Origin of the sequence: Pseudomonas ovata, from assembly GCF_003131185.1 — a bacterium.
Lineage (GTDB): Bacteria > Pseudomonadota > Gammaproteobacteria > Pseudomonadales > Pseudomonadaceae > Aquipseudomonas > Aquipseudomonas ovata.
The window spans coordinates 54,459-103,246 of record NZ_QFFU01000024.1; the positions used below are offsets into that span (position 1 = coordinate 54,459).

Annotated in this window: 44 protein-coding genes (1 of these 44 only partly in view); 42 read left to right on the plus strand and 2 right to left on the minus strand. The window is 58.1% G+C overall.

All coding sequences use genetic code 11. The annotated features are described in order from the left end of the window. Both DGA31_RS23955 and DGA31_RS23965 read left to right on the plus strand, forming a co-directional pair. Positions 1-8 carry the final stretch of a TrfB-related DNA-binding protein gene (locus DGA31_RS23955; RefSeq protein WP_109514211.1) on the plus strand. It extends 460 nt beyond the left edge of the window, so 8 of the gene's 468 nt are visible here — the last part of the coding sequence; its start codon lies beyond the left edge, outside the window; it ends in the stop codon at positions 6-8. Positions 9-572: 564 nt separating this feature from the next. Beyond that, on the plus strand, positions 573-1,409 hold the full coding sequence (locus DGA31_RS23965) for a DUF932 domain-containing protein (RefSeq protein ID WP_109514212.1): 837 nt from the start codon (positions 573-575) through the stop codon (positions 1,407-1,409). 122 nt (positions 1,410-1,531) lie between these two features. Here DGA31_RS23965 and DGA31_RS23970 read toward each other — a convergent pair whose 3' ends face one another. Further along, entirely contained in the window at positions 1,532-1,813 is a 282-nt protein-coding gene (locus tag DGA31_RS23970; protein ID WP_241509641.1) for a mobilization protein, read from the minus strand. Between the two features lie 444 nt (positions 1,814-2,257). Here DGA31_RS23970 and mobA point away from each other — a divergent pair, with 444 nt between their 5' ends. Both mobA and traI read left to right on the plus strand, forming a co-directional pair. Beyond that, positions 2,258-2,686: a plasmid mobilization protein MobA gene (gene mobA / locus DGA31_RS23975; protein WP_241509642.1), complete on the plus strand. Its 429-nt coding sequence runs from the start codon at positions 2,258-2,260 to the stop codon at positions 2,684-2,686. 12 nt (positions 2,687-2,698) lie between these two features. Further along, positions 2,699-4,633, plus strand: a complete 1,935-nt coding sequence (traI, locus tag DGA31_RS23980) for a TraI/MobA(P) family conjugative relaxase (RefSeq protein WP_109514215.1) — start codon at positions 2,699-2,701, stop codon at positions 4,631-4,633. Positions 4,634-5,295: 662 nt separating this feature from the next. Here the strand turns inward: traI and DGA31_RS23990 are convergent. Then, positions 5,296-5,637: a helix-turn-helix domain-containing protein gene (locus DGA31_RS23990; protein ID WP_109514217.1), complete on the minus strand. Its 342-nt coding sequence runs from the start codon at positions 5,635-5,637 to the stop codon at positions 5,296-5,298. 235 nt (positions 5,638-5,872) lie between these two features. On the opposite strand from DGA31_RS23990, the gene DGA31_RS23995 reads away from it, so the two are divergent. From DGA31_RS23995 to DGA31_RS24185, 38 genes are all read left to right on the plus strand, one after another. After that, on the plus strand, positions 5,873-6,382 hold the full coding sequence (locus DGA31_RS23995; RefSeq protein WP_109514218.1) for a transcription termination/antitermination NusG family protein: 510 nt from the start codon (positions 5,873-5,875) through the stop codon (positions 6,380-6,382). A gap of 21 nt (positions 6,383-6,403) precedes the next feature. Beyond that, positions 6,404-6,838: a hypothetical protein gene (locus DGA31_RS24000; RefSeq protein WP_109514219.1), complete on the plus strand. Its 435-nt coding sequence runs from the start codon at positions 6,404-6,406 to the stop codon at positions 6,836-6,838. A gap of 618 nt (positions 6,839-7,456) precedes the next feature. Then, positions 7,457-7,864: a toxin co-regulated pilus biosynthesis Q family protein gene (locus DGA31_RS29890; protein WP_161959227.1), complete on the plus strand. Its 408-nt coding sequence runs from the start codon at positions 7,457-7,459 to the stop codon at positions 7,862-7,864. 26 nt (positions 7,865-7,890) lie between these two features. Then, a complete protein-coding gene (locus tag DGA31_RS24010; RefSeq protein WP_109514221.1) occupies positions 7,891-9,645 on the plus strand; it encodes a hypothetical protein in 1,755 nt (584 codons plus the stop codon). Then, on the plus strand, positions 9,645-10,937 hold the full coding sequence (pilO2, locus tag DGA31_RS24015; protein ID WP_109514222.1) for a type 4b pilus protein PilO2: 1,293 nt from the start codon (positions 9,645-9,647) through the stop codon (positions 10,935-10,937). The genes DGA31_RS24010 and pilO2 overlap by 1 nt, the downstream gene beginning before the upstream one ends. Continuing rightward, complete coding sequence (locus DGA31_RS24020) at positions 10,924-11,496, plus strand: hypothetical protein (protein ID WP_152035074.1); 573 nt, start codon at positions 10,924-10,926, stop codon at positions 11,494-11,496. The genes pilO2 and DGA31_RS24020 overlap by 14 nt, the downstream gene beginning before the upstream one ends. 13 nt (positions 11,497-11,509) lie before the next feature. Beyond that, the gene (locus tag DGA31_RS24025) at positions 11,510-13,195 is read left to right on the plus strand and encodes a GspE/PulE family protein (protein WP_152035075.1); all 1,686 of its coding nucleotides are present in this window, start codon (positions 11,510-11,512) and stop codon (positions 13,193-13,195) included. Next, positions 13,192-14,256, plus strand: coding sequence for a type II secretion system F family protein (locus DGA31_RS24030; protein WP_109514225.1), 1,065 nt, complete (start codon positions 13,192-13,194; stop codon positions 14,254-14,256). Before DGA31_RS24025 ends, DGA31_RS24030 begins: the two co-directional genes overlap by 4 nt. Positions 14,257-14,326: 70 nt before the next feature. After that, positions 14,327-14,908 carry a type 4 pilus major pilin gene (locus tag DGA31_RS24035; protein ID WP_109514226.1) on the plus strand — a complete coding sequence of 194 codons (582 nt, stop codon included), beginning with the start codon at positions 14,327-14,329 and terminating at the stop codon, positions 14,906-14,908. Positions 14,909-14,924: 16 nt separating this feature from the next. Beyond that, positions 14,925-15,812, plus strand: a complete 888-nt coding sequence (locus DGA31_RS24040; protein ID WP_109514227.1) for an ATPase, T2SS/T4P/T4SS family — start codon at positions 14,925-14,927, stop codon at positions 15,810-15,812. Positions 15,813-15,821: 9 nt separating this feature from the next. After that, positions 15,822-17,045, plus strand: coding sequence for a shufflon system plasmid conjugative transfer pilus tip adhesin PilV (pilV, locus tag DGA31_RS24045; RefSeq protein WP_109514228.1), 1,224 nt, complete (start codon positions 15,822-15,824; stop codon positions 17,043-17,045). Between the two features lie 23 nt (positions 17,046-17,068). After that, a complete protein-coding gene (locus tag DGA31_RS24050) occupies positions 17,069-17,392 on the plus strand; it encodes a hypothetical protein (protein ID WP_109514229.1) in 324 nt (107 codons plus the stop codon). 49 nt (positions 17,393-17,441) lie between these two features. Beyond that, positions 17,442-19,106, plus strand: coding sequence for a putative bifunctional diguanylate cyclase/phosphodiesterase (locus tag DGA31_RS24055; protein WP_109514230.1), 1,665 nt, complete (start codon positions 17,442-17,444; stop codon positions 19,104-19,106). Further along, positions 19,106-19,561, plus strand: coding sequence for a lytic transglycosylase domain-containing protein (locus DGA31_RS24060; protein WP_161959228.1), 456 nt, complete (start codon positions 19,106-19,108; stop codon positions 19,559-19,561). Before DGA31_RS24055 ends, DGA31_RS24060 begins: the two co-directional genes overlap by 1 nt. Before the next feature lie 15 nt (positions 19,562-19,576). Continuing rightward, entirely contained in the window at positions 19,577-20,068 is a 492-nt protein-coding gene (locus tag DGA31_RS24065) for a lytic transglycosylase domain-containing protein (RefSeq protein WP_161959229.1), read from the plus strand. Between the two features lie 35 nt (positions 20,069-20,103). After that, a complete protein-coding gene (locus DGA31_RS24070) occupies positions 20,104-20,538 on the plus strand; it encodes a DotD/TraH family lipoprotein (protein ID WP_109514232.1) in 435 nt (144 codons plus the stop codon). After that, positions 20,535-21,338 carry a type IV secretion system DotC family protein gene (locus DGA31_RS24075; protein WP_109514233.1) on the plus strand — a complete coding sequence of 268 codons (804 nt, stop codon included), beginning with the start codon at positions 20,535-20,537 and terminating at the stop codon, positions 21,336-21,338. Before DGA31_RS24070 ends, DGA31_RS24075 begins: the two co-directional genes overlap by 4 nt. Beyond that, the gene (gene traJ / locus DGA31_RS24080) at positions 21,335-22,498 is read left to right on the plus strand and encodes a plasmid transfer ATPase TraJ (RefSeq protein ID WP_109514234.1); all 1,164 of its coding nucleotides are present in this window, start codon (positions 21,335-21,337) and stop codon (positions 22,496-22,498) included. Before DGA31_RS24075 ends, traJ begins: the two co-directional genes overlap by 4 nt. A gap of 37 nt (positions 22,499-22,535) precedes the next feature. Then, a complete protein-coding gene (locus DGA31_RS24085; RefSeq protein WP_109514235.1) occupies positions 22,536-22,754 on the plus strand; it encodes a hypothetical protein in 219 nt (72 codons plus the stop codon). 93 nt (positions 22,755-22,847) lie between these two features. After that, a complete protein-coding gene (icmT, locus tag DGA31_RS24090; RefSeq protein WP_109514236.1) occupies positions 22,848-23,138 on the plus strand; it encodes an IcmT/TraK family protein in 291 nt (96 codons plus the stop codon). A gap of 3 nt (positions 23,139-23,141) precedes the next feature. Beyond that, positions 23,142-28,895 (plus strand): LPD7 domain-containing protein, encoded by a 5,754-nt coding sequence (locus DGA31_RS30375; RefSeq protein WP_241509643.1) that lies wholly within the window; start codon positions 23,142-23,144, stop codon positions 28,893-28,895. A 22-nt stretch (positions 28,896-28,917) separates the two neighbouring features. Then, positions 28,918-29,271, plus strand: coding sequence for a conjugal transfer protein (locus tag DGA31_RS24105; RefSeq protein WP_241509644.1), 354 nt, complete (start codon positions 28,918-28,920; stop codon positions 29,269-29,271). Between the two features lie 13 nt (positions 29,272-29,284). Further along, positions 29,285-29,983, plus strand: a complete 699-nt coding sequence (locus DGA31_RS24110) for a DotI/IcmL/TraM family protein (RefSeq protein ID WP_109514238.1) — start codon at positions 29,285-29,287, stop codon at positions 29,981-29,983. Between the two features lie 303 nt (positions 29,984-30,286). Continuing rightward, positions 30,287-31,054 (plus strand): DotH/IcmK family type IV secretion protein, encoded by a 768-nt coding sequence (locus tag DGA31_RS24115; protein WP_241509645.1) that lies wholly within the window; start codon positions 30,287-30,289, stop codon positions 31,052-31,054. A 2-nt stretch (positions 31,055-31,056) separates the two neighbouring features. After that, positions 31,057-32,400, plus strand: coding sequence for a conjugal transfer protein TraO (gene traO, locus DGA31_RS24120; RefSeq protein WP_109514240.1), 1,344 nt, complete (start codon positions 31,057-31,059; stop codon positions 32,398-32,400). After that, entirely contained in the window at positions 32,397-33,080 is a 684-nt protein-coding gene (traP, locus tag DGA31_RS24125) for a conjugal transfer protein TraP (protein WP_152035076.1), read from the plus strand. The genes traO and traP overlap by 4 nt, the downstream gene beginning before the upstream one ends. A gap of 8 nt (positions 33,081-33,088) precedes the next feature. After that, complete coding sequence (gene traQ / locus DGA31_RS24130) at positions 33,089-33,625, plus strand: conjugal transfer protein TraQ (protein WP_109514241.1); 537 nt, start codon at positions 33,089-33,091, stop codon at positions 33,623-33,625. 91 nt (positions 33,626-33,716) lie between these two features. Continuing rightward, the gene (locus DGA31_RS24135; protein ID WP_109514242.1) at positions 33,717-34,103 is read left to right on the plus strand and encodes a DUF6750 family protein; all 387 of its coding nucleotides are present in this window, start codon (positions 33,717-33,719) and stop codon (positions 34,101-34,103) included. A 51-nt stretch (positions 34,104-34,154) separates the two neighbouring features. Next, positions 34,155-35,114, plus strand: a complete 960-nt coding sequence (locus DGA31_RS24140) for a hypothetical protein (protein WP_241509647.1) — start codon at positions 34,155-34,157, stop codon at positions 35,112-35,114. A gap of 29 nt (positions 35,115-35,143) precedes the next feature. Beyond that, positions 35,144-38,197, plus strand: coding sequence for a conjugal transfer protein (locus tag DGA31_RS24145; RefSeq protein ID WP_109514243.1), 3,054 nt, complete (start codon positions 35,144-35,146; stop codon positions 38,195-38,197). A gap of 11 nt (positions 38,198-38,208) precedes the next feature. Further along, positions 38,209-39,414 (plus strand): conjugal transfer protein TraW, encoded by a 1,206-nt coding sequence (gene traW, locus DGA31_RS24150; RefSeq protein WP_109514244.1) that lies wholly within the window; start codon positions 38,209-38,211, stop codon positions 39,412-39,414. Further along, positions 39,411-39,980 carry a conjugal transfer protein TraX gene (gene traX, locus DGA31_RS24155; RefSeq protein ID WP_109514245.1) on the plus strand — a complete coding sequence of 190 codons (570 nt, stop codon included), beginning with the start codon at positions 39,411-39,413 and terminating at the stop codon, positions 39,978-39,980. The genes traW and traX overlap by 4 nt, the downstream gene beginning before the upstream one ends. A gap of 67 nt (positions 39,981-40,047) precedes the next feature. Beyond that, complete coding sequence (locus DGA31_RS24160) at positions 40,048-42,192, plus strand: DotA/TraY family protein (RefSeq protein ID WP_109514246.1); 2,145 nt, start codon at positions 40,048-40,050, stop codon at positions 42,190-42,192. Positions 42,193-42,302: 110 nt separating this feature from the next. Beyond that, complete coding sequence (gene excA, locus DGA31_RS24165) at positions 42,303-42,941, plus strand: plasmid IncI1-type surface exclusion protein ExcA (protein ID WP_109514247.1); 639 nt, start codon at positions 42,303-42,305, stop codon at positions 42,939-42,941. A gap of 114 nt (positions 42,942-43,055) precedes the next feature. Next, positions 43,056-44,249 (plus strand): secretion/conjugation apparatus DotM-related subunit, encoded by a 1,194-nt coding sequence (locus DGA31_RS24170; RefSeq protein WP_152035077.1) that lies wholly within the window; start codon positions 43,056-43,058, stop codon positions 44,247-44,249. A 76-nt stretch (positions 44,250-44,325) separates the two neighbouring features. Beyond that, positions 44,326-45,432, plus strand: coding sequence for a DsbC family protein (locus DGA31_RS24175; protein ID WP_109514249.1), 1,107 nt, complete (start codon positions 44,326-44,328; stop codon positions 45,430-45,432). A 49-nt stretch (positions 45,433-45,481) separates the two neighbouring features. Continuing rightward, positions 45,482-47,674, plus strand: coding sequence for an F-type conjugative transfer protein TrbC (trbC, locus tag DGA31_RS24180; RefSeq protein WP_241509648.1), 2,193 nt, complete (start codon positions 45,482-45,484; stop codon positions 47,672-47,674). 99 nt (positions 47,675-47,773) lie between these two features. Continuing rightward, positions 47,774-48,328 carry a single-stranded DNA-binding protein gene (locus DGA31_RS24185; RefSeq protein ID WP_109514251.1) on the plus strand — a complete coding sequence of 185 codons (555 nt, stop codon included), beginning with the start codon at positions 47,774-47,776 and terminating at the stop codon, positions 48,326-48,328. Positions 48,329-48,788: the final 460 nt, after the last annotated feature.

Sequence of the window (48,788 nt, forward strand, 5' to 3'; positions counted from 1 at the left end):
TCGGTTGAACTTCACCACCGGGCGTTCCCTTCGCTGCGCTACGGGGCAGGCTTTCGTGCTGCGCATCGAGCCAGGCCATGAAGCCGGCCCGTCTCGCCCCTTCGGGCTTCAATCCTTAACGCCTGCGGCCTTCGGCCTGCGCGCTCCGCTTGCCGTCGCTGCTGCGACTTCCTGTGTCACCTTCAGGCTTGGCGGCGAGCCTTTCGCCTGCGCTTGACGGTAGCTCGAGCGCGGCACCTGACAAGGGTCCGGCTGCGCCCGCGACACTCCCCCGTTCAGACTCGCTTCGCTCCCTTAGCTGCGGCCTCGCATCGCGCCCTTGTCAGGCACCTGTGCGCCCGATCGACCTCAGCGCCACGGCGAAAGGCACTCCGCCAAGCCAGCACTGAGGTGAAACGAGATGAAGCACACAGCAGAGCAACAGCATCAGAAGCGCGTCAGAGGCGGTGGTTGTAACGGCCATTTTTCTCCCTGGTATTTGCAGCGCCTGGAGATCCAGTTCAGCGCTACCACTTCACGCTAACCCAACCGTTCAGCCCCATTGAACGGGCACGATGACCAGGAAAATTTCCATGCGCCTTTCCAGCAACTTCCGTAACCCTTGCATGATCCGTAGTGACGTAGCACTGAGCAACGATCAGATCGCCCGTGTAGTGCCTTCGATCTTTGCCGAAGAAGCGCACGACAGCCGTTCAGAGCGCTACCTGTACATTCCGACGGTGCAGGTGATTGATGCGCTGCGCGCTGAGGGTTTCGAGCCGTTCATGGCCTGTCAGACCCGCGTGCGAAATGAAGAAAAACGCGAGCACACCAAGCACATGCTGCGCCTGCGTCATGTGAGTCAGATTCAGAACCAGGAAGCGAACGAAATCATTCTTCTCAATAGCCACGATGGCAGCAGCAGCTACCAGATGATGGGAGGAAAATTCCGATTCGTGTGTGCGAACGGCTTGGTCCTGGGCGACCTGGCCGCTGATCAGAAAGTGCGTCACAGCGGACGCGGCGATGTGATTTTCGATGTGATCGAAGGCGCCTATGAAGTGCTCAATCATTTTGAGCAAATCGACCACGCCACTGCCGACATGAAGCATCAACTGTTGCACGCTGACGAGCAAGAGGCTTTCGCGATGGCGGCACTGGCTTATCGCTACGATCCTGCAGAAGGTCCGGCGCCTGTCAGCGCATCACAGTTGCTGATGCCACGTCGCCGCGAAGACCGCAGCAGTGACCTGTGGACCACCTTCAATCGCGTACAGGAAAATACCATCAAGGGCGGTCTTGCAGGTCGTAACAAGCAAGGCCGGCGCACTACGACTCGCGCCGTCAATGGTATCGACCAGGATGTGAAATTGAATCGCGCATTGTGGGTGCTGGCTCAGGCACTTCAGTCCAGCAAAAGCGTGGCCTGAAACATAGCCCGAATGCGCTAACATTCGGGCCTAAGACCTCAGTTCCAATCTGGAAAACCCCAACGGAGAGCCCCCTGCATGAGGCTCTCCTTTTTGCGTCATGCGCCGACGCAAAGCTCACCTCACTCTGCAGCGGGTTTCTTCTTTGCCGATACACGTTTGCGCACGGCCAAAAGATCGTTGATCGCGTTGGCGGTCACCAGGATTCCAACGGATTTAAGCGCTTCGCGAATCTCGGTCACAGAGTAACCCTTTTGGTTGGAAAGCAGAACGATCTGTTCCTTGAGCTGCTCCAGAGCCTCGGTCTGGCCAATCTTGTTGCGGCTCAGGTCGGGCAACTCTGACAGCTTTTGCCTGGCTAATTCAAGTTCATCCTGCGTGTACGTTTTCTGCTTTGCCATCATCAATTTCACTGTGCTAGAGGGCTATTCTGGAACTATCTAGAGGGCAACCAAGGCCCCTCATGGTGGGAATCTTGCCGGCGGCGGTGAAAAAAAATCAAGTCAAAAATCATCCGTTGTCACCCTGCGCAGACGTCTGATTTCGTCAACGGTTACGTCAAAACCGTGACCTCTCAAAAACGCCTTAATCTCTCTCAGATCCCGGTCATCGTCGTTGCCGGGATTTACCAGCATTGTGCTTGGTACCTCTCCATTACCCTGAGCATGATGTTCAGAATGGCAAGGCTCAGCGTGTGAATCGTCCCTTTCAATTCCCATGCGCCTCTCTCCTTGTCACCCGATTACCTCGACAACTCTCCAATCGTGCCCCTTGCGCTAGCCAGAGCTAGAGTAATGTGCTATTTAGAGCCAGTAAAAACGAATCAAAGAATTGACCGGAAATAGGTTGTGGCCACCGCCCGCACGCGGACAGTGACCCCAACCACCGGATCAGGGCTGCGCCCCGACACCCCAGTTCAGCGCCATCGTTCGAGTGAGAGTTTGAGTATGTCTAAAAGCGAATCGCGTCAAAGAGATCAATGGATCAAGGTTCGCTGCACTCAGGAAGAAAAGGCGCTGCTACAAGAAAAAGCCAAGGCGGCAGAGCTGACGCTCTCGAATCTGATGCGCAGTGCAGCTTTGAATCGCAAGATCAAAACGCCCACTGACAAAAAGCTCATGGGGGAATTGCTGAAGCTGGGCGGCCTGCAAAAGCACTTGTTCAACCAGATGCAGGACGGCATGACCACCGAGCTGAGCAAGCAGTTTGCTGATGTGCTGGTCGCCATCAAAGCGGCGGTTGTAGCCATCGATCTTTCACAGTCAAAAGTGCAATAACCGGATTCATCCATGAACGTCATCATCCCCCCGAAACGCGGTGATAAAGGCTCCAGCTTTGGCAAGCTGGTGAGCTACATCAGCGATCGTGCGGACAAACCCAAGGATGATGAGGTTCTTACCGATGAGCCGCGACGTGCGCGCTCGCAGTCAAAAAAAGCCATGTTTGACCGCCTGGTAAATTACGTCGAACGGGCCGACGGTTTTGAGCGCGCCATCGTTGTGACCGAGACTTTTGCGGATGGCCGGCAGCGGCTCATCAGCGGTGGTGTCTCATGTGAAACCAACTGCTTTTCCCTGGAAACAGCTTCGGCGGAAATGAACATGGTGGCGGCGCAAAGCGCACGTTGCGAGGATCCTGTTTACCACTTCATTCTGTCCTGGCGCGAGAACGAAGCACCTACCGACGCCCAGATTTTTGAGTGCGCCAATTTCAGTATCCGGCAACTGGGCATGGAGGGGCATCAGTATGTCACCGCCATCCACCAGGACACCGATAACACCCATTGCCACGTGGCCGTAAACCGCGTCAACCCGGTCGACTACCGCGCTGCCAGCGTGTGGAACGATGCCAACATGTTGCAGAAAAGCTGTCGCGTCCTGGAGCGTAAATATGGCTTCATCCAGGACAACGGAAGCTGGGTATGGGGCGCCAACGATCAACTGGTCCGGGCACCCTTTCGGTTCGGCAGCGCGCCGCAAGGAACGGTGCCTTTGCAGGTCTATTCAAACACCGAAAGCCTCTACCACTATGCCGTCGATCAGGTAAGAGATCGTCTCTCAAAAGTCATGCAGCAAGGGCAACTAACTTGGGAAAGTGCGCACCGACTATTGCATGAGCGTGGCCTCGGTTTGCGCGAGCAAGGCGGTGGACTGGTGATCTATGACTTCATCCGTCCTGAAGGACCAGTGGTCAAGGCCTCCTCGGTTCATCCGACCCTGACCAAGGCGCGACTTGAGCCGTATATTGGCCTTTACCAAGGCCCACCGTCGTTCAAAACAATCGACTTTGACGATGAGACCATGACCATCTCTTCGTTCTATCAACCGGCCTTTGAACTGCGTGACAAGGACGCGCGGTTTGAACGCCGGCAGGAGAGGGCAGACGCACGTCTTGATCTGAAATTGCGCTATCAGCGATACCGCAGTGCCTGGCAGAAACCTGACCTGGATGTCCCCAATCGTCGACGTCAGCTGCTTGATCACTACCGTGCCGTGAAGGCTGATGTGCGTAAGACGTACAAGACACCCTTGTTGCGAAAGCTCATGTACCGTGCCGCTGAATTTGACCAGATGAAAGCCATGGCTGAGCTGCGTCTCCAGTTGCGGTCTGAGCGGCAAATGTTGACTGACAAAGGGCTCGCTCGACCTTTGCCTTATCGAGCCTGGATCGAGCAATGCGCGCTGCGCGGTGATGTCGCCGCCATCAGTCAGCTACGCGGTTTTGCCTATCGCGAGAAGCGTCAACAGCGCAAGGAGTCGAACAACCTTGATCGAGTGATCATGTGTGGCCGTGCTGATGATTCGCCTATTTTTGACAGGTCGACTCACACCACTCAATTGCGACGTGACGGCATTGTCGAGTACGTGCGTGATGGAATGGTCGGTGTCATTGATGAGGGCGATAAGGTTCGGATCGCGCCTGCCTATGCCGGCTATGACAATCGGAAAAATTTCGATATGGCTGTAGCGGTTACGGCCATGAAAAGCCGTGATCGCGTTGAGGTCATTGGCGATGGCGCGTTTGTGAAAAACGCATTGATCACCATGAATATGTTCAATGAAACCTACACGAGCAACCGCTACGCTCCGACCGACTTCGTGCAGCGTCAGCAGATGGAACGTTTGCAGCCTACTCAGGAACCTGCGCAGAGAACGCGCTCATCTGAGCCGGATCCTGGGGTGGTTCAACCTGCTCCAAATCGCAATCAGTTTCCACGGGCTTAGCTGTTCCGCCAAGGGAACTGGATCAACAGCTTTTGAAGATTACCCTCGCTAATGATCCATCGGCAACCTACTCAAGACACTCCGCGACCTGGTACTGACGTCAGGCCAAGCTCATTCCATCTGCTCTAATGCTTCGTTTTCAGCCACTCAATGATTTGAATGCACTGTGGTGATCTGGAGACGCTTCTTCGGTTCGACAATCCAAAGTCAGAAACATTGAGAACAATTCTCATTGCGTTTTTTTGGGAGAACCCCATTGACACGCAAATCAGTGATGCTACAGTGCTTTCACTGTACATGAATACAGTGCTTTGGTGTCAAACGCTGGTAGTTTCTCCGCACCAAATTGCATGGATAAATCAAGATGATTGATAGCAGGCGCGATTGTGCAGTGATTATGTACAGTGCCTTAGGAGCGTTTACAGCTCACAGCTTGCTCAATCATGCTCCCACAGCGTAGTGAAGGAGATATATCGTGGATATAGGAGGGATCGAGCAGGAGATGAGTGAGCTTTCGGAACTGGTTGAATCGATGCTTATGTACAAGATACTTGTCGGACACAAGATACTACCTGTAGACGAGAGGTCGCTACGCTGTCATCTAGAACGAGCAGATAGGTTCAAAGCTTTAGTTGAGAAAATATCCCAAAAGCTTTTGTGAGTTAGTCAACGTTGTGACTCATGTCTTCAATATTTTTCTTAACCTGCTCAAGCAGGTCTGGCGAATCGACACGCATGATCATGTCAGATATCTCACGTCTCAAAGAAATTAGTTTCTCTCTGATTTCATCTTCCTGACTAGGAAGAATTTCAGCCGGCGAAACCTTTAACGCCGTCGACAGCCTGATCAGTTGCTCAATGCTTGGCATGGTCACGCCTCTCTCATATCTACCAATGAGAGGGGGATCTGTACCAATCAGATCGGCCAGTTCAGCTTGGCTTAGGTTTGCAGCCTTTCTCAATAGCCGAATTCTGGAGCCTATAACATCGCGCAATGTCGTCACATAAGCTCCAAAACCATAATGATTTCATGGCATTAGCTCAAAAAAAAGGCATCATGATGTCTAATAGATACTTAAGTGTTTACCTTGGGCGCATCTAGGTTTATTCTTCTCCTACCCATTCCCGGCCCGACCCACTCGCGCTGGCAACGGGAGCCACCGCTAGCGTGTACGAACCCCTGCCTCTGGCGGACATGGGACTTCGAAAACACGCCTGTACATAGGGAAATGGACGAAAATGACCAAATCCAGCTGGTACGCACTCTTCCACGACAGCAATTTCCGCAAGTCCCTTGTGAGCAATATTGAATGCTTGGGGGTAGATGAGGTGTTCTCTCCCGAGCGGATCACGTTGCAGCCGCGCCGGGGCAGACCTTCCCCCCAGAAGTACAAAGTGCAGCTCTTCCCTGGATACCTCTTTGTGCGCTTCGATTGGCTGAAAACCCACCCTTCAGCCATCACTGCGTTCAATGGTGCTTATGGGCTTGTTCGGTTTGGGGATAGTGACCCGATGGTTGTCCCTGATGACGTCATCGACAAGATCAAGGCCGCCCTGGACGAGCGCCAAAAAGAACTCGATAACAAGCGGCCTGTCGTGATCGGCGCAGACACGGTTAAGAACACGATTGCCTTTCTGGTTCAGGAGAACAGCTCAGCGGCCCGAAGTGCAGGCGTTTACGAGCTGATGCGGCATGTAGATTCAAATGAAAAAGCAAGAAAAAGAACCAAGTTGGTTTTGTCCTTTTAACCTGAAACATTGGTACCTCCCATGACAGAAAGTAACGCTCCCATCAACGAGAGCAAGGACGTTCATGTCGGTAATGAGCGCGTAAACAAGATCCACCAGTTCGCCATTGATGTGAGTTCGGCCTCCCGCGAGCACATCACGCGAGCAATGTTTATGCGTCATTTGCTTGATCACTATGGCGTCCAGGCCCGTACCCACTGGATGCAGAAGCTGGCAGAGTCACCAGCACAGCCAGCAGAATTGCTCATTGAGCCGCACGCCTTGGTCCCCGGTGTGAATATTTACATCGGCAACGAGTATTTCAACGCGCTCAAGCAGCTTTCAATCGACATCAGCGCCGAGATCCGCATTCAGACCACACCCACTCAGGTTGCCAATCACCTCATTGACCATTACAGCGTTATTGCCCGTGAAGACTGGGTGAAGACGTTGGAAGTGAACAAGCCCAAGGACTGACCATGCTCACCTCCAGTGCCGTTCTGGCCCTGGTCCTGCCATACGCTCAACTGCCTCATCCCCCTCCGATTCATCCCTTGCTCGACACCTACAGCCCCTTCCAGCTGGATGCTTTTTTGGCTTTTTCTTAACTGACGTTTGTTCCCAGGCACGACGTTGAGAATTTCCCATGCAAATCGGGTTGTAACAGCGTGGTCGATTGAGATGCTTCTTTCTCTCACATCCTTACACACCAAATTTTATCGGCGCTGCTGAGAGGCACCTATGCGAAATCCCCTGCTGCTTGCTGCAGCTATAGCACTCGTTTCAGGTTGCAAAACCGCCCCACCCCCTACGCAGGTGCCTGCCGAGCACTGGATTGATGAGCAGATCGCGTTCAGCGCGTCCACGCTCAGCCAGGCTCAGTTGCGCTTGCACCAGACCAGTCCGCCCCCTACCCCGGCCCCTGCAGCAATCCCGGTGGGTTCAACACCGGTAAAAACACCTGGCTCTACCGCGGTCTCCGTACCAGCCCAGGGCGCTGTCGCTGCGATACCTACGGCAGCTCCTGCACCCAAGGTTGTTGAGGCCAAACCGGCACCTACTGCACCGATGCCTGCCGCAAAGATCGTCGCCGGCATGGCCCCGCGCAAGCCGGTGACTGCGGTGACCGCCTCGGCCTTCGGAGCCAACGCCGTACCTCTACAGGCAGGCAAAGCGATCCCTGTGTCGCCAGTGCCGCCCGTCGTGGTGACCAAGGCGACCCAACCGATCAAGCCGCCCCCGGAACAATGGGTGATTGCCGCGTCCGACACCACGTTACGTCGTGCCCTCAACAAATGGGCCGTCAAGGCCGGCTGGCAATTGGTATGGGAAGCGTCGGTGGATGTACCAATCAACGTTACGGCCAGCTTCGAAGGGGACTTCCGCACTGCGGTCAAGCGCCTGTTCCAGTCGCTCTCAGCGGCTGATGTAAACCTCAACGGCATGCTCTATGCCGGCAACCGAGTCCTGCGCGTTACCGAATCTGGTCGCCGCGCTCAGTAACTCTCCCCCTTCCTGGAGTAAACCCCATGACTTCGTACTTGAAACGAAGCATTGCCGTGGCCGTTGCCTTGGCATTGGCCGGGTGCGGCACGGTGAATGAGCGTGACGATATTCGCGGTGCGTCAGCCGACGGTAACAAGAAAGTGCAGGACAGCCTGACCCAGTTGCGGCTGGAGGATCAGATGCGCGGCGCGGCGGTACGCGAGTTCGACGGCGTGTGGCTGGGCGGCAAGACGGTCAAGGTGTCGCGCGATGCCGAACTGCCGCCTGTATTCAGTCACCCGATCCGGTTCGCGTTTCCCGATAAACCGACGCTGACCGTCATTGCCGACCGAATCAGCAAGATCGCCGGCCTGTCGGTACGGGTCAGCCCCGATGCCCTGGTGCCGATCGATGTGTTCTCGGCGCAGCGCATGGGGTCGTCTGGTGGCGGCTCTGCCATGCCTATGGCGCCTATGGACATGAGTGTTCCCATGAGTGGCCCGATCGGTCAGTCGGTGCCAAGCATTACGTCTCTGGCAGGTATGGATGGCAGTGGCATGCCCAGCATGAGCACAGGCTATGTGGCGCCACGCACCTTCTTTCTCGATCAAGCCAGCCCGTTTGGCGGCACGCTCAGTGAGCTGCTCGATCAAATCTCGGCCAAATACGGCGTGGGCTGGGACTACAAGGACGGTGTGGTCCTGATTTCTCGTCTGGTCACTCGGACCTACCAGCTAGCGACGATCACCGACACCAACGAGATCAACAGCACGATCGCCAAAACCTCTTCCTCTGGCGGCAGTGAAAGCGGCGGCGGCAGTAGCAGTGGCGGCACCTCACAGGCGGGCAGCGTTGAAGCATCGGCGGATGTCTCCGCGAAGATGGCCGCCTCGGTGGACGTGGTGGCCAGTCTCAAAACCGCCATCGAAGGCGCTTTGACGCCGAATGGCGTAGGCAAACTCTCTATCTCCGCATCCGGTGTGGTGACTGTCACCGATACCCGTGAGGTGCAGGAGCAGGTGGAGGAACTGATCAACGCGGAAAACAAGTCGGTCGGTCGCCAGGTGCGTATGCGCGTGCAGATCGTCGACCTGACGTCGAACACCAACAATGACATGGGGGTGAACTGGTCCTGGTTGATCAATGAGGCCACGGCCAAGTGGAACGTGAGGTTCTTTTCGCCTGCCGGCTTACCGGGTGGCTCATCCGGCTTTGGCCAGCTCGGCGTGATCCGCAATGGCGACACCTCGACGACCAGCACCTTCCTGCAAGCGCTGGCCACCGTGGGCAAGGTCAACATCCGCAAGGATGAAACGTACTCGATGATGAACAACCGGCCCCTGTCAGTGGCCAACACCGAGAACTTCATCTATCCGGCTCGATCTTCGTCAGCGTCCAATAACAACACCAACAGCACCACTGTCGTGCCAGGCGTCGATCCAGGCCAGCTCACCACTGGTACGTTCCTGAATATGCGCTCCTCGATCCTGCCCAATGGCTCTGTGATCGTGCAGTTCAGCATGGACGCTTCGATGCGCGGCGATACGGTGACCTTCGTCAACAACGGCGTCACCCTGCAGTACCCGCAATCGACGGCAAACCAGTACCAGATCTACACCAGCATCGTGAACGGTGAAACCGCCGTACTGGCCGGGGTGGAGAACACGCAGCAGCAGGCTACCGACAAGTCGTTCGACGGCAAGCTGACCCCGTTGCTGGGCGGTGGCATTGCCACGTCAACGTCGCGCCGGGCTGTCCTGGTACTGCTCACCCCACAGATCATGGAAGGGGTGAACTAATGCTCAATCAGGTACAGATTCCGGGCTTCGGCACGGTGGTGATGGGCCTGGACTGGTTGACGCTGCAGGGCATGGACGGCAAGCGCGAAGAGATTCGGCAGCTGGGCCGGGGTGTCGATGCTGGCTGGCAGTATGTATGGGCCGGTCATGGCCAGGTCGATGACAGCGTGGCGTTCATCGCACGAGGCCAGAGCAAGAAACGTCCGGTGGCAGCCGCTGCCCTGATACGCGCAGCCATTGCCGAGGATCTGTACTTGACCTTGATTGAGGTCGATGAAGATCGGTTTTGGCTGTTTGCGGTGCAGGACAATGTGCCGATGAAACGTGCTGACCTGGTGGGCACGTTCAGTGAAGTGATGCTGCTGCTCAAGGACCTGCTCAGCGCTTTTCAGGATCCCTCGAAACTGCCGGTCTACACCGATCAGCAAGATCGGCTGGCCGCCTTGCCTTACACGCTGGATCTGCGGCCTTTCTCGTTGGAGATCCTGAGCCACTCGATCAACAAGCGTGACATGGCCAAAGCCGCGTTCAGTCGCCACACCTCGGTGCCGGTCATTCCTATCCTCCTGTTTACGGTGCTGGTTGCTGGGGGAGCGGCCTATTACCTGTACCAGATGCAGGTTGAGGAAACGGCGCGGCGTGATGCCTCGCTGATTCGAGAGCGCGCCGTGGCGCAGCGCAAGCTGGAGCTGGGCAATGCAGTGGATACAGCACTGAACGCCACGGCGTCAGCGCGCGTATCCATTCCGGCTTACCTGGCGGCCACCAGTGACCTAAAGCGCTCGCTGGCCGGCTGGAAACTGACCGGTCTGGAATGCGCGGGATCAGGCTGCACGCTGACCTATCAAGCGCAGGCGTTTGCCACCTGGGCCGGCTACCTGGCTGCCAAGCCCGACGAATGGCCGGCCCCGACGTTCGATAGCAATATCGAAAAAGTCACTCAGCCCATCGTCGTGCAACTGCCCGACAGTCCACAGAACACCCTTGAAGGGTTGCCGACGCGCGATGCAGTCAACCAGGCGCTGGGCAACCTGGCTCAGGTTTCAAAAATGCTTGGCTTGAACCTGACGCTGCCGTCGTCCTGGGCGCGGGTGGCCGGCGATGCCTCCATGCCGCTGCCCGAAGAAGACTGGATACCCATGATTGGCGGCTTCGACGCCACAGGGGCTGCGGTGCTGCTTGAGAATCTGGCTACACGTCTACCGGCTACCAGTGGGGTGTCCAGTGTGACGTTCAAGCTTGATGACCCCCTGACCTTTGAATTGAAAGGAGCTGTGTATGCCAATCCCTAAAGTGGCGTTGTTGCTGTTGTTCCTGTCGTTTGCGGCACATGCCGATGACCTGATTCCGATTGACCATTCGACCGACACGTTTGGCCGGCTGCTGGCCAAACAGGCTCAGCTGCTGGATTCGGAAATGGACATGCGGATCCGCCAGAACGAAAACCAAGGCACTGCGGCTATCCCGAGCAATGCCAACCCCTTGCCTGGTGCCAAGCAGGAGGTCAACGAGCTGGAGCCCACCGTTGAAGCCATCTGGGGCTTGGCGGGCAAGGAAGTGGCCGAGATCAACTACAAGGGACGCCGCGTACCGGTGTCGATGCAGGAGCCGTTCATCTCCAAGGTTGATGGCTGGAAGTTGGAGAGCATTGAGCAGTACCAGATTCAACTGGTGCGCACCGAAGGCCGCCAGGTCCTGCAGCGTAAAACCATCATGCTGGACTGGATGGGTGGGCAAGGTAGCCAGGCGATTATCTCCAATGCCTTACCTGTCCCCGCCTTTATCCCACCGTCAGCGCCGATTACCCCCGCTATCAATCCTGCAGCCATGAACCCTGCATCAATGCGTTAGCCCTGGAGTTGCCATGTCCACACAAACGCGTTCGACCTGGAGTTTTTTCAAGCGCCGGGATAAACCACCTGCCCAAGAGGATGCTGCTCAACAGCTTTCTAAAATGGTGGCCTCAATCCGTAGGGAAGGCCGCATCAAGAATCGCGCTGAAATGCCTGCCTTTCGCTCGGTCATGAGTCAGGCGCATGGTGTGACTGGCAACGACTTAGCACTGGTGGCTGTGGTCGACCGAGGCCACCGGGAAGCCATGCTGCTGGTCTCTGAAAATGCTCTGGGCCAACGGCTGCACCTGGAACTGCGAAAGCGGGTGCTTGAGGCTGGCTACACCCTGGCGTTGGAGCGCCTGGCCGATGTTGGGCTGATCGCTGAAATCAACAGGGCCATCAACCGCGAGGGTGCCGATAACAAGGCGAGCGATGCCCGCCCGGTTGTGGAAGAGCTGGTGCGCGATGCCATTAACGACAAGGCCACGGACATCCACCTGTGCTGTCGTGAAGGCAGCGGAATGGCTCTGTTTCGGGTTCATAGCCGCATGTATCCGTACCGCAAATATGACGTCGACACTTGCGAGCAGATTGCCGGTTACCTGTACACACAGATGGCCGACTCGCGTACCCGCAGCCTTGGCACATTCTCCCTGGAGAACAAGTCGCTGAGTTGCATGGTGCCGACCGTCGTCAACGGCACGCATTACAAGCTGCGCTACAAGTACATCCGATTGGCCGATGGATGGGACGTGATCATCCGGGTATTGGCCGTAGAAACGGCTGGCCTACCCAGCAAGACCTTTGAAGAGCTGGGCTACGAGGTTTCGCAAATTCGGCAGTTAGAGCTGAGTGCAGCGCGATCCATTGGCCTTATTGCGATCACCGGCCCGACCGGCAGTGGTAAGTCCACAACGGTCAAGGCGGCGATGGAGTTCGATCCCAACCGTCGTTTTCGCAAGCGTTACTCGGTTGAAGACCCAGTGGAATACAAAATCTTCATGGTGTCGCAAATCTCGATCCAGCGTAGTGATCACGAGGAAGAAGACGACAGCAACGTCGCGTTGCTCGGTACGCTACGCGACATTCTGCGGGCGGATCCGGACGAAGTTTTGGTAGGTGAAACGCGCGATCGGGCAACGGCATCCATCGTGGGAGACTTCGTGCTGACCGGGCACAAGCTGTACACCACACTGCACACCTCATCGGCCTTTGGCGCGCTGCTGCGTTTGAACCGCCTGGGTCTTGATCGGCATATCCTGGCGGATCGACAGTTCATTTCCTCCGTGGCTTTTCAGCGGCTGCTGCCGATCTTGTGCCCACACTGCTGCGTGCCGGCCAAAGACGTGCTGCCCGAGTCCATGTTGAAGCTGCTGCAGAGCAAGTTCGGTATCAACCCTGAAGCGGTGCGCTGCTCGAGCGAAGACGGCTGCCCTCAGTGTCGGAAGCGAGGCGTTATCGGCTCTACAGTGGTGGCCGAGATCGTTACGCCCGACAAGGTCATCCGCCAGTTCATTGCCGAAGGCAAGGATGAGCAGGCCGAAGACTACTGGCGTAAAAGCCGCCGTGCTGCCTATGACGAGGCCGACATGACCGGCAAGACGGCTTACGAACATGCGCTGTACAAGGTGTCGCAGGGGCTGATTGATCCCCGTGACCTGGAACGAGAGTTTGAACCTCTGGAAGGCTACGAGCTGGTGGAGGCGTCTTCATGAACCTGGGTTTCAAGTTCTATAAATGGCTGTTCAATGCGTTTGACGTCAGTCGGCAAGAATTCTATGAAGACTTTGCCTCGGCCCTACGCGACGGTGCTTCAGATGCTGATCGTTTAGGAAAAATGGCGGCCAGGGCCCGGAAACGCAAATCAGGTTGGGCGCCTTTGTATGAGCACTGGCTACGCAAGATGCGCCGGATGACATTTGCCAGGGCGCTGCAGCACACGGTGCCGGACTATGAGGTCATGGTCCTGACCGCAGCGGAGGAAGATGGGCGCTTGAGTGAGGCGATGGATTACTTGGGACGGGCCATACGCCTATCCAGCAAGATAAAAAATGCCTATTTCATGTCGCTCATTTCGCCGGCGATTGCGCTGGCTATCTTGCTCAGCTTCTTTCTGGCCTATGCCCTGGTCATCGCGCCTCAGAACCTGCAGACGTTGCCACTGGACAAGTGGCCGGAGGTGAGCCGGCAGCTGTATGCGTTCTCCAACCTGCTGGTCAACGGAGGCGTGGCATTGGGCATCGGTTTAGGGATCGCTGTGTGGCTGGTGATGTGGAGCCGAGGCCAGTGGCGCGGCAGGCTGCGTGCCTGGGTCGACCGTGTGCCGTTGTTGCCTTGGCGGGGTTACCGAGAACGCGAGGCCAATACGTTCCTGGTCGCCTTTGCCATCCTGCTGCAGTCCAACAACCACGGTCCAAAAGAGGCGTTGGAGCGCATGCGTCAGTTCGCTTCACCCTGGCTGAGCTGGCATCTGAGTCTGATGCTCAAGCAACTGGTGCGTACCCCGGATCAGCCGGCACGGGCCCTGAATACGGGGTTGTTTCCGATCCAATTGATGGACCGGATCGAGGACTACGCCGAACGAACTGATTTCACCAAGGCGCTACGCATTCTGGCCTTCGACCACGGCGACAAGCAGATTCAGGCGGCTGACCGCCGCGCGGTAATCACCGGCTTCATGACCATGCTCCTGGTAGCTGCCGTGATAGGCGTAATCGTCTGGGCGAACTTCGAGTTCAACCAGGCGCTGGAAACGTACATCCAGAACATCCGTTAAGCATCACCCCTCGCAACACCACCCTCCCGGCCATTTGGTCGGATCTTTGTCGTACCTCAAGGAAACTGTCATGCAAAACACTCAAGTCAATACTTCGAGCGGCGTACTGCTGGGCTTAAAAAAGCGCAAGCAGCGGGGTTTCGGGTTAATGGAGTTCGCCATTGTGGTCCTGCTCGTCAGCTTGCTGGCCGGTTTGGCTTCGTTGGTCCTGCCAGGCATTTTTGCCAGCATTCGAGCTACCAAAATCACCGATGAGCTCAACCTGGCCATCCCGGCGATTCAAACGGCCTACCAGAACAAGACCTCCTATGCCGGGCTGACCACCGCACAGGTCGCGCAAAACGGCTGGATCGGCAGCGGCTTCACTGAAGTTACCAATGGAGTGCCGACCGGTAACCTGGTGACCCAGTGGGGCACGATGACCTTTGTCACGGCAGCCACTAACACGCGTGTAACGGGCACCCTGAACAACGTGCCGACTCGTGAATGCATCAAGATTGCCAATACCTTCTCCGCTGACCAATACCTGGCCGCGACGGTCAACGGCACAGCGGTCAAGACAGGCGTCAACGGCACTGCTCTGACTGTGATCGGTACGCAGTGCAGCTCGACGGCGACCAACACCATTACCTTCACGTTCGGGCGTGCCTGACAGCAAGGGGCCGGCGATGAGCATGCCCTTGATCACCGACGTTCACCTGTCTACCGATGGTCGCGGTCCCGCGATCATGTTTCCCGGTCAATTGCCCGCTCAACTTGAGCATCATGACCTGGTACAACAGTTGATTGCAGGCATCGGACAACACCCGGAACGAAAGAAGATCCTGCTGGACGATGGCAGTCCCTGGCGAGTGCAGCGCATGCGTCAGGGGCGCTATGCCTTACGGCGTTTGCGTGATCACTGTCCGGATCTGGAGGCGCTGGGTATTCCGCAGTGGGTCTTGGCGCTGCTGCTGGGCGCCCGGATGCGTGAAACCGGTGGCCTGATCCTGATCTTCGGCCTGACCGGCGCGGGAAAAACCGTGACCTTTTCGGCCACCGTGGCGGCTCGGCTGCGGTTGTTCGGTGGCTATGCGCTGACCTTGGAGGATCCCCCCGAGGATCCTCTGGAAGGCGCACACGGCAGCGGGTATTGCGAGCAGATCGATGTGGCGGAACTGGATGGTTTTGACCAGGCCATTCATGCCGCACTGCGCTGCTTTCCGGCCAAGGACGCTTCGATGCTGGGTTTTGGCGAAGTGCTGAGCAGCAATGCCGCTGCTCAGCTATTTCGCCTGTCCAGCGATGGGCACCTGGTGCTGGCCACGGTGCATGCCAAGACCATTCCAGCCGGGCTTGAACGCCTGGCTGCAATGGCTCGGGCAGCCGGTGAGGCCAATGCCAACGAGTTGCTGGCCACCAGCCTGCAATTGGCCATTCACCAGCGATTCGACGCCAATGGCCGTCTGGTCGTATCGGCTTTGCCGCGTGAGAACAAGGTCATCGCACACATCAGCCGAGGCGAGTACACCGCGCTCAACCAAGAAGTTGATCGCGCACAATTCAGTCATCTTTAGGATTTCTTTATGACGCAACCATTGCTCTGCGCGCGCTTGCCACCTGGCCGGCGTATACAAAAGGGCTATTTGTTACCTCAACTGGCCATTGTTGTAATGGTCGGGTCGCTTTTGACGGCTTATGCCGGCAACCGTTACTGGCAAGCCACGCTCGATCAGGGTCGCGATGACAAGGCGAAGATGGTCGGTGAACGGATGGCAAACGTCAGTGACGCGGTCAAGACCTATGCCACCACCTTCTTCACGCAAATCCAGCAAGGTCAGACGATAACGCGCAACGGCTATACGCTGCCCCCGCAGCGGATCCTCAATCCAACCGCTGCCGATCTGAATGCCTTGGGGTTTTTACCGGCTACCGCGATTAATCCGGTCATCTATAACGGTCAGTCGATCCAGTACAACGTCATCATGCAGGTCAACACGCAGAGCGGTTGCAGCATACCCACCTGCAGTCTTGTGTTTCGGGTTATCACCTCGGCACCGTTGCGGCTGCCTGACAGCACCACGCCTGATACTCGACGGGCTACGCTCGCGGCCAATTCAGCCAGTCCAGGCAATGCCGGCGTTTCGCTGCCAGCCGCGATGGGGGGTGACCCCAACGTCTTTGTTGCGAGCGGCGGCACGGTGATCGGCAGCAACCCCACCGGCGTGGCGGGTCTGGTGGCCATGACCAATGGCTATGACAGCCAGGGTTTTTTCGAATTTCTACGCCGGGATGGCAGCTTGCCTATGACTGGCACGCTCAACCTGCAAGATGCGTCAGGCACCAAGCACGACATCGCCAATGCCAACGACATCGATGCTGTGAATGTGACTGCTTCAAGTGCCGTGAATGGGGAGACGGTAACGTCGACGGGACGCCTAAAGTCAGGGGAGTTTTTGCAACTGGACGGGGTGGCCGTGGAAGGCGGCACTTGCCAACCACGCACTATGGCACTGGATAGCGGCGGGCTGGCATTGACCTGCCAAAGCGGACGCTGGGCCAGGCTGCGTACGTATCGGTTCGACAGGACGACAGTTGCAGCTGTCAATCGGGAATGCATTGTTAACGACCCGACCAGCCCACCGCTCTATGACACATTCACGTATCAAGTAACCTGCGCGGTTCGCTACTGCACACGTGTCTATGGCTATCAGTTTGGCCTGATCAACGAGTACAGAATTGGGTACAACAAGGAACACCCTTATTACTCCCAGCCCAATACCGTTCTTGATATTGCCTGCTCCCGCTAAATTCCTCCCCCTATAGGTTTCTCATGAAAGCCATTATTACCGTCCTGGCCGGCCTTGCCGTGGTTGCAGCACTTTCCGGCTGCGCGACGCATAAGCAGCAAGATCTGACCAACACCCATCTGCAGGTCATGCAAGACCAGCTGTCGATGCTCAATCAGTTGAATGCCGAGCAGCTGAAAAAACTGCCCAAGCCGCTGGCCACGCCGGAAGTATGCCTACTGGCCGGCCAGCCCTACAGCGAAGGTGCCGTAGCGGCTGGACGTGTCTGCGCACCGTCTGCACTGCGCACGATTGGGCAGCCCCGCAAGCTTTCCTGGCAGTCAAAATCCGCTGTTCTCGGTGATTGACGACCGTCGGCCCTTTCTCTCTCCGTGTCTTTGCGTGTCGAGGTCTTCCATGTACCGAGAGTTACTTTCGAAACTTCCGGCTGCCGTGCTGTTTGTGCAGTCCGATCAGGCCAACATCACCTATGCCAACCTGGCAGCGATGGATTTTTTCTCACTCACCGACTGGACCAACCTGAGCGTCCAGGACCTGCTGGCCGATGAGGAACAGCGAGTTCAGTTCAAAGCCTTCAATGCCCCAGGTGCTGTGCAAGATGGCACCGATGAGTTTGCATTCAAAACTGCAGAGCAGGCGCACAAGCGCGCTTTAGTACGACGTTCCTCGATCACTGACGGTATCGCCTATCTAATTCAGGGCCTGGACGAGGCACTCAATAGTGTTCCCGGTCCCTGGCACGTTGCCCTGTTCGATCCTCTGACGGATCTGCCCAATCGCGAGCTGTTGCGCGATCGTATGCACCAGGCCATTCACACGGTGAGCCGCCTCGATCAAGCCTACCTGGGCGTGTTGTTCATCGATCTGGACCGGTTCAAGCACATCAATGACACCTACGGCCATGCTGCAGGTGATGCCGTCCTGGTCGAGATTGCGCTGCGCCTGCGCAGTTGCGTACGTGAGAGCGACACGGTGGCCAGACTCGGCGGCGATGAGTTCGTGGTTCTGGTGTGTAATCTGCGCGATACCCAGGAAACCGTGATTGTGGCCCAGCGCATCCTGGATGCCTGTGCCCGTCCCATCCTGGTCGGTGACAGCGTGCTGCAGATCAGTGCCAGCGTGGGTGTCGCTGCATGGCCTACCGACGGCACGAGTGTTGATGAGTTGCTGCACAATTCGGATATGGCCATGTACAGCAGCAAAGGCGAAGGTCGCAACACGCTGCGTTTCTATGACGCGCAGATGAATGCCAAGGCCGAGGCTCGTGCATTGATGGAAGCCGAGCTGAAGGTGGCCCTGAACGACGGTCACTTTGTCCTGCACTACCAGCCCCAGTTTTGTGCACGCTCCAACCGCATTGTTGCGGTTGAAGCGCTGATTCGTTGGGAACACCCGCTACGTGGCCTGGTGCCTCCGTCTTGCTTCATCCAGGTCGCGGAAGAAACCAACCTCATCACCCCTATCGGTGACTGGGTGCTTCGCGAAGCGGTACAGCAAGGCCGGCGCTGGAAAGACATGGGTCTTGATTTACGGGTCGCGGTCAATCTGTCGGGGCGGCAGTTTGTCGATGCCCTGCCCGAGCGGGTCAAAGAGGTGCTCACCCAGTTCGACTTTCCGGCCTCATTGCTGGAGTTGGAGCTGACAGAAAGCTTTCTGGTGACGGACACCGACAAGGCCGCGCGCATCCTGCATGCGTTACGCGACCTGGGCGTAAGGGTGGCCCTGGACGACTTCGGCACCGGGTGGTCTTCGCTCAACTACCTGAAGAACTTTCCGGTCGACACGCTGAAGATCGACCGCTCGTTCATCGGCACCTCGCCTAGCGAGTTTGATGGACGCATTGTGCGGGCCATCCTGGGCATTGCCCGTGAGTTCAACCTGAGCACATTGGCAGAAGGTGTGGAGACACACGAACAGATGAACAGCCTGCAAGCGCTGGGTTGCGATGCCTGGCAGGGCTACTTGTTGTCATGTGCCATTTCGGCAGACGACCTGACCGAGTTCTGCCGGCTGACCAATATGGCGACCGACCGGTTTGTAAGTGCACCGGAGCCACGCTGATGGACCTGTTGTCGCTGGTCCTTGTGTGTGCACCGTTTGTTTCCGGCAACACCATGATGGCGATCATGAAGCATGAGTCTGGCGGCAACCCCTGGGCGATTGGCGTTAACGGCAATCACCGTTTCAAGAAGCCGGACAGCTACCAGACGGCGGTCAGTGAAGCACGGCGCCTGATTGCGGCCGGAGCCAGCATCGACATGGGGCTGATGCAGATCAACTCCAAGACCATGAGCGGCCTGGGACTGACCGTTGAACAGACCTTTGATCCCTGCACCAATGTGTATGCCGGCGGGGTCGTCCTGACGCGTAATTACGTGCAGGCCAGCAAGAAATTCGACACTGAACAGGCTGCATTGCAAGCCGCCCTGTCGGCTTACAACACCGGCGACTTCCAACGTGGTGTGCGCAACGGCTATGTGGGCTATGTGCTGAAACAGGCCCGCGCGGCACCTTGAGGCTGGAGGACCACCATGAAAACGCTATGTCTGTACCTGCTCCTGCTGATGCCGCTGTCGGCGGGGGCCTTCTGTTTCAAGGAAGCCGGACAACGCTACAAGGTCGACCCGCTCCTGCTTCAAGCCATCGGCATTCAGGAGAGCGGTCTGCGGCAGGGCGCAACGAACAAGAATTACGATCGCCAGGGCAAGTTGCTCAGCACTGACTACGGCGTCATGCAGATCAACACGATCAATGCCAACCGCCTGGTCAGGATGGGCCTGATCAACCAGCCCGAAGACCTGCTAAGGAATGCCTGTTTCAACGTCCAGGCCGGCGCCTGGGTATTGGCCCAACACCTGCGGGTGTGCGGCAACACTTGGCGCTGCCTGGGCTCCTACAACGCCGGCTTTAAAAGTACCGCTGGGCAAGAAGCCAAACGGCTGCGGTATGCCCAGCGCGTTCGAGTGCTGTACGACCGCCTCAAAACGCAGAGCCCACCCCCAGCCAACCTGGCCATCCGCTAATAACTGCGTCCTGACAGGGATGTAGGGAGAATTTCATGAAGCATCTTCTTTTCACTGCCCCTGCGGTGGCCTTGCTGCTGGCTGGCTGTCAGGCGCAGAAACCCGCTACCCCTGATCCCGCCCTGGTGCGTCTGGTGGCCCAGCAACAGGTGCTGTGGCAGGAAGGCGTCATCAACACTGTCTCACCCCTGCCCGCCGATATGATTAAGGCCAACACCGACCAGGTGTCGGTCAACTGGTCCGGTGATGCCGTGGAGCTGCTGTCGCATCTGGCGGTGCAGCGTGGTGCCCGATTCAACTGGACAGGCGTGCGCCTGCCGCTGCCGGTCAACATTCATGTGCGCGGTGTTACCTACCAGAACCTGCTGCAGATGATCCGCATGCAAACGGCCTGGCGCGCTGACCTGCAGCAAATGCCCAGCCAGCTGACGCTTGCCTTCATGCCGGCGCAGGCCCCGGAGCAACCATGAAAAGATCGCTCCTGATCCTGGCCTTGCTGCAAGGTCTGATGGGCTGTGCCCAGATGCAGACAACCCGCACACCGGATGCGCCGGAAGGCATGGACAGTTACCTCAACCCCTCCAGACCCGATGCCTCGCAGGTTTCCGATACCCGTCGCCAGTTGCTTGAAGAAGCCGGGCATACCCTGGGCTTTCGCGGCGGCAAGGCTGAGCGAGCCTGGGAGCTTCGGCAGACGCTGGATGCGCGCTTTGGGCGGCTGGAGATCCTGTATGACTTCAAGACCCTGATCAGCAAACAGGGTTGGTTGCCGCCTGTGATCAGTGAGGCCATTGACGTGGCTCATATCACGCCCAATCAGATCCGCACATCGCACCAGGTGTACGAAATCGTGGTGCCGGAACGCTTCGTCAGTAACCCCCCGTCATGGCGGACCTGGCTACTGGCAGGCCTGGCGACGGTGGGACCGGACGGACCCGAGTCGTCGGTCATGCCGGAAAACAGCGTGCAAAAAAACCTGTGGCAATCCTCGATCAAGAAGGGCTGGGCCGAAGGCCGTGAGAGTGCCGACCGTATCCTGGAAGCCAATTTCAACCGCCTGAACCGCGACTACCGGGGCATGTTGTTGTACTCGCAACTGCTCAGGCAGGGCTTTATCACGCTGCCGGTGGTGAGCGATCAGCAACAGACGGTCACCGGCGACCGCCAGAAGCTGATGACCGGGGATCGGGTGCGCACCATCAAGCAAAACGCAGGCTTTGTGCCAGACAAGACCCAATGGAAACCTGTGATCAGGAAGGACAAGCCATGACCGAACCCACTGAATTTACCCCCTACCCCTTTGAAGGCGGGGTCAATGGCACCTCGATGCGTGAGTTTTTTGTCTGGTGTGCCCGACAAAATATCAGCGACATCCATATCCAGGGCGGCAACAACCTGGTGGTCGACCGTTACGGTCGCAAACGCCGAGCCAGCGCCTTTGTCCTGGCCGACGACTCGTTGTCCAAGGTGGTCGATGAGATTTTCAACCCAGAGATCCGAGCGACTGTGCGCGGCGGTCGCCCGGTCGACCGTGCCTTGCAACTGGATGGCGACATGTACAGCCGTTACGGGCTTGAGCGTGGTGAGCGGTTGCGTTTTCGCTGCAACTTTGTGCAGGCCACAGCAGGCCGGCTGGACAGCACGTTGGCACTGACCATGCGGATTATTCCTTCGGATATTCCGCCGCTGACCAGCATGGGCCTTGAGCCCGATCTATTCGATGCGCTGTTACCGCCCAATGGCCTGGGCATCCTGGGCGGGATTACAGGCTCCGGCAAAAGCACCCTGGCCGCTGCGGCCTACCGCTACTGCCTCGACACCGATCCGGACCGCAAGATCACTACCCTGGAAGATCCGATCGAGTTTGTCCTGGGCCAGGCCGATGACATTTTGCCGCCGACGCAGCTACAGATTGGGCGTGATGTAGGGGGCTACGCCGAAGGCATCCGGGCGGATCTACGCCGGGCACCGTCGATTATTGGCATCGGGGAAATGCGCGACTTTGAAACCTTCCAGGCCGGTGTGCTGGCCGGCCAACTGGGGCACTTCAACTTGACCACGATGCACATTCACTCACCAGGTGAGGCCATCCCGCGCTGCCTGACGATGGTGCCCTCGGAAATGCGCGAGTCTACGGCCCGAGACCTGCTAGGCGTGCTGCAGTACATCGTGGTGCAGAAGCTGCTGCGCACGACAGACGGAAAGCGCAAGGCGGTGCGTGAATACATCATCTTCGACGATCCCCTACGCGGGAAGCTGGGCGACATGCCTTATACCCAATGGGGCCAGCACATCGACGGCATTATTCGTGTCGAGGGCCGACGCATTGCAGATCAGGCCTGGCAGCTCTATCAGCAGGGACACATTGAGCAAAAAGACCTGAAGGAAGCCATGACCAGTCACCAGTTGCGCGAGTTCGAGAGCGCCTAACGCATTTTGTGTAGTCGCATTCCACGGAGGAAAGCCGATGTACGAGCATTCTAAAAACTGCACCGTGCGTGATCAGAAGGCGTTTCTGGACATTGTTGAACTGGTTGCCAGCAGCACACCCGAACAGGTGTGGGCCATGTACTGCTTTGCATCAGGCCTTGTGCAGTACGACATCGAAAGTGCGGTACTACTGATGATCGGCCAGGGCAACACTTCGTTTTCCAGGCAGTTCCCGCAACTGCGCAAACACGCCTGATCCCCACCTTTCCCGAAATCTGCGCTGATACATCCTGTTGTCGCCAAGACGACGGTATGGCTGTGTCCGGCGACTTTTCAGCGAGTGTTTTACATGGACACCAGAAAGAAGTCCGATCTTGAGGCTGGCTATTGGCGCAACGCTTCACGGCTACTCAACATTTATGGCGTCCCGGCGCCGCTGTTCCTGCTGTACATGCTGTTCTTTCGATTTCCCACTTTCAACACTGTGTACGTGGTGACCGGGGTGCTCATCGGGTTTCGTGTGCTCTCGCATTTTGGCTGGACGCTCAAGGTCTTGATTGCTCGACTGGTGTACCTGGTCCGGGGCAACAAGCTGTCCGGTCGTCCCTGGTGGTATCGGCGGTTCACCGAGAAGGACTAAAAAATGGCATTGTCTATTCAGGATGCGAAAAGACTCGTCACTGAGTTCTGCAAAACCTATCCCGTCGCTGCCAAAATTCAATACAAACTCAGAGTTACTCAAGAGGAAGCTTTAGATGAACCAAAAGCCACCATTGAACGAGCAGGAAGAATCCTCGGAGCCTATTTTCCTGGACGAGGATACGCCGCCTTCGCCGTCTCCAACTTTCGTAACGAAGACGACTTTAAGGGAACTCTTAGGCACGAAATACTCGGACATTATGGAATTAACTCGTTCAGTCCACGAGAAAAACGAGCGGTCCTAGGAGCAATAAGCGCTGGGCGAAAATCGCCCGGCTTGAGCATTATCTGGAATGAAGTAGACAAGCTTTATGTTGGCCTCAGTGAGCTGCGTAAAGCTGAAGAAGTCTTTGCGTTTGCGTGTGAGTCGATCGATCCAGATCGCCGGGTCAGTCATGCACCAGGCATGCAGGCATTGGAGAAAGCCTGCCTTACACGCGAGCGACCATTTACCTACGACGACTTGATCAATATCACGTCGATGGTGGCTGAAGGTTTTCATGACCGGTCCCGGTCGCAACAAACCTTCCCATCCTCTGATTCTGCGCAGTTCAAGCAGGAACATCCCATGAAAACCTCTGAATTCCCGGTCTGGCTGGCTGTGCCGCACGATGACCGCGATAAGGCGCGCTCGAGCGCTGGATTATTGCCAGATGGTCGACCGGCCATCGTTTACGACCAAGAAGCCAGATTGTGGTTTGCCCAACCGGGCTGCGACCTCAATCGTATCAATGAGTGGTTGCCTGACCGCAGCCGTCGCGCAGGTGGAGGTGATCCGGAAGCCCAGTTCCTGGATGCACTGACCGAGGCGGGCCTTGTGATCAAGGGCATGCCGATCATGGATGGCACCAAGCAGCGGGTGTCGACAGTCGATGGCAAGCCCGGCAATAAAAGCGGTGCGTACTGTGGCTTTCTGGATGGTCGTGCTGCGGGCTGGATGATCAATTACCACCGTGCCAATTCGGCCAAGGACATCATCAAGTGGGTATCCACAGGTGGTGATTCCGATCCGCTGAACTCATTGCACATCCGTGCCGGAGCCAGACAGTCCCAGGAGGACTCGGCTCGCGAGCGTGCGGCTCTGCATGAGCAGAACACGCAAGCGGCCAAACGGCTGTACGACAAATTACCCGGAGCCGACCCCGCGCACCCCTATCTGGTGCGTAAGGGAATCCCCCCTACGCCCGACCTTCGTCAAACACGAAACGGCGCCCTGGTGGTGCCGTTTTTTAATGCCCAGGGATTGTTCAAAACCCTGCAGTACATCCCTGAAACCGGCGACAAATACCTGTTCAAGGACGCTCCCAAGCACACGCACTTTCTTGTGGTGGGAGGGCCGCTCAACCCCGCACAACCAATCTTGTATGCCGAAGGCTATGCCACCGCGCGCAGCCTGAACCTGGCCACCGACCTGCCGGTGGTGATGACCATCGATGCGGGAAACATGGTGGCCGTGGCTGAGGTGCTGAACGAGCGCTACCCCGGAAGTCGCCACCTGTTCATGGCCGATTTCGATCATGCCAAGAAAGAAAACAAAGGGTTGGTCATGGCCACCCAGGCCGCCGAGCAAGTTGGCGGGCAAGTCCTTTACCCCGCTTTCAACGCCGACGAGATCGCTCGCGGCTTTACCGACTTCAACGACCTTCATCAGTCCCGAGGCCTGGACGCCGTGCGCGAACAGACCGCGTCGCTGATTTATCGGCATGACGAGGTGCCTTCCATGCAAGACAAGAACACGCTTGAGATTCCTGACGCAGCCCTCAGCGCCAATCAGAGCCCGGTCGCGCCGACCAACACCCCGGTGGCCGACCAGGCAGGCCAGGTAGTGCCGGTGACGACAGCGCAGTTTGAGCCTTTCAAAGAGGATCTGCCGGCAAGTCCGGCTCCAGAGGTGGAGCCGTTCAAAGACGATGTGCCGGTAGGACCAGCTCCAGTGCTGGAGCCGTTCAAAGACGATGTGCCAGCAGGACCGGCTCCAGCGTTGGAGCCGTTCAAAGAGGATGCTCCTGCGTCAGCCGATCGCAACCAGGTCAACGCAGCTGTTACCGATTCGGCCAACGCCGTACCGCAGAGTGCTCCGTCAGAGATCAAACTTGCCGGCGTTAACTATTCCGAGCTGGTTCTGGTACACGCGACACCCCGGATGCCCACCGTCAATTCCGACGGCAGTGTGGACATCAACAGTGCGTTTCATAACGCAGGCGGTTTTGATCAGAAGCCCGATTACTCACAGATGGATGGCCGCAAGCCTCAAGGGATGACTACCCGTGCATCGGTGCATTTCACACTGCAAGATCCGGTGAGTGATCATGCTTACGGCACATTTGAAGGGCGTGAATTTACAGTCTATGGACGCCTCAACAGTGCTGTAGAGGCAAACGGCGCACCCGAATCTCTCTTGACGTCCGACACCGCATTTTTCGCGCCGGACAAGGCTGTAAAATTGCCGGACGCTGTCGTTGTCCAACTCGACCTGGCAAGTCGTCTCAACGCAGACGAGTTTGCCAGGCCTGTCGACGGTGGCTGGCTCGTGGCAACTGCCATTACAGAACAGAACCGCTCCCAAGCCGAACAGTTGCTGACCCGCACTGAAATGAACAATCCAGGGCTCGGGGCTCTGGAAACGCTGACTTTCCTTCGATCCGCCGAAAACGGCGTTGCAGCCGGCGCCGAGGTTTCTAAAACGCTCGCGCTGAATAGCCTGGACGCGCCTACGATCAACAAGGCGATAGGCATTCGCCACGGGGCCAAGATCGGTTTTGATGGCTGGGCCTCATTCGCGGCACTGGAAGAGTTCAAGCATTCTTTGCCAGTCACAGCTGAAGAAAAGGCTGCCATTGTCGTGGGACGGCACGACTCGACTGATGGAGACAAGCTGAATACCTATTTCCGGGTATCACACACCGATGGTTTGTCCGATATAACCCAGAGCAAAAACCCAGCCATTGCCGCGTTCGCGGAGCAGCTGGTGAATAGCGATTTGCACCAGGTCATGCGTAATAATGAAATCCTGGCTGAACTCGCGCACGAACCCTACATTCTGCGCGACGATAACGGCGTTTCCAGTCGTGGTATGGCGGCATCGTTCTTCGATCAACAGGAGACGTTCTACCAGTCTCCCAAGCTTGGCCAGGTTTCGCAGGTGGACGTGCTGCAAGCGATAGCCGGTGCGGAGCCGGCGCAGATCCAGGCCATCCAGCAGAATTTGCTGACTCGTGGCCTGCACACAGAAGACATGCGTAATGGTGATGCGAAGTTGGCAGAGGCGCTTGGTATCGTGGCTCCGCAACAGACATCCAGTCAGCCCCCGCTGCCAGGCTCGCCGGGCGCGCAGTCGTCTCTAGGGCCGGATGTGCCGCCACCGTTTCCTGATGCTGTGGCAAGCCCTTTACCACCGTTGCCAGGTTCACCTGATGCGCAGCCGCCTCTTGGGCCGGATGTACCACCGCCGTTTCCTGATGCTGTGGCAAGCCCTTTACCACCGTTGCCAGGTTCACCTGATGCGCAGCCGCCTCTAGGGCCGGATGTGCCGCCACCGTTTCCTGATGCTGTGGCAAGCCCTCTACCACCGCTGCCAGGTTCGCCGGGTGCGCAGCCGCCTCTAGGGCCGGATGTGCCGCCACCGTTTCCTGATGCTGTGGCAAGCCCTCTACCACCGCTGCCAGGTTCGCCGGGTGCGCAGACGCCTCTTGGGCCGGATGTGCCGCCACCGTTTCCTGATGTTGTGGCAAGCCCTCTACCACCGCTGCCAGGTTCGCCGGGTGCGCAGACGCCTATTGGGCCGGATGTGCCACCGCCATTCCTTGATACCGTTGTGGTATCGGCACCGCTTGATGCACAGCCCGCTCCAGAGAAAACGCAGGCAGCAACCGGGCCGCAGCGTGACATCCCTGATGTTTACGCCGAGCCCATCGAAGTGATGCCTGCACCCGGTCTTACGCCACCTGTGGCCAAGGAAAAACCGGCAGAGGTGCTTGACCTGCCGGAATGGCCACGTCGTTCTGTCACGGAAACCGAGGCGCCTGCGCAGACTGTTGCCGACACGATCCACGTCGGTGCCCGCATTGGTAAGGACACGCCGGCTGTACCGCAGCCGACCGGCAATATCGATAAAGACGCGTTGTTGTCTCGCATTACCCGCGAGCCGCAAGGTGACACGGTGCTGTACAAGCTCGACGCAGAGCCGGCCTTTCATGACCGTGGATCGCGTCTGGAGATGGTGCCCGGTGCCGGCCAGAGTGATGAAAAGGTGATGGCCGCGCTGCTCACCGCTGCCCAGTTCTACCGGGGGCAGATCGAACTGACCGGCAGCGATGCTTTCAAGGCCAAGGCGATCGGCCTGATTGCCGAACACCAGATCAACGTCACCATGAAAAACCCGGTGCAGCAGATGATGCTGGAGCAGGCGCGTGAGCGCCTGGACATGAAGCCGGTGGTGCCGGAGGCGGTGCATGGCGTCACCCCACCGCCTTATGAGCCCAGGACGGTGGCCCCCATTGCGCCGGAAAAAGCGAATGTGGCCAACGATCCACCCGCGCCGGTTATTCCGGCGCCGGCCACACAACAGGTGCCCGCTCAACCTGCCCCCCCGGTAGAGGTAAAAAAACCGGAGGCAAGTGCTCCTGCCGCAACGGCAATCGCACCGCAGGTCGCGGCGCCTGTCGCTGCAGTACCTGCCAAACCCGCAGTGCTGCTCGATCCGGCTGTTCATCAGTCGCCACAGGCCGCTGAAAAAGGCATCACCGGCAAGGTCATCAGTTGCGGCCCTGCACCGTTTCGTTTCGAGGCCAGCAACGCTGAAAGTATTCACATCAAGCTGCGTACCAAGGCCGGTACACAGACTTTCTGGGGCAAGGAACTGGCCGGATTGCTGCGCGAAACGCGCATTCAGCCGGGCAAGATGGCGACCCTGCAATGGCTTGGTCAGAACGATGTTGTTGTCAAAAAGCCGGTCAAAAATGATGAAGGCGTGACTGTCCGCTTTGAAGACAAAAACGCCAAACGCAACCAGTGGTCGCTGGCCTTGCTCAACGGCCCTGCCGTGCGCACCGGCACGGATGAAGGCGTGAAGCTGGGCGCTTACGACGCGACACGCTTTGCCATGATCCAGAACTCGGTCATGTCTCAGCTCAATGTGCCGATCGAGGCGCCTGTACTGCCCAAGGATGGCCTGTTCTGGATGACGCCGAACGGTCAGGGCAGTGCCAAGACGGGCGACGAACTTTCGGCGCCGCGTCCGCAAGTCGATGCCGAAAACGCTGGAAAGCTAGTCATGAGCAGTTGGTCGAGCGATGGGCACCTTGACATGGCCCTGTTCCGGGGTGACGGACCTTATCTGCAGGGTGTGGTGCGTCAGGAGGACCGTTACCAACATGTGCTTGTCAGCCTGCCAGGCCATTCCGAAGCCCCGCCCATGGTGTTCAACTCGGTCACTGAGCAAGGTCTGATCCCAATCGGCGTTGGTAACGGCATCAACCGTTCAGGTGGTGAGCCGGTACAGCGCGACCATGTCGCCTTCAAGCTGGAAGGAGATGCGACGACCCGTGTGGCCAAACTGGACTTTCCCGCGCAACTGCCACCAACCCTGCATAGCCGCCTAGGTTTCAACGAGCGCTACAAGGATGACAACACACTCCCAAAGTCCACGGCGCCGGCAGCGGCACCATCGGCCAAGCCCAACGAAATGCGCCCTGCATAACATCTGATCTGAGGGATACATCATGTTGAAGAAAAGCACGCGTATCGCGTTGCTGACGGCAGTGTGTTGTCTGCCGGCCATTGCAGACGCGGCGACCTGTCGCGCTGCCCAGGCTGCCCAGGTGGGCAGTCAGGCCGGCTATGACGAGGCCAAACGGGCCGATGAGGCGTGGGCTGAGCGTGAGCGCAATGTCTCCGACCAGTTGCAGGGCTGCCTGTCGCGTATTCAGACCACCAGCATCAGCTTGCCTTCCTTTCCCAGCCTGCAAAGCATCATGACGCAGGTGTCGGAAAAGATTTGTCAGGCCGCCGTGGACAAGATCAACAGCCATATCCCTAACAGTATGGATCCCTGGCAGAAGTATCAGATGCCTTGAAGGGGGATGATCGATGCAAAATCTAAAGGAAGACAACGAGGCTGACAGAGAGGCCGTCGATCAGACTATCGAACAGTTGGAGCGCTCGTATGTGCATGCCCTCACCGCACAACGACAACGTGAACTGGGCGCAGAGTTTGCTCATCGCTGCCTGAAAGCCCTGATCTGGGTGGCGATGGCACTGGTTCTGGCATTGGCGCTGATCGCCTTTTTAGGCTGGCAGGTCGCTTATCCCCCAATCCAGTACTTCGCAACGGAAAACGGGCGGGTCGTGCCCATTCAGTCGACCGATAAGCCAGCGTTCAGTGACCAGGATGTCTCGGCGTTTGGCGCCGATACCATCCGGGAAAGCTTCACGCTGGACTTCGTCAACTTCCGTAACCAGACCACCCGGCTTACCGGGCGCTACTCGGACATCGGCTACCAGGACTATTACAAGGCGCTTGTCGCGTCCAACGTATTGGATTCGGTAGAGAAGCGACGGATGAATATGTCGGTCGAGGTTGGCCCCGGCGTCATCCGAAGCAAAGGTCTACTGGGCGATGTATTCACCTGGGAATATCAATACCCGGTCACGCTGCGGCTCGATGGCCAACAGACCGGTAGCCCTGCGCAAAGCTTCATTTTCACGCTGCGCATCCAGCGCACCGATGTACAGGTCAAGAGCAAGGGTCTGGAAGTCACGCAGGTCATCAGCAGCAACGCCAACTAAGGCTTGAGCGGCAGCCGTCGGCCTACCGCACACCAAAGGATTCCCACTATGAAAACGTCAATCGCACTGGCCTTCTGGCTGGTGACGGGCAGTTATGCCTGGGCAGCGGAAAACAGTGACAGCCCGCCCTCACCCGACCAAAACCCTACGGGCTGGCTGTCGACAGCTGCACCTGGAACAGCTCCAGGCACTCCCAATCAACCAACGGGTCAAGGTCCAGCTGCACAACGCACTCCCGCGTCATCCTTGCCGCCGCCCTCGGGCAATGACCCATTGCCGCCGCCGTCATCCGATCTTTACAACATGGCTCAGGACAGCATTTCCCCACTGACCCCTGAAGAAGTGCGGCAACTGCGCAGCAGAATGAACGAGACCGAACAGGCCATGATCGCGCCGCAGGTGGCGGTGGTGCCGAAGATCAGCGCGCTGACCGTCGACCTGGCCCCCGGTGCCAGCTTGCCGCTGGTGCGTACGGCGGTGAACTACCCCAGCTCGATCAGCTTTATCGACAGTACGGGAGCCCCCTGGAACCTGGGGGCCGCGCCGGTCGTGGGAAATCCTGCCTTCAATGCCTACTGGCTGCCCAACAGTCCGGTCATGGTAGTGAACGCCTCCCGGCCCTATGTCAGCGGCAACATCACGGTGTACCTCGAAGGCCTGTCAGTGCCGATCGTGCTTAACGTCACCAGCGGCGAATCGGACAGCACGGCCAAGACCTGGGCCGTGGACAGTCGCCTGGATCTGCGAGTGCCACGACGTGGCCCGCAAGCCATTGCCGGGGCTGCACCGCAATCACGCATCGGCCTGCACGACAGCACGTTGCAGGCGTTTCTTGATGGCATACCGCCCAAAGAGGCCCGTCGGCTCAAGACCTCGGGCGCAGTGCCCGACACCACTGTCTGGCAATTGGGCGACGACCTGTACATCCGTTCGCGTGCAGACATCCGTGATGAGTTCGAGGCCACCCTGTCGTCCGCCGATGGCACCCATCTCTGGAAGCTGCCGGTGACGCCGTATGTCTCGTTTTCGGTGATGGGTCGCACCTCAGCCCTCAACGTGGAACTGGAGTAGATATGGCGATTGAAGAGGATGCAGGTCGGGCCACCAAACTTACCCTGGGTATAGGCGTGGCCCTGGTGGCGGGTGTGGCTATTGGGGGCTACGCGCTATGGGGCTGGTACGTTCAGCCCCCGGCTCCAGAATCCAACATCAGCCTGGAGCGAGTTGCTGGAACGGTTGAGTCAGACACTGAAGAAACCCCGGCGTACCGGGGGCTTTTGGAGCAGTACAACCGTAATGGCGTGCAACAGGCCCAAGCGCAAAACGAAAGCTTCATTGCCAGCATGCCGATGGCCCAGGAGCCTATTGTTATCCAGCCCAGGTCGGAGCCTCCCCCCTTACCGGATCCGGAGCAGGAGGCACTCAAACAAACCCAGGCGAGCACGCCACTGGACGAGCGAAAGCTGGAGGCCTTGAGCAATTTTCTCAAGCGCCTGGAAGATCAGCGTGCGCTGGAAAGCACGGGTTTGCAGACAGCGCGTCTGCTGGGTGAGTCCGGTGACAGCTACCTGGCCTGGAGCGAGAGCCTCAACGGCGGACGGCGTAACACGGCGATGACGGCGAACACTGCCGGCAGCGCGCCAGGTGCCACGGGATACGGGGCGGACTCACCGGCGCCCGTTGAAGTCATCGCGCCGTACTGGCGGGGTCCAGGCGAGATCGATATTGGTATCGATTCGGATAACAGCACCACGCCTGTACTGGCTCGTATCAACACCGGCAAGCATGCCGGCATCGTGCTCAAGGCCTCAGACGGCGCCAAGCTGACGGGTGAGGGGGTAGTCATTCACTTCACCGAAATGGCCTACAAGGGCGTCAACTACAAGGTCGATGCCTATGCGCTGCAGGAAGACAGCCTGTTGGCCAACGTGGCTTCCGATGTGAATCACCGCTACATGTCGCGCATCGTGCTGCCGGCCTTACTCAACGGAATCGGCAGCGTAGGGGAGCTGTACTCGCAGGCCAATACCGAGGTGATCAGCAATGGATTCAGCACTGAGGTAGTGCGCCCCGGTCTGCCGGATGGTGCGGCGGTGCTGGGATCCATGGCCGGTGGGGCAGCCAGCCAGGCGGCGAAGGTCCTGAGCGAAGACGCCGCCCGTGTGCCGGCAACGCAGGTGACGGTCACCAAGGGCCAGGTGGTCGCCATCCAGTTCATGCGCGGCGTGTATTCGGGTGACGCCATTGCACCGGGTGAAGGCGGCGACACGGTCAAGGCCTCAATACCGCTTCGTGCTTCAACCGGCTCTGCCAATTCGACAACCAGCCCTGCCAACCCAACGACGCCTGAGCAGTGGCGGGCCGCGGCCCGTTCGCAGATTCAGGCCCAGCAACAGCTTCTGGAGCGCAATCAATGAGTGAGTTCAGCCCACAGGCAGTGCCTGAACCGATAGTGCCACCGGCATCACGTCAATCGTCGCGACCGGCCAGCGAATGGCTGACAAAGCCAGTCCTGATGGGGCAATCAGCCCCCTGGCTGGCCTTGTACGCGGTGGTTCTTATAGCGGCAGGCTGGTACCTGTTTGCGCCGGAAAGCTCTCCGTCGACAAACAGCCTGGCCTTTGCCGAGCAGGACATGGTGGCCAATCAACCCACGATGTCGATGCCCCGCTTTGATACCAATCCCACTCAGATACAAGATCAGGTGGTGACGATGGTGACGGGCGTGCGCACTTACGCCGAAACCAACCGTGATGCCATCACAAAGTTGGCTGCCACGGTGAAATCGCTGACGGAATCACAGGCGGCTCTCAAGCAGCAAATCAGCGAACTGCAGGCGCACAACGCATTGCTCTCGGCTCGACCCGCAGCGCGAGCGGTTAATCGCACAAACCCGTCGAGGACCACCAACGCCGCAGGCACTCCTTCACCGTTGGCCGGTATGCGCGTCAGTGCCATCCAGAACGGAATGGCCTGGGTGACCTGGCAGGAAAAAACCTGGGCGGTGCAGGTGGGTGACACCCTGGGGCCAGTGACAGTCACCGGCATTGATGCCAAGTCGCGGCGGGTCCGCACCAGTGCGGGCCTGCTGGAATGAGGTGATCGATGAACGGCTCAAAAGACGCGATCCAAATCCTGGTGGCCCTTGCCAACGGCCTGCTGAGCGCTTTCGTTCAGCTGATGTTTTCCCTGGGCGCGCTGTTTGCGGTGGTCGGAGCGGTTATCTACCTGTCGCAACACGCCAGTATGAAAAAAGCCCCTGGTCAGACGCAGGGCAGCGGCAAGGTGATTGCCTGGCTGCTGCTGTGTGGTGGCCTGGCCGGACTGGACCAGATGATCGAGGCCGGTGCCCGGCAACTGGGCTGGAAGGGGGTCACGTTCACCGCGATCAGCTACGTCAACGTGGGCACCTTTGGTGTGGCGGCCGATGCGGCCAACGCCATGCTCACCCTGGTGCGCATGTTGGGGGTGATGTTTGCCCTGCAAGGCCTGCTCAGCTGGAGGCGCTCACTCAAGGACGGCCACACCGGTCTGTCAGCCGGTGAAGATGTCAACAAAGGCACTATCAAGTTCATCCTGGGCGTGCTGTGTGTCTGTAATCCCTATCTGCTCGATGCATTGAAGAAAACCCTGGGCCTCTGAGCCCTGCGCATTCATGCGCACCCCTGTTTTTGCTGCACCCCCTCACGTCGCTGTACCCCTCACCTCAAATCGTAATCAAGGAAATCTGGCCATGCCAAACAACATGCTGCTGTCTGCCTGCGTGCGCGCAACCCTGCTCAAAGAAAAACTGGCTGCTCGCTGCGTCAAGAGCCTCACGGTGATGGCGGCAGTCTCGCCGGTCACTGCCTTCGCCGCTACTGACATTGCCGGGATGGCCAACGCTGCCGCCGTCGGCAGTAAGTCGGGTCTCAAATCTGTCCTGACCATCGCCCAGTTCATCGGCGTGGTCTTTGTCGGTGGCGGCCTGATCGCGGCCAAGAACAAGAAGGACAACCCCCAGATCAAGGTCAGTCACATCGCCGGTGCCATCGCGTTCGGCGTCATGCTGATCGCGATCCCGGAGATCATCAAACGCTCTCAAGCGCAGATGGGCCTGACCCCAATCACTGTCGGTTAACCAGGACTTCTGGAGGTGGCCACGGCCACCTCCAGAAGGGAGGGTTCAAAGATGGAAAGAGATGCCATTCTGATCGGAAATAATGGGGTCGAGATAACTGGTGCTGATTTCGAGAGCGGTAGTTATGAGCCCAGTGGGTATGAGCCTTATGCATACGATAGCGATTACCATGCGCTGTCGCTTTGCGAGCCGGAAGACGATCTAGGCTCTTACGAGAATCACAATGACAACGGCGGCACCGGCGACGATCACATTGAATACGCAGGATCACCCCAACCGGCTCAGGCACTGCTGAAAACAGTTGTTGATGTCGATAAGGCCATGGTCGCCGTACGGGAAATCAAGGATCGTCCGGATCAGGCGCCGCTGATGCCTCTGGAGCTGGATGTCAGTGGGGAAACCGAATCTCCGGTGCCCATTTCAGTCCCTGGAAACCAGTGTGCCTGCTGTGGCCTGCAGACAAACAAACTGTGGCAGGGCGCACGCACCGGTCTTGATGAACCTCACGCCGTTTGCACCCTGTGCTACCTCACCGGCCACCTGGACAGCCCCACGGCAGCGCACGGGCAACTGGCTTACCTGCCGGGCCTGGCCCCGGAAAACGCCATCCACCTGCAGCGCCGTGCTTTGCTGGCCATCCTGGGCGGCACTGAAGAACAACAGGCAGAAGGCGAGCGCATCTGGAGCTGGATGAACCAGCATGCTCGCGAGGTGGAAGTGAACTGGGGCACGGCGCGTGCCGGCGAGATTGCCCATGCCCTGAAACGCCTGTCGCCCGGCAAGCGCAACCAGCTGCAGCAGCGCCTGGCGGGCTGCGTGCTGATGCTGCCGGCAGACATGTTCAGCGATCTGTCTCTGCTACTGCCAGCCAATAGAACCGTCGAGTCCGTGCTGACCTCGTACAGCTGGGCCACTTATACCCGCAGTGATTTGTACGTCGAGCCTGTAATGGCCTCATCTGAGTCTGAAGATGAGCAAGCCCCTGACGATCTTCCCGCTGACCGCCCATAACAGGCAGGTCCATACCCGGAGTGAAATCCATGTCGAGCCTTGTGCGCTGGGTTGAAAACCTGATCACCACCGCGTCGCGCTTTACCGTTTCCCGAGACTTGCCCGACTACTGCGACCTGCAGACTGTGATCCGCCTGACGGAGGATGACCGGGTCCGTCACCCTGAGCTTACGGCGCCTTACATCATGGTCACCGATGACGGCGACTACTGCACCGTCTATGCCGTGGCTGGCAGTTTCTGCGACACCGATGAGCAGGCCGCCAAGGACCAACCCTATTCCTGGCAAGGCCGTCTGGAGCGCATGACCAATTCGCTGACGGCCACGTATCGCCGGCACGGACACAAGGTCAGCCTGGTCTTCGAGTCTGATCCTGATCGAGGCATTGAAGAGGTCGATGCCCTGCTGGCCCCCCAGTACCGTTCGATCGAGCGCACCGGCATCAACATGAAGGAGATTCTGGACGAGACGCGAGCCAAGCTGGCCCCCTGGGTCTCGCGAGAGCGCTGTTACCTGGTGTGCTACACCGGGCGCAATGCCCTGTCCGCGCATGAGCTGATCGACGAGAACAAGCGTCTCAACGACCTGATCGAAAAAAGCCCGAATGCACGCTTTGGTCAAAACCCGGTCCTGGCCGAGATGGCCGGTCTAAAAATTCGTCATGACAGCTTTCTCTCCTTGGTGGAAGACGCTTTTGGCGATAACGGTCAGGGCGTGATGCTAGAGCGCCTGGATGCCCATGCGGCAGGTCGCGCCTTACGTGAGCAGGTCGACCGGCTGGGAACGCCTGCAGGCTGGCAGCCTCTGTTACCCGACGATCCGATCATCCCGCACGGGGTGCGCAAGGGCGATGATCACACACCGTTTCTGGCGCCCTGGTTAAACTTCCAATTGCTCAATCAGGATGTGCAGACTCAAGGCAACAAGCTGTGCATCAACGGCATGTGGCACGGCACATTGTCAGTCGAACTGGGTCCACAGGCCCCGGCCAGCTTTGCCAAGCTCAAGGATTTGATACCCCGCAGCGTGCCGTGGCGGGTGCGTATGGACATCATGCCGGGCGGCATGACGGCGTTGGGCACGAAGAAAAACTTGCTGGACTTCATGGCCTTTGTCCCGCCGCTGCGCCCGGTGTGGTCTTCAATTGAGGACCTGATGGTGGTGGATAAGGAAGAGCCGATCTGCGTCATGACCATCATGGCCTCGACCTGGGGAACCACGCCGGAGGCCGTCACGCGCAACCTTACGCTGATCAAGCAGGCCTTCGAGGCCTGGGGGATTTGCGGTGTGACCCAGACTTTTGGCGACCCGGTACGGGCCTGGGCGGCAACCCTGGTGGCCTCCAGCAAGGGCAGCGGTCTGCACCTGTTATACCCACCTCTGTCCGAGGCGCTGAACCTGCTGCCGCTGACCCGTCCTGCCTCGGCATGGCAGGACGACGGCAACGCGCTGTTCCCGACTCTGGACGGCAAGCTGTACCCGGTAGGCCTGGCCACCACCAAGCAGAACAAGCTGACCAATATCATTTGTGGCTCGCCAGGTTTGGGCAAGTCGGTGTTGCTCAACAAGCTGGGGAATGTGCAGATCACCAGTGCCCAGCAGAAGTTGCCGTTCATTGCCGGCGTCGACAAGGGGTTCTCGATGCAGGGTCAAATCGCCTTGCTGCGCGACTCGCTGCCGGAACACCGCAAGGATGAGGCGATCGGCATCGTTTTGCAGAATGATCGGGCGCACTGCCGCAACCTGTTCGACATCCAGTTGGGCTCCCAGTATCCCATTGCGCCTGAGCGCAACTGGATCATGAGCATGCTGACCGCGATGTGCATTGATCCCTCTGACGGTGATCCACCCAATGCGCGAGATACCCGGCAGATCCTGGATCGAGTCATCACGATGGCCTACACCAATAACGCGGAAATCAGCCCTCGGGCCTATGATGCCGGCCTGGTGCCGGCTGTTGATCAGGCGCTGCGCAGCAGTGGCCTGCGTGAACGGCATCCTGCCCATTGGTGGGCCACTGCGACCTGGTACGAAGTGCGGGATCTGTTGTTTGCCGAAGGTTTTGTGCGCGAAGCCCAGCAGGCCCAATTCCAGGCGGTGCCGGAGCTGGCCGACATGACCAGCTTTTTGAACCATGAAAACATCCTGTCTGCGTTCGGCAAGGTGCAACGTGATCACAGCAGCGAGTTTCTGGTGGACTACCTGCGCCGCTGCATGACCGATGCGTGCTCTGAGTTTCGCATGCTGGCCGGGCGTACCCAGTTTGTGATCAGCCCGCAGACCCGCGTGATTGCCATCGATCTGAACAACGTCATGGGCGACGACAGTAAATCCGGGCACCTGAAGACCGGAATCATGTTCATGTTTGCCGGACATGTGGCCGGAGGCGATTTCGTATTGCCGCAGTACCGCGACGAACTGTTCCATGCGGTCTCGCCGTTGTATCACCCGCTGCACCACGAGCGCCTCGAGCAGCTGGACCAGGAGGTGAAAACCAAGGTGTACGACGAGCTGCACAACGCGGCCAAGGCGCCCTTCATCTTCGAGAGTCTGGAAACCCAGGACCGCGAGCAGCGCAAGTTCGGTGTTCGCACCGTGCTGTCCTCGCAGTATGTACGTGACTTTCCTAAAGCGATCCTGGCGTCAGCCAACTCGCTGTTCATGATGGAAGTGGATCCGCAGGACGAAGAGTTGCTGATCGATCATTTCAAAGTGCCCAGGGTCACGATCCGCACCTTTCAGAGCAAAGGCACCGGGCCGGCCCAGGACGGCAGTGGTGTGCCCTTCCTCGGCGTCTTTCGCGTCAAGGGCGACGGCACGCTGGCTCGGGTGCTTAAAAACGCGATGGGGCCGCTTGAGTTGTGGGCCTTGAACTCATCGCCGGGCAACAGCGCTTTGCGCCGGATTCTGTACGACGAAGTCGGCGGCGCCACGGCGCGGGCCATCCTGGCGAGCAAGTTCGCCCAGGGCACCGCCGAGAAACTGATCGCATTGCGACAGCGACAGGCCCAGGAAACCAATGCCACCAACGTCACCCGCACGCTGGCCCGTGAGCTGATCGCTCAGCGTGGCTACAACATTTAAGGAAAAAAGCCATGAATCAACATCGAATCGCGATGGCCGTGGCCATCGCGTTAGCGAGCCCGTGTGCCCTGGCGTCCGTGATGCCGGTCGCGGTGATGTCCAGTCTGCCGATTACGGTGTCGGTAGTGCCGGCATTGACCCGGATGCAAGCCACGCTGGCCGAAATCTTGAGTACCGAAATGCAGATCGGTACAGCGATCGTGCAAGCGAGCGACAAGGAGATTGCAGCGGCCAGTGAGGTCGGTCGGGCGCAACGTGAGGCTGACATTTTCGGGCGACAGACCGAGCGCCTGGAGCGTGCGCGAGACACCTATAGCGTGCCGGACAGCATCTGCAGTGAATCGGCATCGGGGGTGGCGACCGCTGTGGCCAAAACCAGCCGCGCCGGCGCATCACGCCTGTCGGGTGGCCAAGGTGTCAGCAACGCGGTGGTGCAGAAAACCGTCGCCTCCCAGCCGGTTGCCCCGCGTCAGGGTGGCTATCGCAGCGCCGCGATGCATGCGGCCTACTGCACCGCAGACGAAGCCAAACAGTACGGCGGCACGGATCTATGCCCGGCTGTCTCCAGCTTGCCGGGTGGCGACATCGAAATGCGCTCGCTGGTCGACGGCGCCGGTGCGGTCGGCAAGGCGCCCGATCTGACGTTCAACCAGGACCAGGTCGACGCCGCGATGGCCTACATGAAGAACACGGCACGGCATGACGGCGGGCGTGTGCCAGGCAAAGGCGAGATCCAGACCGCAACGGGCCGTGAGTACCAGGGGCTGATGACCCAGTACAAAGGGATTCAGAGTGCGGCCAGTCAGCCGCAACTGGACATGATCGCGGCGAGCCAGGCCAACCCGGCTACGCAAGCCGCCCTGACCGAAACGCTGCGAAGCCCGTCGGCAGCGCAATACTTCACCGCGACAGCGAGCCGCGAAGCGCAGCGCACAGGTCAGATGAGCGAACGTGAATTCGAGTCCTTCGAAGTTGGACGGCGCTATGCCAACACGGCCTACGAAACGGATCTGCAGCAGATGAGTGGCGACAACCTGCTGCGCGAGGTAGTGCGGGTGCAGAGCCTGGGTAACTGGCTGCAGTTGAGTATCAAGCACGAGCAACGTCAGGCCAACGTCATCGCAGGCCAGGCGCTGGCTCTGGCGGCTGACGCCAAGTACGTGCCGCAGCTGCAGGAGCTGTCCGGAAAAATGAGTGCGGGAGTCAGCGCGCAATGACCACAGAATCGAAAACAGAAACGCCCCAGAACACCGCTGGCCCAAGCCGGGCCACACCCTTGCAGCGGGTTGGCCGGGTCGGCCTGGATATGCTCAATCCACTTTCAGACCTGAAGGTGCTTTACGGCGGTGTGAAACCCACCTTGGGTCGGCTGAGCGATTTGCGCGAGCGTTTACGCAGGCCAAAGGCGGCACAAGCGTCCTTGACCTGGGCGCAGGCAGTCGAGAGTACCGGGCAATCCGTCGAGCAGCTTGCACGCGGCTATCGGCGCAGCCGGTATCTCAGCTGGTCGGTAATGATGCTGACGGGGGGACTGTCGCTGACGTTACTCGGGTTGCTGGTAGCGGTCGGGTTCGACTTGCCTGAAACGCCGATGCACCGCGCTGTCATCACACTGTTCGTTCTCACCACGGTCTTTGCCGTCAGTCTGACCAAGGTGCTGAAGACGAACTACAGGCTGTGGCAGCTCACCCATCAGCGCGTCAGCCTTGATGAGGGCGGCACGTTTGCTCATTACAAAGCAGAAAACAAAATATGGTTACAACTGGTGACGCTAAGAAGTTAGTAAGTGAGCCATTTTTCGTTCTACTCCCCCTCGTTTAACCCGCCTCACACACCTATCTGGATGCCCTATGAACTTCATCAAACGCTTTTGGTGGGTTGGCCTGTTGCTGATGATTTTTTCACTACCAACGCTGGCCAACACCGTCAGTTATCAAACCATCAGTGCGGCTGCACAGAAAAACACTGATCTGTCCCGCCAGGCACTGGTGATGATCTTTGGCGACGTGGTGCTTAACCCGTTCAAGCCTTCACAGAGGACGCTCATCGGGTCGCTGTTTGCGATTCTCAACGGCATCCTGGCCACCGTAGCTGTGGCCTGGTTCCTGACCATAACCGTCAAGGCTTTCGTCAAAGCGGGTCACGAGGGGCAGGTTTTTGGCCCTGGGCGCACCTTTATGCACCCGATCATGACCTTTTTCGGCTTCATGATGATCGTGCCGACGGCCTCGGGTTGGTCGATGTCCCAATTGATCATGCTCTGGGCCACCTCGATCATGGGGATCGGCAGCGCCAACCTGCTGACCAACCAGGCAGTGGACATGATGAACAGCGGGTACACCATGGTTGTCCAGCCTACGGCCCCGTCGACCCGAGCTGCGGCGCGCGGCATCTTCGAGATGAACCTGTGCAAGTACGCCACCAACTCGGAGTTGCGTTCACTGTACGTCGACGGGACCGCCCGAACCGCGTTGATGCAGACGCGGGGCAGCAACGGCCAATACATCACCAGCAACGGCAGCGCGATCTGCGGATCAGCCAAGATTCCGGAAACACCGCGCATCAGTACATGGGTGCCGATCTTCAATAGCAAGGTGAACACGGCGAGCGTGGTGAGTGCTCAAAAGCGGTCTCTGGACACAATGCAGGCCTCGCTCGACCGGGCAGCCAGTCAGTTTGTAAACGCCTTCCTGAGCAAGCGCGACAAGGATACCGGGACCTTCCAGGATGTTGAAACGCAGATCCAGACGGCGGCAGCGGCGTATGAGCAGACGGTCAATCAGGCGATCAACCAGCTCAACTATACAAACACCCTGCAGAGTCAGCTCTCAAGTCAGATAAAAAGCTATGGCTGGGTGGCCCTGGGCGCCTGGTATCACACGTTTGCGACGGCCAACAGCAAGACGGACGCTGTGGCCAAGGCAACGCCCGTGGTCTCCGGCAAGAGTCATCTGGGCGAAACCGGGACTGGTGACCTCTACAACCAGGTATTTTCAGCTTATCGCTCACAAGTCCAGAACAGCACGTATACCCCACCACTAGGGACACAGACTGCAAAGGACGATACTGAGGCCGCTTCAGTAGCAGATCCCAAGGCATCTTTACTAAAATTCTTCAATAAGCCAATGCAATACTTGACTAATGAAATAGCTACTTGGAATCTTGGCTCAACGGCTAGTTTCAATAGTCAAGTGAATCCCCTGATAAAAATGCAGCAAGTCGGAGACTACACGCTAGGAGCCACTGAGCTTGCGATAACCGCTTACGCAGGAACTTGGGCAGTGGCATCGGCGGCCAGTAATTCACCTGTCGGGTGGGCGTCAAGAATATTTTTTGTAGATACAGGGGCTGTCGTCAAGGATGTGATGGGCGCATTAGCACCGCTCTTCTTTTTTTGCATGTTTGCACTTATGGCAATTGGCTTTACGTTGGCTGTTTACCTACCCGCAGTTCCTTTTCTCACGTCCATGATCGGGGTATTTAACTGGATCGTCAGTGTGCTTGTGAGTACGGCGGCAGGCTCCATGTGGGGAGCCACTCACGTAGGTGCAGAAGAGGACAAGGGAAGTCGTAGTGCTTACGGGTATATTTTCCTGATCGACATGATGCTCAGGCCCTCGCTCATGGTGCTGGGTTTTTTCTTCGCTTCGGTATCCGTGATTGCAGGCGGGACGTTGCTGAATTTGCTTTTTGCTTCGGCTCTGGCCAATGCCAACGCCGACTCAATCGTCGGGCTATTCAAAATGATCGGCTGGTTGATGATCTATGCCCGGATTGCGACTTTCTGCGTGACCCGTATATTCGGCCTGCAAGCCACACTGGCGGATTACGTCATATCGTTCCTGGGTGGCCGTGATGGAGCTAACCTGATGGGCGGCATGGTCGACAACGTACAGAACATGTTTGGCGCTGCTGGATCGGGTGCAGGTCGAGCGCCAGGCGTTAAATTAAACGCACCTTCCAAGTCTGGCTCCGAAGGAGATGGTGTGAAGTGATAAGTTTCAGTAGTAGATAAATAATGTTGTAAAGTTTTGTTGGTATGTACTACTATGTATATGCTTCCTTGATGCTTTTTTAAAGCGAATACCTCTAGAAGGAGTTTGTCATGAGTGTTCGAAGGATTAGAACCGGAAAAGAGCAGTTTTTTTTCTTGCTGCAATTGGCTTATATACTTTTAGCGCTTCCTTTCTTGCTTGTAGTGGGTACGTTAATGGCTCTTTCAATGCCACCGGCAGAATACCGTGCTGATGGCAGGTTAGAGGCAACTGTTATACTCTGGTTGGGCGTTATAATTCCCGTCGGAATATTCTTCTTCCGAGTGATCAATAAGTCCAGATTCCTAAAGCGCGTGGTGAACAGTTTGCGGTCGCCCGAGTATTTCTCTCCTGAGAGTACCCACGAGATGTACCACGAGGGTGATTGCAAATACCTGGGAATCGACATTAAGAACGGCACCATCCTGTACATTCACCGGGTTCGTAAGGGCCAGATGGACGTCATCGGTATGAACCTGGGGGATTGGACGCAGCGCGAGCTGGAGGGGAATATTCTGCGGCTTTACACTAAATTCCCCGAACTGCCTCGCATTGAGTTTTCAACGCCCTGGGCTCAGCGCTGGTACGACACCTTGGGTGCCATGGAGTACAAGCGTTACGAGCACTCGCAGCGTTTCTCGGACTACGTTAACAGTCGCGTCGAGCAACTAGAGCGCGATAACAAGGTTCAAATCTCCAAACTGGCCTGATCCGTCCTGGATTAAGCCATCACTGGCCACACTCGGCCGGCGCTGACCTCCGCTGATTCAATCTCCCTGCACACCGGCCCCCAAAGCCGGTGTGCTTTTGTGTGGAAGACTCTTATGCAAAATCGACAACCTGCTGGCTCTATGGACGGCGACCAGGCGCAATTGCTAATGGCCCTCGCCGGTATCCTGATCCTGTGCGTGATGTTCTTCGATATTTTCGTGTTCTGGACCAGTTGGATCCTGTACTGGCTCTGGATCATGATCGACGTTGGCCCCCTACACCCGTGGGTCGCAGGCAAAGCCAATCTCCTAGTCAAACTGTCACAGACTGCTGAAACCGCGACCTTCGACGCGTGGCTGAGCGTCATGAATCAAACTTCAGGCATCTTGTTCCTGTTTCTCGGCCCGATCGTGCTCATGAGCGCAATCAGCCTGGCCCAGCATCCGATGCTGCCGTTTCGCAGCAAACGCCTGGTCAATGCCAAGACCCTGCCCAAGCTGGTCAGTAGCTTTGCCCCTTCTGTGATTCCCATCGTGGCGGCCTACGGCCCGAATGGCCTGAAAGACGACACCTCGGCCATCAATGCATGGGCCGCAAAGCCTGAAGAGTTCGCTGAGCTGCATGGACTGATTACGCGCAAGGTGCTCAATCGGCAGGCTGCGCAATCGGTATTTGAGGCTCAGATAGGCCCGAACCATAGCTATCTTGATAGCTGGTCACCTCATGAAAAAGCCTTGCTGGCTGTCTTCGGCCTGCAGGTGTTTCTCAATGACCGCAAGGCCGCCACCAAGCTGCTCGATGATCTGAACCGTTCCTGCGCTGTCAAAGGGCTGCTTCGTCGCAGCAACCCGCATTTTCTGCCGTTGTATTCGCTGGCCGACACGGGATTCTCCCGAGTGATAGCGTCTACGGGTTTCAAAGACCTGCTCACTACACATCGAGCCAAACGCACCGTTCTCGCAGGGCTTTACGGTCAGGATCTGCGCCTGCCTTCCGCTCGTTTTCGCTGGCTAAAAGGCGTGGATCGTACCCTGTGGTATGCCCTGCATTCGGCAGACACCATGAAAGTGTTTGTCGAAGGGGCCGGTGTCCTGGCCCAGGCACGCGCCGAAAGCCAGGCCCGTAAGCTGGGTTTGCCGTGTGATGTGTTAATGGTCAAAAAAGCCGTCGACGGGCTGCAGGCCGAGTTGGAAAGCATCGGCCTGGTCCACTCCTACGAGACTGCCCCGGTCGAAGCCGTACCAGAAAAAGCCGTACCGCTGATGGACGCGATCTACAGCGCCGCTCCGCTGCCTACCGAACAATAAACCCTTCCCTACCCAAACGTGGCTGCATACCCAGTCACGGCGAAGCCGTGCGCGTCTGACGCGCATAAGGACTTTTATGACCTCTATTCCATCGTCCTTTTCTGTATTCGTTGAGAGCCAGGTGCTCACTGTGGTGCATCTGGATCAAGGCGTTCGCCGCACGCTTTGTGTGGCTCAAATCAGGCCCCCTTATTCATTTCAGGTTCATGATCGAAGCATCAAGTTCATGACCTCTATCAGAGGCTACAGCCACCATCTAGAAATCCTGGCACCAGGTGGGACTGATCCGGCCGAGCTGCTGACCTTGATTCGGGCAGCGTTGCATCAAGACCTGCTAGAGAGAAAGGAGCGCTCCAAGATCAGGCGCTACCGGATCTTTTCCTGGACGGCCGGCATCATTGGCGTGGTGTTTTTGGCAAACAGCTTTATGCCTCTCATTTTTCCTGCAGACAGAATGGGCTTCTACACAGGGCCGAATCATGAGAGCTACCTGTCTGCTACCCAATCAAGACCGGATGTGGCCCAGGACAAGCCCGCCAACGGAGTGATCCTGGGAGGCCCTCAAACGGCCCTTCCTGTACAGGCACGCAACGACATGCCTACGGCACCGGCAGCCGACGGCTGGCCACTACCAGCACCGATACGCGCAGGCCTGCCTGAAAAACTCCGTCTGGCTGCCGATCGCCAACTGTTCACCATCCAGTACTCCAGTGGCCACGCCCGCACGCTGTACGTGTTCGCTGATCCCGAGTGTCCGAACTGCCAACGCCTGGAACCTGCACTGAATGCCGCTGCCGGGCAATACAACGTCGTGGTGTTCCCGGTGGCCGTGATCGGCAAGGAGAAATCCATTGCCTCGGTTGCCCCGGTGCTGTGTCTGCCCTTCGAGCAACGTAAAGCCGCATGGGACGCACTGTTCGACAAGACCGGCGACGTCATGAACCTGGGCAAGGCCAAGCCTGCTCCGAAGGACGCCGGGGAGCAGGCCGGTAAGCCCGAAGACTGTGATGTGGCCCGCCAGGCCTTGGGCGTCAACGAGGTTGCGTACCAGACGTATCGTATCCCTGGCACCCCGTGGGTCATTGCTGACGATGGTCGCTACGTCTCCCAGGCCGTGCTGCAGGATCCTGCGCTGCTGCAAGCCTTCCTGCAGGGCTCGGAGGTGATCGATGCGGACAAATAGTCACGCGGTCGACCGCGCTCGCGTCAACCGTCGCGTAAACCAATCATTTTTGACCGACTGGTTTATGGGGCCGGGCAGTCTGGCCCTGGGGCTGATCCTCGCAGTGCTGGGTGGCCTTATCTACCCTATATCACTGTGGCTGAGCCTACCTCTCGCGACGATATGGGCGCCGTCGTTGCTGTGGAACACCTGGCAGATGCCCATGCGCATGCCGATGGACATGGGCGTGCTCGATCCGTCGACGCAACGCCAGGTGCCCGGCAAGCTTTGGGGGTTTCTGCCCATTGCCGTGATGCGCATATCAATGGATAAGGCTGCCGGCATACTGTACATGGGCTATCTGCGCGGTAAGGATGCAGGCCGCGAACTGTGGCTGTCGATGGATGACATGACCCGGCACATCCTGATGTTCGGCACCACCGGCGCCGGCAAGACCGAGGCGCTGCTGGGCTATGTGCTGGGTCAGCTTAGTTTCGGGAAGGGCCTGATTTATTCCGATGCCAAGGCTCAGAACGACGTGGCCGCGGCCATCGCTTCCCTGACGCGCTTCTACGGGCGTGAAGACGACATCCGGCATATGAGCTTCATCACCGGGGGGCGCTCACGCGCCCAGGAGCTGCTCGAGGACAACAAGAGCCGTCCGCAGACCAACACCATCAACGCCTTCGGCATTGCCGAGGAAACCTACATCATCAACCTGATGGACTCGATGCTGCCCCCGGCCGGCAACGATGGTGGGTGGCAGGAGAAGGCTCGCGGCATGATCCAGGCCCTGGTCTTCGCCCTGGTCTACAAAAGCCGGCGTGAAGGCAAGGTCATGTCCCAGCGCACGATCCAGGCGCACCTGCCGTTGCGTGCGATGGCCAAGCTGTACATCCAGGCGGTGGAAGAGGAATGGCACGAGGAAGCGCGCCTGCCACTGGAAAACTATCTCAATACCCTGGCCGGTTTCGACCTGACCAAGGTTGACTCCCCTGATGAATGGGCTGCAGAGGCGCTGAATCAGCACGGCTATCTGATCGGACAGTTCACGCGCATGCTGGCCCTATTCAACGACACCTACGGACATGTGTTCGCACGCGACGCCGGCGACATCGATCTGAAGGATGTGGTGCACAACGACCGCGTGCTGATGGTCCTGATTCCTGCATTGGAGCTGTCATCCACGGAGGCGGCCACGCTGGGTAGACTGTACGTCTCGCAGCTGGCCATGATCCTCAGCCAGGACCTGGGCGAAAAGCTCGAAGGCAAGCCTGAAGACATCATGGTCATCCGCAAGTACAAGGACCGATTCCCGTTTCTGTGGATCGCGGATGAAGTAGGTGCCTGCTATACGGACAAGCTGGGCGAGCTGGCCACCCAGGTACGTTCGCTTGGGATCTGTCTGCTGCTGGCCGGCCAGGAGGCGCAGCGCCTCAAATCCGCTGCCGGCGACAAGGTCTGGACCCTGATTGCCAACATGGGTACCCGGATCACCGGCAAGATCATGGACCCCAAGGACACCCTGGAAATCCTGCAGCTCATGGCCGGCAAGGAATACCAGCCTGAGGTCAGCGGCATGGTGCGTCAGGGCGGATTGCTGGGGGGCAGTTGGGAGGATTCCGACTCACTCAATCTGCGCGAGCACCAGAAGGTCAGCGTTGAAGAAGTCCAGCAACTGCAGGAAGGAGAGAACATCACCTTGTTCAAAGGTGAAGTCATTCGTGGCAGCTCGATGTACATCGCGGATGCTGACAAGCTTTCAAAAGAAGCCATCCGCATCAACCGCTTCATTGAGGTGACACCACCCGAACTGGACGAGCTCCTGGTCGCTGCACCGGAGAAAGTCCGGCGCAGCTACCCGCGTGCGGGTCGCATCCAGCAGATCCTGCGCACCTTGAAAGTGAAGCCCGGACAGACCGATTTGCACAACCTGGTGCTGATCGACCCGGCCTTGGCCACCTTGATCGATCTACAGCAAGAGTGGCAGCAGGTCTGGTGCCGCCAACCAGGTGCCGCAGTGCGCAGTACCTTGCTCTGGCACACGGCGCTGAATTCGATTCCCGTCAAAGGCAAGGGGTACACGGTTCAGGTCAGCAAAGCGCATGAACTGGCTGTAGGCCGGCAGCGCCTGGAAGCCTACGCCGCGCAGCATGTGAAAGCCCCTGAAGAAAAGCCGACTCAGTACAAGCACGGCCAGCACAGAGCTGCACAGCACCAACCTGCCCCGGACGACCGGTTTGGCCCTGTCTGGGGCGAATAGCAAAGCCTCACCACAACCTCATCCATCACAAAACCCTGCTCAGGCCCGTAGGCACGCTCCTGCCTGAGCACACTACCCCAGCACATCGGAGTCACCCCTATGGCACGCGGCGTAAACAAAGTCATCCTGGTCGGCACTTGCGGTCAGGATCCAGAAGTCCGGTACCTGCCTAATAGCAATGCCGTGACCAACCTCAGCCTCGCAACCAGCGAACAATGGACCGACAAGCAGAGCGGCCAGAAGGTCGAGAAAACCGAATGGCACCGCGTGACCCTGTTCGGCAAGGTGGCGGAAATTGCCGGCGAATACCTGCGCAAGGGCTCGCAGGTCTACATTGAGGGCAAGTTGCAAACCCGCGAATGGGAAAAGGACGGGGTCAAGCGTTACACAACGGAAATCATCGTCGACATGCAGGGCACGATGCAGCTGCTGGGTGGACGGCCTCAGAACGACAATCAGAACCAGGGCGGGCAGTACACCCAGTCGGTACCGCGTCCGCAACAGGCGCGTTCAGCGTCTGCGCCTCAGCAACAACCGCCCCGAGAGTCACGCCCTGCCCCGCAACAGGCCGCCCAGCCTGCTGCAGATTTCGACAGTTATGACGACGAAATTCCGTTCATGGACCCTTACCGCTTCACCTGGCAGTTAGTGTAAGTCCTTGAAAGCCCCTCAGCATTTTGCTGACGGGGCTTGCAATGCTGTATTTATATACAGTAATTTTGAGAGCCAGAGGAATTTGACCGTGGTAGGATTCAGCGAAGCTTTATCTACGAGAAATACACGATGTAGATTTTCAAAACGCAGAAACCAAAAAGCCCCGCTTGCCGGCGGGGCTTTCTGGAAAATCTTGAACAGGCCCTTCGTCGGGATAACACCTGTTCAACACACATCAATGTGAGCTGATTATGGCGTTCACTGTGGTCTCTTGCAAGCCGCAAAATGTGAAGCCGGTTAGCTCACCGCAGATACGCGGACTAATGGAAATGATTTCCTCAACCCCCTTTGCTTCATGCAAGGCTGAATTCGGTGGCCACCTTGGTCAGGATGTCCAGCCATGAGCCGGCTCAAAGCCGTACGGCTCGCCCCCTCTGATCCTCATTCGGCCTTGCGCCGA

Bases quoted from the DNA above. Each gene is read 5' to 3' on its own strand.
- DGA31_RS23995 (WP_109514218.1), top strand. From the start codon at position 5,873: ATGACCAAATCCAGCTGGTACGCACTCTTCCACGACAGCAATTTCCGC.
- DGA31_RS29890 (WP_161959227.1), top strand. From the start codon at position 7,457: ATGGCCCCGCGCAAGCCGGTGACTGCGGTGACCGCCTCGGCCTTCGGA.
- DGA31_RS24110 (WP_109514238.1), top strand. From the start codon at position 29,285: ATGCAAAATCTAAAGGAAGACAACGAGGCTGACAGAGAGGCCGTCGAT.
- DGA31_RS24160 (WP_109514246.1), top strand. From the start codon at position 40,048: ATGAACTTCATCAAACGCTTTTGGTGGGTTGGCCTGTTGCTGATGATT.
- DGA31_RS24060 (WP_161959228.1), top strand. From the start codon at position 19,106: ATGGACCTGTTGTCGCTGGTCCTTGTGTGTGCACCGTTTGTTTCCGGC.
- DGA31_RS24065 (WP_161959229.1), top strand. From the start codon at position 19,577: ATGAAAACGCTATGTCTGTACCTGCTCCTGCTGATGCCGCTGTCGGCG.
- DGA31_RS24105 (WP_241509644.1), top strand. From the start codon at position 28,918: ATGTTGAAGAAAAGCACGCGTATCGCGTTGCTGACGGCAGTGTGTTGT.
- DGA31_RS24020 (WP_152035074.1), top strand. From the start codon at position 10,924: ATGCCAATCCCTAAAGTGGCGTTGTTGCTGTTGTTCCTGTCGTTTGCG.
- traI (WP_109514215.1), top strand. From the start codon at position 2,699: ATGAACGTCATCATCCCCCCGAAACGCGGTGATAAAGGCTCCAGCTTT.
- DGA31_RS30375 (WP_241509643.1), top strand. From the start codon at position 23,142: ATGGCATTGTCTATTCAGGATGCGAAAAGACTCGTCACTGAGTTCTGC.
- DGA31_RS24070 (WP_109514232.1), top strand. From the start codon at position 20,104: ATGAAGCATCTTCTTTTCACTGCCCCTGCGGTGGCCTTGCTGCTGGCT.
- DGA31_RS24030 (WP_109514225.1), top strand. From the start codon at position 13,192: ATGAACCTGGGTTTCAAGTTCTATAAATGGCTGTTCAATGCGTTTGAC.
- DGA31_RS23970 (WP_241509641.1), bottom strand. From the start codon at position 1,813: ATGATGGCAAAGCAGAAAACGTACACGCAGGATGAACTTGAATTAGCC.
- traJ (WP_109514234.1), top strand. From the start codon at position 21,335: ATGACCGAACCCACTGAATTTACCCCCTACCCCTTTGAAGGCGGGGTC.
- DGA31_RS23965 (WP_109514212.1), top strand. From the start codon at position 573: ATGCGCCTTTCCAGCAACTTCCGTAACCCTTGCATGATCCGTAGTGAC.
- excA (WP_109514247.1), top strand. From the start codon at position 42,303: ATGAGTGTTCGAAGGATTAGAACCGGAAAAGAGCAGTTTTTTTTCTTG.
- DGA31_RS24050 (WP_109514229.1), top strand. From the start codon at position 17,069: ATGAAAGCCATTATTACCGTCCTGGCCGGCCTTGCCGTGGTTGCAGCA.
- DGA31_RS24145 (WP_109514243.1), top strand. From the start codon at position 35,144: ATGTCGAGCCTTGTGCGCTGGGTTGAAAACCTGATCACCACCGCGTCG.
- traO (WP_109514240.1), top strand. From the start codon at position 31,057: ATGGCGATTGAAGAGGATGCAGGTCGGGCCACCAAACTTACCCTGGGT.
- DGA31_RS24035 (WP_109514226.1), top strand. From the start codon at position 14,327: ATGCAAAACACTCAAGTCAATACTTCGAGCGGCGTACTGCTGGGCTTA.
- traQ (WP_109514241.1), top strand. From the start codon at position 33,089: ATGAACGGCTCAAAAGACGCGATCCAAATCCTGGTGGCCCTTGCCAAC.
- DGA31_RS24000 (WP_109514219.1), top strand. From the start codon at position 6,404: ATGACAGAAAGTAACGCTCCCATCAACGAGAGCAAGGACGTTCATGTC.
- DGA31_RS24055 (WP_109514230.1), top strand. From the start codon at position 17,442: ATGTACCGAGAGTTACTTTCGAAACTTCCGGCTGCCGTGCTGTTTGTG.
- icmT (WP_109514236.1), top strand. From the start codon at position 22,848: ATGGACACCAGAAAGAAGTCCGATCTTGAGGCTGGCTATTGGCGCAAC.
- DGA31_RS24115 (WP_241509645.1), top strand. From the start codon at position 30,287: ATGGCTCAGGACAGCATTTCCCCACTGACCCCTGAAGAAGTGCGGCAA.
- traW (WP_109514244.1), top strand. From the start codon at position 38,209: ATGAATCAACATCGAATCGCGATGGCCGTGGCCATCGCGTTAGCGAGC.
- DGA31_RS24170 (WP_152035077.1), top strand. From the start codon at position 43,056: ATGCAAAATCGACAACCTGCTGGCTCTATGGACGGCGACCAGGCGCAA.
- DGA31_RS24040 (WP_109514227.1), top strand. From the start codon at position 14,925: ATGAGCATGCCCTTGATCACCGACGTTCACCTGTCTACCGATGGTCGC.
- DGA31_RS24140 (WP_241509647.1), top strand. From the start codon at position 34,155: ATGGAAAGAGATGCCATTCTGATCGGAAATAATGGGGTCGAGATAACT.
- traX (WP_109514245.1), top strand. From the start codon at position 39,411: ATGACCACAGAATCGAAAACAGAAACGCCCCAGAACACCGCTGGCCCA.
- traP (WP_152035076.1), top strand. From the start codon at position 32,397: ATGAGTGAGTTCAGCCCACAGGCAGTGCCTGAACCGATAGTGCCACCG.
- DGA31_RS24175 (WP_109514249.1), top strand. From the start codon at position 44,326: ATGACCTCTATTCCATCGTCCTTTTCTGTATTCGTTGAGAGCCAGGTG.
- pilV (WP_109514228.1), top strand. From the start codon at position 15,822: ATGACGCAACCATTGCTCTGCGCGCGCTTGCCACCTGGCCGGCGTATA.
- DGA31_RS24185 (WP_109514251.1), top strand. From the start codon at position 47,774: ATGGCACGCGGCGTAAACAAAGTCATCCTGGTCGGCACTTGCGGTCAG.
- DGA31_RS24075 (WP_109514233.1), top strand. From the start codon at position 20,535: ATGAAAAGATCGCTCCTGATCCTGGCCTTGCTGCAAGGTCTGATGGGC.
- DGA31_RS24025 (WP_152035075.1), top strand. From the start codon at position 11,510: ATGTCCACACAAACGCGTTCGACCTGGAGTTTTTTCAAGCGCCGGGAT.
- DGA31_RS24135 (WP_109514242.1), top strand. From the start codon at position 33,717: ATGCCAAACAACATGCTGCTGTCTGCCTGCGTGCGCGCAACCCTGCTC.
- DGA31_RS24010 (WP_109514221.1), top strand. From the start codon at position 7,891: ATGACTTCGTACTTGAAACGAAGCATTGCCGTGGCCGTTGCCTTGGCA.
- pilO2 (WP_109514222.1), top strand. From the start codon at position 9,645: ATGCTCAATCAGGTACAGATTCCGGGCTTCGGCACGGTGGTGATGGGC.
- DGA31_RS24085 (WP_109514235.1), top strand. From the start codon at position 22,536: ATGTACGAGCATTCTAAAAACTGCACCGTGCGTGATCAGAAGGCGTTT.